Annotated in this window: 50 protein-coding genes (2 of these 50 running past the window's edge); 21 read left to right on the top strand and 29 right to left on the bottom strand. The window is 72.6% G+C overall.

Translation table 11 applies throughout. From position 1 onward, the window contains the following. Window positions 1-154 carry the 5' end (the start) of a transglutaminase family protein gene (locus tag ITJ55_RS07600; RefSeq protein WP_194594882.1) on the bottom strand. Its footprint begins 713 nt before the window's first position, so the window shows 154 of its 867 coding nt (coding positions 1-154); it begins with the start codon at window positions 152-154; its stop codon lies beyond the left edge, outside the window. A 204-nt stretch (window positions 155-358) separates the two neighbouring features. Here ITJ55_RS07600 and ITJ55_RS07595 point away from each other — a divergent pair, with 204 nt between their 5' ends. The 4 genes from ITJ55_RS07595 to ITJ55_RS16355 all read left to right on the top strand — a co-directional run bounded on the left by ITJ55_RS07595 (window position 359) and on the right by ITJ55_RS16355 (window position 4,201). Further along, on the top strand, window positions 359-655 hold the full coding sequence (locus ITJ55_RS07595; protein WP_194594881.1) for a hypothetical protein: 297 nt from the start codon (window positions 359-361) through the stop codon (window positions 653-655). Between the two features lie 191 nt (window positions 656-846). Then, window positions 847-2,949 carry a hypothetical protein gene (locus ITJ55_RS07590; RefSeq protein WP_194594880.1) on the top strand — a complete coding sequence of 701 codons (2,103 nt, stop codon included), beginning with the start codon at window positions 847-849 and terminating at the stop codon, window positions 2,947-2,949. Next, entirely contained in the window at window positions 2,936-3,655 is a 720-nt protein-coding gene (locus tag ITJ55_RS07585) for an ABC transporter ATP-binding protein (RefSeq protein ID WP_194594879.1), read from the top strand. Before ITJ55_RS07590 ends, ITJ55_RS07585 begins: the two co-directional genes overlap by 14 nt. 240 nt (window positions 3,656-3,895) lie before the next feature. Beyond that, on the top strand, window positions 3,896-4,201 hold the full coding sequence (locus tag ITJ55_RS16355; RefSeq protein ID WP_194594878.1) for a hypothetical protein: 306 nt from the start codon (window positions 3,896-3,898) through the stop codon (window positions 4,199-4,201). 101 nt (window positions 4,202-4,302) lie between these two features. Here the strand turns inward: ITJ55_RS16355 and ITJ55_RS07575 are convergent, their stop codons facing one another. The 9 genes from ITJ55_RS07575 to ITJ55_RS07535 all read right to left on the bottom strand — a co-directional run bounded on the left by ITJ55_RS07575 (window position 4,303) and on the right by ITJ55_RS07535 (window position 16,031). Continuing rightward, a complete protein-coding gene (locus tag ITJ55_RS07575; RefSeq protein ID WP_194594877.1) occupies window positions 4,303-7,068 on the bottom strand; it encodes a PA14 domain-containing protein in 2,766 nt (921 codons plus the stop codon). Between the two features lie 55 nt (window positions 7,069-7,123). Further along, entirely contained in the window at window positions 7,124-8,170 is a 1,047-nt protein-coding gene (locus tag ITJ55_RS07570) for an ABC transporter permease (protein ID WP_194594876.1), read from the bottom strand. Continuing rightward, window positions 8,167-9,147, bottom strand: coding sequence for an ABC transporter permease (locus ITJ55_RS07565; RefSeq protein ID WP_194594875.1), 981 nt, complete (start codon window positions 9,145-9,147; stop codon window positions 8,167-8,169). The genes ITJ55_RS07570 and ITJ55_RS07565 overlap by 4 nt, the downstream gene beginning before the upstream one ends. Continuing rightward, window positions 9,144-10,778, bottom strand: coding sequence for a sugar ABC transporter ATP-binding protein (locus tag ITJ55_RS07560; protein WP_194594874.1), 1,635 nt, complete (start codon window positions 10,776-10,778; stop codon window positions 9,144-9,146). Before ITJ55_RS07560 ends, ITJ55_RS07565 begins: the two co-directional genes overlap by 4 nt. A 153-nt stretch (window positions 10,779-10,931) precedes the next feature. After that, window positions 10,932-12,017 carry an ABC transporter substrate-binding protein gene (locus ITJ55_RS07555; RefSeq protein ID WP_194594873.1) on the bottom strand — a complete coding sequence of 362 codons (1,086 nt, stop codon included), beginning with the start codon at window positions 12,015-12,017 and terminating at the stop codon, window positions 10,932-10,934. A gap of 239 nt (window positions 12,018-12,256) precedes the next feature. Beyond that, the gene (locus ITJ55_RS07550; protein WP_194594872.1) at window positions 12,257-13,015 is read right to left on the bottom strand and encodes a DeoR/GlpR family DNA-binding transcription regulator; all 759 of its coding nucleotides are present in this window, start codon (window positions 13,013-13,015) and stop codon (window positions 12,257-12,259) included. Window positions 13,016-13,125: 110 nt separating this feature from the next. After that, window positions 13,126-14,043: a phospholipase gene (locus ITJ55_RS07545; RefSeq protein WP_228498073.1), complete on the bottom strand. Its 918-nt coding sequence runs from the start codon at window positions 14,041-14,043 to the stop codon at window positions 13,126-13,128. A gap of 376 nt (window positions 14,044-14,419) precedes the next feature. Continuing rightward, window positions 14,420-15,670, bottom strand: coding sequence for an AI-2E family transporter (locus ITJ55_RS07540; protein WP_228498071.1), 1,251 nt, complete (start codon window positions 15,668-15,670; stop codon window positions 14,420-14,422). 139 nt (window positions 15,671-15,809) lie between these two features. Beyond that, entirely contained in the window at window positions 15,810-16,031 is a 222-nt protein-coding gene (locus ITJ55_RS07535) for a DUF1653 domain-containing protein (RefSeq protein ID WP_194594871.1), read from the bottom strand. A gap of 41 nt (window positions 16,032-16,072) precedes the next feature. Here ITJ55_RS07535 and ITJ55_RS07530 point away from each other — a divergent pair, with 41 nt between their 5' ends. The 4 genes from ITJ55_RS07530 to ITJ55_RS07515 all read left to right on the top strand — a co-directional run bounded on the left by ITJ55_RS07530 (window position 16,073) and on the right by ITJ55_RS07515 (window position 20,567). Further along, window positions 16,073-17,485, top strand: coding sequence for a carboxylesterase family protein (locus ITJ55_RS07530; RefSeq protein WP_370544073.1), 1,413 nt, complete (start codon window positions 16,073-16,075; stop codon window positions 17,483-17,485). A 158-nt stretch (window positions 17,486-17,643) separates the two neighbouring features. After that, window positions 17,644-18,420, top strand: coding sequence for a DUF1275 family protein (locus ITJ55_RS07525; protein ID WP_370544072.1), 777 nt, complete (start codon window positions 17,644-17,646; stop codon window positions 18,418-18,420). Continuing rightward, on the top strand, window positions 18,413-19,813 hold the full coding sequence (gene allB, locus ITJ55_RS07520) for an allantoinase AllB (protein WP_194594869.1): 1,401 nt from the start codon (window positions 18,413-18,415) through the stop codon (window positions 19,811-19,813). Before ITJ55_RS07525 ends, allB begins: the two co-directional genes overlap by 8 nt. 34 nt (window positions 19,814-19,847) lie before the next feature. Next, the gene (locus ITJ55_RS07515) at window positions 19,848-20,567 is read left to right on the top strand and encodes an MBL fold metallo-hydrolase (RefSeq protein WP_194594868.1); all 720 of its coding nucleotides are present in this window, start codon (window positions 19,848-19,850) and stop codon (window positions 20,565-20,567) included. A 357-nt stretch (window positions 20,568-20,924) separates the two neighbouring features. Here the strand turns inward: ITJ55_RS07515 and ITJ55_RS07510 are convergent, their stop codons facing one another. From ITJ55_RS07510 to ITJ55_RS07490, 5 genes are all read right to left on the bottom strand, one after another. Beyond that, the gene (locus tag ITJ55_RS07510; protein WP_370544071.1) at window positions 20,925-21,830 is read right to left on the bottom strand and encodes a MurR/RpiR family transcriptional regulator; all 906 of its coding nucleotides are present in this window, start codon (window positions 21,828-21,830) and stop codon (window positions 20,925-20,927) included. After that, window positions 21,827-23,083: an allantoate amidohydrolase gene (locus ITJ55_RS07505; RefSeq protein WP_194594867.1), complete on the bottom strand. Its 1,257-nt coding sequence runs from the start codon at window positions 23,081-23,083 to the stop codon at window positions 21,827-21,829. Before ITJ55_RS07505 ends, ITJ55_RS07510 begins: the two co-directional genes overlap by 4 nt. Next, window positions 23,080-24,318: an alanine--glyoxylate aminotransferase family protein gene (locus ITJ55_RS07500; RefSeq protein WP_194595563.1), complete on the bottom strand. Its 1,239-nt coding sequence runs from the start codon at window positions 24,316-24,318 to the stop codon at window positions 23,080-23,082. The genes ITJ55_RS07505 and ITJ55_RS07500 overlap by 4 nt, the downstream gene beginning before the upstream one ends. A 132-nt stretch (window positions 24,319-24,450) precedes the next feature. Next, on the bottom strand, window positions 24,451-26,214 hold the full coding sequence (locus ITJ55_RS07495) for an AtzH-like domain-containing protein (RefSeq protein ID WP_194594866.1): 1,764 nt from the start codon (window positions 26,212-26,214) through the stop codon (window positions 24,451-24,453). Continuing rightward, window positions 26,207-27,376: an acetamidase/formamidase family protein gene (locus ITJ55_RS07490; protein ID WP_194594865.1), complete on the bottom strand. Its 1,170-nt coding sequence runs from the start codon at window positions 27,374-27,376 to the stop codon at window positions 26,207-26,209. Before ITJ55_RS07490 ends, ITJ55_RS07495 begins: the two co-directional genes overlap by 8 nt. Before the next feature lie 113 nt (window positions 27,377-27,489). On the opposite strand from ITJ55_RS07490, the gene pucL reads away from it, so the two are divergent. Both pucL and ITJ55_RS07480 read left to right on the top strand, forming a co-directional pair. Further along, the gene (gene pucL, locus ITJ55_RS07485) at window positions 27,490-28,383 is read left to right on the top strand and encodes a factor-independent urate hydroxylase (protein ID WP_194594864.1); all 894 of its coding nucleotides are present in this window, start codon (window positions 27,490-27,492) and stop codon (window positions 28,381-28,383) included. Between the two features lie 50 nt (window positions 28,384-28,433). Then, window positions 28,434-28,910 carry a nucleoside deaminase gene (locus tag ITJ55_RS07480; RefSeq protein WP_235491450.1) on the top strand — a complete coding sequence of 159 codons (477 nt, stop codon included), beginning with the start codon at window positions 28,434-28,436 and terminating at the stop codon, window positions 28,908-28,910. 56 nt (window positions 28,911-28,966) lie between these two features. On the opposite strand, the gene uraH is transcribed toward ITJ55_RS07480, so the two are convergent. Together uraH and uraD are read right to left on the bottom strand one after the other, a co-directional pair. Next, on the bottom strand, window positions 28,967-29,293 hold the full coding sequence (uraH, locus tag ITJ55_RS07475) for a hydroxyisourate hydrolase (RefSeq protein WP_194594862.1): 327 nt from the start codon (window positions 29,291-29,293) through the stop codon (window positions 28,967-28,969). Next, complete coding sequence (uraD, locus tag ITJ55_RS07470) at window positions 29,290-29,889, bottom strand: 2-oxo-4-hydroxy-4-carboxy-5-ureidoimidazoline decarboxylase (protein WP_194594861.1); 600 nt, start codon at window positions 29,887-29,889, stop codon at window positions 29,290-29,292. The genes uraH and uraD overlap by 4 nt, the downstream gene beginning before the upstream one ends. Before the next feature lie 180 nt (window positions 29,890-30,069). Between uraD and ITJ55_RS07465 the strand changes: the two genes are divergently transcribed. Continuing rightward, window positions 30,070-31,023 (top strand): xanthine dehydrogenase family protein subunit M, encoded by a 954-nt coding sequence (locus tag ITJ55_RS07465; RefSeq protein WP_194594860.1) that lies wholly within the window; start codon window positions 30,070-30,072, stop codon window positions 31,021-31,023. After that, complete coding sequence (locus ITJ55_RS07460; protein ID WP_194594859.1) at window positions 31,020-33,791, top strand: molybdopterin-dependent oxidoreductase; 2,772 nt, start codon at window positions 31,020-31,022, stop codon at window positions 33,789-33,791. Before ITJ55_RS07465 ends, ITJ55_RS07460 begins: the two co-directional genes overlap by 4 nt. 354 nt (window positions 33,792-34,145) lie before the next feature. Here ITJ55_RS07460 and ITJ55_RS07455 read toward each other — a convergent pair whose 3' ends face one another. The 4 genes from ITJ55_RS07455 to ITJ55_RS07440 all read right to left on the bottom strand — a co-directional run bounded on the left by ITJ55_RS07455 (window position 34,146) and on the right by ITJ55_RS07440 (window position 38,393). Further along, on the bottom strand, window positions 34,146-35,561 hold the full coding sequence (locus ITJ55_RS07455) for a nucleobase:cation symporter-2 family protein (RefSeq protein WP_194594858.1): 1,416 nt from the start codon (window positions 35,559-35,561) through the stop codon (window positions 34,146-34,148). 242 nt (window positions 35,562-35,803) lie between these two features. Beyond that, the gene (mtnN, locus tag ITJ55_RS07450) at window positions 35,804-36,607 is read right to left on the bottom strand and encodes a 5'-methylthioadenosine/S-adenosylhomocysteine nucleosidase (RefSeq protein ID WP_194594857.1); all 804 of its coding nucleotides are present in this window, start codon (window positions 36,605-36,607) and stop codon (window positions 35,804-35,806) included. Continuing rightward, window positions 36,604-37,056 carry an S-ribosylhomocysteine lyase gene (locus ITJ55_RS07445; protein ID WP_056259958.1) on the bottom strand — a complete coding sequence of 151 codons (453 nt, stop codon included), beginning with the start codon at window positions 37,054-37,056 and terminating at the stop codon, window positions 36,604-36,606. The genes mtnN and ITJ55_RS07445 overlap by 4 nt, the downstream gene beginning before the upstream one ends. 407 nt (window positions 37,057-37,463) lie before the next feature. After that, the gene (locus ITJ55_RS07440) at window positions 37,464-38,393 is read right to left on the bottom strand and encodes an aldo/keto reductase (protein ID WP_194594856.1); all 930 of its coding nucleotides are present in this window, start codon (window positions 38,391-38,393) and stop codon (window positions 37,464-37,466) included. A gap of 129 nt (window positions 38,394-38,522) precedes the next feature. Here ITJ55_RS07440 and ITJ55_RS07435 point away from each other — a divergent pair, with 129 nt between their 5' ends. Then, the gene (locus ITJ55_RS07435) at window positions 38,523-39,014 is read left to right on the top strand and encodes an SRPBCC family protein (RefSeq protein ID WP_194594855.1); all 492 of its coding nucleotides are present in this window, start codon (window positions 38,523-38,525) and stop codon (window positions 39,012-39,014) included. Window positions 39,015-39,089: 75 nt separating this feature from the next. On the opposite strand, the gene ITJ55_RS07430 is transcribed toward ITJ55_RS07435, so the two are convergent. Continuing rightward, a complete protein-coding gene (locus ITJ55_RS07430; RefSeq protein WP_194594854.1) occupies window positions 39,090-40,451 on the bottom strand; it encodes a hemolysin family protein in 1,362 nt (453 codons plus the stop codon). Between the two features lie 155 nt (window positions 40,452-40,606). On the opposite strand from ITJ55_RS07430, the gene ITJ55_RS07425 reads away from it, so the two are divergent. The 6 genes from ITJ55_RS07425 (at window position 40,607) to ITJ55_RS07400 (ending at window position 47,935) form a co-directional block, all read left to right on the top strand. Continuing rightward, window positions 40,607-40,801 (top strand): hypothetical protein, encoded by a 195-nt coding sequence (locus ITJ55_RS07425; protein ID WP_056259966.1) that lies wholly within the window; start codon window positions 40,607-40,609, stop codon window positions 40,799-40,801. A gap of 112 nt (window positions 40,802-40,913) precedes the next feature. Continuing rightward, entirely contained in the window at window positions 40,914-41,912 is a 999-nt protein-coding gene (locus tag ITJ55_RS07420; protein WP_194594853.1) for a LacI family DNA-binding transcriptional regulator, read from the top strand. Between the two features lie 430 nt (window positions 41,913-42,342). Next, a complete protein-coding gene (locus ITJ55_RS07415) occupies window positions 42,343-44,517 on the top strand; it encodes a beta-galactosidase (protein WP_194594852.1) in 2,175 nt (724 codons plus the stop codon). 83 nt (window positions 44,518-44,600) lie between these two features. After that, entirely contained in the window at window positions 44,601-45,953 is a 1,353-nt protein-coding gene (locus tag ITJ55_RS07410) for an ABC transporter substrate-binding protein (protein ID WP_194594851.1), read from the top strand. Between the two features lie 60 nt (window positions 45,954-46,013). Next, a complete protein-coding gene (locus tag ITJ55_RS07405; RefSeq protein ID WP_194594850.1) occupies window positions 46,014-46,973 on the top strand; it encodes a carbohydrate ABC transporter permease in 960 nt (319 codons plus the stop codon). Beyond that, complete coding sequence (locus tag ITJ55_RS07400) at window positions 46,970-47,935, top strand: carbohydrate ABC transporter permease (RefSeq protein ID WP_082486583.1); 966 nt, start codon at window positions 46,970-46,972, stop codon at window positions 47,933-47,935. The genes ITJ55_RS07405 and ITJ55_RS07400 overlap by 4 nt, the downstream gene beginning before the upstream one ends. 131 nt (window positions 47,936-48,066) lie before the next feature. Here the strand turns inward: ITJ55_RS07400 and ITJ55_RS07395 are convergent, their stop codons facing one another. Beyond that, window positions 48,067-48,474, bottom strand: coding sequence for a low molecular weight phosphatase family protein (locus ITJ55_RS07395; protein WP_194594849.1), 408 nt, complete (start codon window positions 48,472-48,474; stop codon window positions 48,067-48,069). A gap of 140 nt (window positions 48,475-48,614) precedes the next feature. Here ITJ55_RS07395 and ITJ55_RS07390 point away from each other — a divergent pair, with 140 nt between their 5' ends. After that, window positions 48,615-49,157, top strand: a complete 543-nt coding sequence (locus ITJ55_RS07390; protein WP_194594848.1) for a sigma-70 family RNA polymerase sigma factor — start codon at window positions 48,615-48,617, stop codon at window positions 49,155-49,157. Then, entirely contained in the window at window positions 49,147-50,397 is a 1,251-nt protein-coding gene (locus tag ITJ55_RS07385) for a hypothetical protein (RefSeq protein ID WP_194594847.1), read from the top strand. The genes ITJ55_RS07390 and ITJ55_RS07385 overlap by 11 nt, the downstream gene beginning before the upstream one ends. Before the next feature lie 111 nt (window positions 50,398-50,508). Here ITJ55_RS07385 and nhaA read toward each other — a convergent pair whose 3' ends face one another. From nhaA to ITJ55_RS07355, 6 genes are all read right to left on the bottom strand, one after another. Beyond that, on the bottom strand, window positions 50,509-51,801 hold the full coding sequence (gene nhaA, locus ITJ55_RS07380) for a Na+/H+ antiporter NhaA (RefSeq protein ID WP_194594846.1): 1,293 nt from the start codon (window positions 51,799-51,801) through the stop codon (window positions 50,509-50,511). Window positions 51,802-51,874: 73 nt separating this feature from the next. Beyond that, window positions 51,875-52,048, bottom strand: coding sequence for a hypothetical protein (locus tag ITJ55_RS07375; RefSeq protein ID WP_194594845.1), 174 nt, complete (start codon window positions 52,046-52,048; stop codon window positions 51,875-51,877). A gap of 253 nt (window positions 52,049-52,301) precedes the next feature. Further along, the gene (locus ITJ55_RS07370) at window positions 52,302-52,814 is read right to left on the bottom strand and encodes an FBP domain-containing protein (protein ID WP_194594844.1); all 513 of its coding nucleotides are present in this window, start codon (window positions 52,812-52,814) and stop codon (window positions 52,302-52,304) included. Between the two features lie 522 nt (window positions 52,815-53,336). Next, window positions 53,337-56,042 carry an MMPL family transporter gene (locus tag ITJ55_RS07365; RefSeq protein WP_194594843.1) on the bottom strand — a complete coding sequence of 902 codons (2,706 nt, stop codon included), beginning with the start codon at window positions 56,040-56,042 and terminating at the stop codon, window positions 53,337-53,339. A 110-nt stretch (window positions 56,043-56,152) separates the two neighbouring features. Further along, window positions 56,153-56,806 (bottom strand): TetR/AcrR family transcriptional regulator, encoded by a 654-nt coding sequence (locus ITJ55_RS07360; RefSeq protein WP_194594842.1) that lies wholly within the window; start codon window positions 56,804-56,806, stop codon window positions 56,153-56,155. Window positions 56,807-57,090: 284 nt separating this feature from the next. Then, on the bottom strand, window positions 57,091-57,144 hold the end of the coding sequence (locus ITJ55_RS07355; protein WP_194594841.1) for an SDR family NAD(P)-dependent oxidoreductase. It continues 822 nt past the right edge of the window; only the last 54 of its 876 coding nucleotides appear in the window; the start codon falls outside the window, past its right edge; the stop codon is at window positions 57,091-57,093.

Genomic DNA, 57,144 nt, shown 5'->3' with positions numbered 1-57,144 from the left:
CGCCGGGGGCGGCGGCGTCCGTGCCGGGGGCGACGGTGTCCGTGCCGGGGGCGTCGGGCGCGGCCGCGTAGGCGCGCGAGGCGGCGACCGACAGGACGAACTCGGCGGGGCCGTCGACGTCGAACTCGAGCCGGGCGGACGCGGTGCGCTTCATGACGAGAGGGTGGCACACCCGTGCGTCGGGCGTGTTTCGTCGGCGAGGCGCCACGGGGTCGAGACGGCGGTCGGGGTGCGGGTCGGCATCGTGATCGGGGCGCGGGCCGTCGGGCGGCCGGTCGGGTTCGGGATGCGCCGTGAAGCGGCTGCGACCCTGCTGGGACGACCACGCGATGTCGGTGGCGCCGGGTTGGATGAGCGCATGCCCTCGTACCGCGTCACGCTCACCGTCGGCACCCTGCGGCCGGGGGTGCGGCCCGACTCCGTGCTGCCGGCGGCGGCCGCGAGCGCCGCGGGCCTGACCACGGTCGAGGCGAGCGACGTCACGCTCGTCCGCGGCGAGCCGCGCCTGGTGGTGCGTTACGAGTGCCCGGCAGACGAGCCCGCACACCGCATCGGCGCCGTCGTCGAGGCTGCCGTCGGCGAGCTGGCCGACATCGTCCAGGGCCGCGTGACGCGTCGCGACGGCGGGGCGTGGACACTGGTGGGCGCCGTCTGATGTTTTTCATGACGCGGTTCACACTTTAATGCTTTCCTGGACGGGTCGGGCGGCTGCTTGATCCTTCCCACTCCGGGCCGAGTCGACTTCGCGTACTACCGCATCACGAGCTGATCCACGTGGTGCATCACGTCGTGGCGTGACGCACCACTGATCCCGACTCCGTCCGACCTCTCGTCAGGAGGCCCCCGATGCATGCCATCCTCCGAACGGCCGTCGTCCTCGTCGCGGTGGCCTCGACCCTGGCCGCACACCTCGTCGCCGAGAGGATCGAAGAACTCTTTCCCCTCTCGGCCCCGGCCCAGATCCACATCACGTCGGGCCCGGGCGGACCGGCCGAACCGGCGGCCGTGATCGCGGACCTCGAGGGGAACGACGTCGCCGCAGCGCTCGTGACCTTCGACGCCACCCCCGCCGGCGTTCGACGCGTCCTCGTCCTCTCTCCCGGTTTCGCGCGACAGCCCGGGGCCCCCGACGCCGTGGCTCCCGGCGAGGACGTCCACGCCTTCGGCACCCGTCTGGCGTCGACGCAGACCCGCGTGCTCGACACGGACGCGGACACGGTCTACGGCCAGTGGACGGTCTTCGGTTCCGACCACGACATCGCGGGCGCAGCCGAGGCCCTCCGTCGTGACGGCTTCACGGCAGAGGTCGTGTGGAACGACGCAGCGGCAGCGGCAGCGCAAGCCGTCACCGTGACCCCACCCCTCCTCGTGCTCACGGTCGCCTTCTTCCTCTTCGCGACGTCGTCGGCCGCGTGGGCCCTGACCGCCGACTCACGGAGGGTCCGTCGGGTCCACGGCCTCTCTCGCTGCCGGGTGTCCGGCGGCGACCTGACCAAGACGGCAGGATTCGTCGTGGTCGCCTGGGCGACGACCTGGCTCGGCTGGTTGGTGACGGCCACGGTCCTGTGGGGCACCGCTCCGGCCTTCGGCCCCACGGGTCTCCTCGTCGCGCGGATCTCGGCTCTGTGTGGCGGGGGGACGGTCGCCGTCGTCGCTCTCGCGGCCGTGGTGACGCACGGTGCGTCGCGTCCCGGGCCGCGATCTCGCGACCGTCGAACGACGACCGTCGTCGGGGTGGCCGCGGGGATGACCCTCCTGGGGATCGGATCGTCCCTGTCCGTCGCCTCGTACACGCTCGAACAGGCTGACCACGGCCTCCGCGCCGCCGTGGCGAAACACGACTCCTGGCACGGCCGATCGGCTCGCATCATCTCGCTGCGCGCGACGGAGGAGTCCGTCGTGGAGCGTGAATCACCGGGCTGGTCCCGTCTCGTCGCCAGTGAAGAGGCTGCCGGGCACCTCCTGCTCGACCAACTCGACCCCGGGTGTCAGGGACTCTCGCTGCCGGTCGACTGCGTGGTGGTCAGCAGCACCTATCTGCAGCAGGTGGCATCTTCGGGCACGAACGGGATCGACGGGCTCGTCCACGACGCCGACGATCGTGTGCGAGTCCTCGTGCCCCGCAGTTCGGCGATCGAGACCAGAGCCCTGAGGTCCGCCGTCGAGGAGTTCGTCGCGTTCCAACGCGAGGTCGAGACGCGGTTCGCCTGCCCCGACGACGACTGCCTCGACGACGTCCCCGTCGCGGCGGTGACCGTCCAGACGTACTCCTCCCGACTCGAGCTCCCTCTGCTGACGGCCTACCCGCGCACCGACTCGGGCGGGGACGTGCTCGTCGACCCCGTGCTGGTCGTCGTTCCTCCGGCACGTCGAGTGCTCAGCGTGGACTATCACCTGGCGGCCCTGAGCACGGGCGACGAGCTGTACACCGGCTCGGAGGTCGAGCTCGAGGCAGCCCTCGACGAACACGGTGTCCGCGATCTCGTCTTCGCCGACACCGATGTCCTGGACGAGACCGGTTCGCTCGTCCCCCAGTGGCGCGCGTGGAGGTCCCAGACCGTCGTCACGCTGTGGTTCTCGGCCCTCCTGGCAGCCGCGATGATCTGCCTCCTCGTCTGGTCGTCCGTCCGATCGCGCGCCCGCTCGCTGGCGGTGCACCGTGCCCACGGCTTCTCACCGTTCCGTCGTCACGACCGGCTGCTGGCCGTCGTCGCAGCGCTCGGTGGCACGGCGCCCCTCATCGCGTTCTTCGGTCCCCACCCGATAGCCGTGTCCGACATCCCCCTCGTGCGAGCGATCACCACCGGCCTGGCACTCGCTGCGGCCTTCGCCCTGCTGGCCTGGCCGACGGCCGTCTGGTGCGAGCATCGTCCGGGCGCGCGGGCCAGGTGGGCCGGTGGCTCGACCGTCCGGCACCGACTCGAAGGAGACGTCCATGGCGCGTCCTGACGCCCCGACCACGATCCGCCGCACGGCGGCACCAGCCGGGCCCCGCCCACGCCTGGTCGTCTCGGACCTGTCCGCGCTCCGTTCGGGACGTGAGCTCTGGAAGGACGTGTCCGCCGCGTTCGACGCCGGGACGACGACGTCGATCTGGGGCCCCAGCGGGGTGGGGAAGTCCACCCTGTTGGCGTGTCTGGGACTGCTCGACACGGTGACGTCCGGGTCGATCACGCTCGACGGCGACGAACTCACGCGCACCCGAGGTCGCACGCGCCGACGCTTGCATCGAGACGTGTTCGGGTTCCTCTTCCAGGACCACGGCCTCGTCGACGACTGGACCGTCGCGAAGAACCTCGACGTCGCCCTCGTCGCTCGGCGGGCCCCTCGTCGCCAGCGGGCCGGGCGACGCTCCGCAGCCCTCCGGCGCGTGGGGCTGGACGGCGTGGAGGCGACGAAGGTGTCCCGGCTGAGTGGTGGCGAGCGGCAACGGGTCGCCCTGGCGCGCCTCCTGCTGCACGAGCCACGGGTGGTCCTGGCTGACGAACCCACCGCGTCGCTCGACGCCGCGAACGCCGAGATGGTCGTCGACGTGTTGCGCACGTTCGCCGAGGACGGCGCCGTCGTGGTCGTCGCGACGCATGACGAACGGGTGATCGCCGCGAGCGATCAGGTGCTCGAGCTCGCCGGGACGGGGCTGAACCGAGCGCGGTGACGCCCCGAGGAGGCGCGGGTCCGGCCGACGGGTCCATGGCCCATTCTGCGCACGGTCGCCTCCGCGGCGTCCGGCACCGCGCCTCCTGGGTCGTGGAGTCGTCGCCGGCTTCATCCGGTGCGTACCGGATCGTGTGGCCGGCGGACCCGTGGGCCCGTCGGCTTCATCCGACACGAACCGGATCGACCGCGCGGCGGCAGCACCACGGGGCCGCGCGCCGGCCACGCGTAGGCTCTCGCCATGGGGACGACGACGCGGACGGTGCTGGCGACGACCTCGCGGGCGGTGGCGGTCGCCGCGACGGCGGCGCTCACGCTCGGGGTGCTGACGGCCTGCGGCGGTGACGACGACGACCCCGTCGTGACGGTGAGCCCGAGCGTGAGCCCGTCGGCGACCCCCGAGAGCCCGACGCCGGCCCCGGCGCCTCCCACCGACGGCGTCGTCACGCCCGCACCCTCACCGATCACCCCGAGCCCCACCCCGAGCCCCACGCCCGTGACGACCGACAAGCCGACCGACCGGCAGACCATCCCCCCGCAGAACTAGCAGCACGCAGAACTAGCAGCACGCAGAACCAGCCGCACGCCACGGACGGGGCGCCGCACCACCGACCAGCGTGGTGCGACGTCCCGTCCGCGAGGTGACGCTCAGTCGGCGCTGCCGGCCTCGATCACCGCCTCGTTCGCCGCCCGGACCGCGTCACGGTCCATCTTCTCGATGCGTCGGTCGTAGGTGTAGAACCCGTTGACCTCGCCCTCGACGTCGGTCAGCTGCGTGTAGACCGACCCCGAGAGGTAGTCCGACGCGGGGCCGACCAGGGCGTCCGTGTTCTCGACGTACGCCTCGGTCAGGGCCTGGGGCGAGTCGACCTCGCCGTAGGGGTTGACCGAGCCGCCGGGCCACACGTGACCGGGGGCCGAGTACGAGAACCCGCCGTGCTCGCCGTCCATGGCGGCACGACGTCCGTCCGGTCGCGGCAGTGCCGGGCCGGTGTACTGGTGCCAGTCGATCACGTCGCCGCGGCCGCTGTCGCCCTTCGAGTTGCAGCAGTTGACGCCGCTGTGGGCGTCGACCAGTCGCGAGGGGTCCTGGGCCTTGACGCCGTCGGCGATCTCGCCGGTCACGTCACGGTTCCACTCGCCCCAGCCCTCGTTGAACGGCACCCAGCCGATGATCGACGTGAACGAGTCGTGCTGGTCGATCATCGTCTTCACCTGCGACCGGAAGACGTCCTGCGTGGCCCGGTCGGCGTTGCCGCCGTTGTTGGCCGGCATGTCCTGCCAGACGAGCATGCCGAGCTGGTCGGCGTGGTAGTACCAGCGGGCCGGTTCGACCTTGATGTGCTTGCGGATCGTGTTGAACCCGAGGTCCTTCGTGGTCGAGACGTCCCAGGCGAGCGCCTCGTCGGTCGGCGCGGTGTAGACGCCGTCCGGCCAGTAGCCCTGGTCGAGCGTCGACAGCAAGAAGGTCTCCTTGCCGTTCAGCAGGATCTTCTGCTGACCGCCGACCGACCCGATCGAGATCGACCGCATGCCCTGGTAGCTGCCGACGGCGTCCTTCGACCCGCCGCCGCTCATCGTCGCCTGGACGTCGTACAGGTACGGGTCGTCCGGGCTCCACAGGTGCAGCTCGTCGATCTTCACCGACAGCTGCTGGTTGGCGACTCCGCGGGCCGAGCCGACGATGACGCCGTCGTGGTCGCGGACGAGCACCTCGACCTTCGACTTCGAGGAGGCGCTCGCCGACACCGCGGTCACCTTCAGCGACCCCGTGGCCAGGTCGGGCGTCATCTTGAGGCGGTCGACGTGCGCCGCCTGGACGGGCTCGAGCCACACGGTCTGCCAGATGCCGGACGCGGGCGTGTAGAAGATGCCGCTCGGGTTCGGGTCCTGCTTGCCGCGCGGCTGGTTGCCGGTGGTGTCGTCGACGCGCACGACGATCTCGTTCGCGCCCTTCTTGTTGAGGGCGTCGGTGACGTCCGCGCTGAAGGCGTCGTAGCCGCCGGTGTGCGTCACGACCTTGCGGGCGTTGACGTACACGGTCGCCTGGTAGTCGACCGCACCGAAGTTCAACACGACGCGGTTCTTGTCGTTCTTCTTCCAGTCCTTCGGCGTCTCGAACGTGCGGCGGTAGACCATCGAGTCCTCGTGGCGTTCGACGCCGCTCAGCTGCGACTCGATCGGGTACGGCACGACGACCTGTTCGGCGAGGTCCTTGCCGAACGGCAGTCGGTCGCCCGACTTCCAGGCCGCGAACTGCCACTGGCCGTTGAGGTTCTGCCAGCGGTCGCGCGTCAGCTGCGGGCGCGGGTACTCGGGCAGCGGGTTCGTCGGGTCGACGTCGGCCGCCCACGGGGTGGTCAGCACGTAGGTCGACAGGTTCGTCGCGGGCTGGTCGAAGGCGGGCACGGCGACGCCGTCGACGGTCAGTCCGCCGAGGCCGTCGTAGGCCACGCGCACGGTCGTGCCCTTCTGCAGCGGTCCGCCGGGGGTCACCACGAGGCCCCGGCCGTCGGCGGCCACCGTGACGGCCTCGACCGGGAACCCGCTCTGGTCGACCGAGAGCGTGAGGTGCTCGGCGAGCTGATCCGCGCCTCCCACCGTCCCGGGCAGGACGACGTCGACGACGTCACCGGCCTCGGGCACGGTCGCCTCGACCGGGTAGACGGCGAAGTCCGCAGGAGGCGCGAACGCCTCGAGCGGGACGATCGACTTCTCGACGCCGGGGCCGGCCCAGCTGAGGTGCATGTTCGCCCCGCCGGTCGCCTGGAACATGTCGAAGCGGAACGGCACGGCCTCGCCGGCGGTCAGCGTGACGGGGGTGCCGACCTGCTCGACCTCCCAGTCGTTGACCCAGTGATCGATGACCTTGCTGCCGTCGATCCAGAGGCGCATGCCGTTGTCGCCCTTGGCCGAGAAGGTGTATTCGCCGGTCGCGGGGGCGGTGACGGTGCCCGTCCAGCTCACGCCGGCGAACTCGCCCTGGCCGGTGCGTTCGGCGAAGACCGGCACGAGGTTGCCGTAGTCGATCTGCGTGTCCAGCACGCTCACGGTCGGCGGCTGCTGCAGCTCGAAGGTCGGCTCGGGGCCGAGCGTCGAGTAGTCGCCGCGGAGGCCGTGCGTCGCGACCGCGGCCGGGGCCGCCGTGGGCGCCGGGCTCGCGGTGGCGGTCGGGCTCGCGGTCGGCTCGGGCGTCGCGGTCGGCGTGGCCGAGGCCGAAGGTGATGCGGTGGGCGTCGCCGTGCCCGAAGGCGTCGGCGTCGCGGAGGTGCCGGGGGTGGGCGTGGGGCTCGCGCCGCCGACGGCGGACGCCGTCTGGCCGAGGCCCAGCGTCGCGGCCATGACCGCCGCGAGGACGAGCGCCGTGGTGGCACCGCCTCGCTTCAGCCGACCACTCCGTCGTGGTTCTGACATGGGACTGACCTTCCTGTCGGTGATCTCGATGGGGTGATGCAGTCGGCGCGGGGGTTCAGTCGTCACCGCTTCGCGAGCGCGCCTGGATGCGGGACAGCTGCACCTGTCCCACGGCGACGGCGACCAGGAGGACGCCGTTCACCACGGCCTGCCAGTTCGAGTTGGTCAGGCCGAGTCTGTTGATGAGGTTCGCGACGACCTGCAGCAGCACGATGCCGACCAGCGAGCCGAACACGGTGCCGGCCCCTCCGGTCAGCAGGGTGCCGCCGAGCACGACGGCGCTGATCGCCGTGAGCTCGAGGCCGACGCCGAGCGTGGTGACGCCCGAGGCCGTGTACGACGCGGTCAGTGCCCCGGCCAGGCCGGCGAGCAGGCCCGAGACCGCGTAGACGAGCACCTTCGACCGGCGCACCGGCAGGCCCATCAGCTCGGCCGCGTCCTCCTGCCCGCCGACGGCGAGCAGGGTCGACCCGTAGGAGGTGCGGCGCAGCACCACGACGCCGGTCGCGAACAGCACGACGGTGATCCACACCGGCCAGCCGAGACCGAGGAACGTGCCGCGGGCGAGCCCGAGGAACGCGCTGTCGGCGGGCACCTTGTAGGTCTGTGCCCCCTCGTCGGTCAGGATCAGCAGCAGGCCCCGGGCGAACAGCAACCCGGCCAACGTCACGATGAACGCGGGGATGCGCGTGCGCGAGATGATCGAGCCCTGGACGACCCCCATCAGCCCGCAGCCGACCAGCGGCAGCAGCAGGGCGACGGCCACGCCGTACTGCGAGCCCCAGGCGGCGAGGACGCCGCCGAGGGCGTAGACCGACCCGACGCTCAGGTCGATGCCGCCGGTGAAGATGACGAAGGTCATGCCGAGCGCGATCGGCGCGAAGAACGACGCCTGGACGGCGATCTGCCCGAGGTTGCCGGTCGTGGCGAACGACGGGAAGGCCACGGCCATCACGACGACGAGCACGACCAGGGTGGCGAGGGCGCCGTTGCGCTGCGCGAGCCGGGCGATCAGCTCACCGCGCGACCGGCTTGTGCGGACGACGCGGGTCGAGTCGGCGGCCGACTCGACGACCGTGCCCGTGGCGGGATCGGGGCTCATGCTCTCTTCCTTCCGAGCTGCACGTAGACGGCGACCACGATGACCGCGGCCTGGATCATCTGGGCGACCGAGTCGGGGACGTCGTGGGCGACGAGGGTCGAGACGAGCACCTGCATGAGCAGCGCTCCGGCCACGGTGCCGACGACCCTCACCTTGCCGCCGGTCAGCGGCGTGCCGCCGATCACGACCGCGGCGATGGCGTTGAGCTCCATCAGCAGCCCGAGGGTGCGGGGGTCGCTGGCCTGCGAGCGGGCCGCGGCCAGCACGCCGGCGAGGGCGGCGAGCACGCCGCAGACGACGTAGACGATCAGCAGGATGCGCTTCAGCCGCAGGCCGGCCAGTTCGGCGGCCCGCGGGTTGCCGCCGATCGCCTCGACCCCGCGACCGAACGTGGTGCGCCGCACGACGAACCAGACCACGACGAAGACCAGGGCGGCGATCAGCACCGTGTAGGGGATGCCGACGACCGAGCCGCTGCCGAGGGTGACGAGGCCGGGGTCGGTGAGGTTCTTGATCTGACCGCCGATGACGTTGGCCAGGCCCCGGCCGCCGACGAAGATCGCCAACGTGGCGACGATGGGCTGGAGGCCCAGGCGCGAGACGAGGGTGCCGGCGACGAAGCCGGTGACGAGCCCGGCGGCGACCCCGATCAGGATGGCCGGCAGCGTGCCGTAGCCGATGTAGAGCGGCATGATCGCGGCGCTGAGGGCCATGACCGACCCCACGCTGAGGTCGATGCCCTTCGTGCCGATCACCAGCGACATGCCCAGCGCGACGATGATCACGGGCGCGGCCTGGATCAGCTGCAGCCGGAGGTTCGACCCGCTGACGAAGTACGGCGTGATGACGACGTTCACCAGGACGAGCACGACCAGGGCGAGGTAGACGCCGTTGCGCGCGACCCAGGCGGCGTCGAGGCGGCGACGCGGTCTCGCGGTCTGGACCCGCGCCTCCGGTGCCTTCGTGTCGGTGCTCATGCCGCGCCTCCCGTACCCTGCGGGGCGGACTCGCCGACGAGCGCGGCGAGCAGGCGCGAGTTCGTGACCTCGTCGCCGGTCAGTTCGTCGGACACCCGGCCGTCGCGCAGCACGACGACGCGGTCCGAGCCCTCGACGAGCTCGTCGGTCTCGCTCGAGATGAGCACGACGCCGAGGCCGCGGGCAGCGAGCTCGTCGATGAGCCCCTGCACCTCTCGCTTGGCGCCGACGTCGATGCCGCGGGTCGGCTCGTCGAGCAGGAACACCCGGGGCTCGGTGCACAACCACCGGGCGATCAGCACCTTCTGCTGGTTGCCTCCGCTGAGCTGTGAAACGAGCTGGCGGGGGCTCGAGACCTTGATGCCGAGCCGCTCGACGAACGTGTCGACGAGCGCGTCGACCTTCGCGTCGCTGATCACGCCGAAGGTCGAGACCCGGTCGAGCACGGCCAGCACGATGTTGTCGCGGACGCTCAGTTCGGGGATGATGCCCTCGGCCTTGCGGTCCTCGCTGAGCAGGGCGACGCCGGCCGCCAGCGACGACCGGATCGAGTTGCGCCGCAGCGGACGGCCGGCGACCCGCACCGTGCCGTCGGTGGTGGCGAGGGCGCCGTAGACCGCCTTGACGGTCTCGCTGCGTCCCGATCCGAGCAGCCCGGCGAGGCCCAGCACCTCGCCCGGCCGCACCTCGAGCGAGATGTCGTGCAGGGCGGCGCGGGCGTCGAGCCGGTCGACGCTCAGGATCGGCTCGGTGCCGAGCGCGGGGGTCGCGGTGGTCTCGCCGACGCCGCTGCCGCCGAGGACGCCGCCGTCGACCGGGTCGGCGGACTCGCCGAAGCTCGTCGCCCCGTGGGCGGCGACGTCGTCGATGTCGCGGCCGAGCATGTGCGAGATGAGCTCGCGACGGTCGAGCGCCGCCATCTCGCCGGTGTGGACGACCCGGCCGTCGCGCAACACGGTGACCGCGTCGCAGAGCTGCCACAGCTCGTCGAGCCGGTGCGACACGAACACGATGCCCGCGCCCGCGTCGCGCAGCCGACGGGCGACCGTGAAGAGCGTCTCGACCTCGCGCAGTTCGAGCGACGAGGTCGGCTCGTCCATGATGACCACCTTCGCGTCGATGGTCACGGCCCGCGCGAGGGCGATCATCTGCTGGATGCCGAGGCCGAGCAGCCCCAGGTCGCCGGTCACGTCGACGTCGATGCCGAGGTCGCGGGTCAGCGCCTGCGCCTCGCGGTTCATGCGGCGCAGGTCGATCAGGCCGAGGCGGGTGCGCGGCTCGCGGCCGAGGTAGATGTTGCGGGCGACGCTGAGCAGCGGCACCAGGTTGACCTCTTGGTAGACGGTGCTGATGCCGGCGTCCTGGGCGTCGGCCGCCCGCCCGAACGCGGTCTCGGTGCCCTGGTAGAGCAGCCGTCCCTCGTCGGGTCGGTGCACCCCGGTGAGCACCTTGATCAGCGTCGACTTGCCCGCGCCGTTCTCACCGACCAACGCGTGGATCGAGCGCGAGGCGACGCTGAACGAGACGCCGTCCAGGGCCGTGACGCCGGCGAAGCGCTTCGTCACGTGGTCGGCCTGCAGGGCCGGGCCCGGGGCGACGGACGCCGCCGGGGCTGGGGATGTGGTCGTCATCGACCGTCCTTCGTGTGGGATGCGGGCGTGCGGGGGACGCGAGGAGGCGCGGGTGCGGTCACCGCGCCTCCTGCGGTGTCGTGCTCGTCGGGCCGACGACGGCCGGGCGACGGGCGACCCGGGACCGCGACCGCCGGGGCCGCGGCCGCCGGATCAGAAGGCGTTGCCGAGGTCTTTCTCGGCGTTGTCCTTCGTGTACTCGCCGTCCTTGATGATGACGTCCTCGGGGATGGCGTCGCCGGCGTAGAACGCGTCGAGCGTCGAGAAGACGAGCGGACCGAACCGCGGGTTCGACTCGATGACGGCGTTGTACGAGCCGTCCACGATCGCCTGGACGGCGTTGCGCGTGCCGTCGATCGACACGATCTTGACGTCGTCGCCGGGCTTCTTGCCCGCGTCGCTGATGGCCGTCATGGCGCCGAGGCCCTCTTCGTCGTTGAAGGCGTAGACGGCGTCGATCTCGGGGTTCGACTGCAGCAGCTGCGCGGTGACGTCCTGCCCCTCGGACCGGCTGGCGTTCGCCGTCTGTTGCGCGACGATCGTGATGTCGGGGTACTTCGCGGCGACCTGGTCGACGAAGCCCTTCTGGCGGCCGTCGGTCACGTTGTTGCCCGACGGGCCGAGCAGGACGGCGACGTTCGCCGTGCCGTCGGTCACCTCGGCGAGCGCGTCGGCGGCACGCGCGCCCTGGTCGACGAAGTCGCTGCCGAGGAAGGTCAGGTAGTCCTCGCACGCCGTGTTCGTCACCTTGCGGTCGATCGTCACGACCGGCACGCCCGCGGCCTTCGCGGCGCTGAGCGCCGGGTCGAGGCCGTCGCTGTTCACCGGGGCGACGACGAGGATCTGCACGCCCTGGTTCAGCAGGTCCTGGATGTCGCTGATCTGCTTCGGCAGCTCGTTGTTGGCGTTCGTCACGACCAACTCGGCACCGGCGTCGGCGGCGGCGTCCTTGAGGGACTGCGTCTCGGCGGCGCGGAAGCTCGCCGAGTCGGGCTCGGACTGCGAGAAGCCGATCTTCGCGCCCTCGATGTCGACCTTCTCGACGCCGCTGCCGCCGTAGGTCTGCATCGTGCAGCCGTCGGCACTCGTCGCCGAGGGGTCGGCGGCCTCGGCGGCAGGTCCGCCCGAGCCGGCCGACGTGGCGGCGCCCTCGTTGGTGCATGCGGTCAGCGCGAGGCCGGCGACCGCGACGAGGACGGTGCTGCGCAGCCAGGCGCGACGGATGGTTGACGTGGGCATGCGTTCTCCTTCGAACGGACGCGGGCGTCGTCGTCGACGCCCACCGCTGCTGTCGTGCTCTGAGGTGACATCGATGTCACCATCTGCGACAGAAGCTATCAGAAACGAAACAAAGAGGACAAGACTCTTTCGCGAACGAAAGGGAGGCGGGTACAACGACATCCCTTGAGCGTCAAGGAACAAGCACTCTTGAGGACCGTTCGGGGTACGAACGACGGCTCAGAACGCGACAGAAACGATCAGACGACGTGCACGTCGACGCCCGCCGACCGCAGGGCGTCGAGCTCGTGCGGCGACGACGCCCGGTCGGTCACGAGGTGCGCGATGTCGGCGGTCGGCACGGTGCGGGCGGCCGTGCGCACCCCGACCTTTGTGTGGTCGACCAGCACCACCACCTGGTACGACGCGGCCGCCATCACGCGGTCGACGTCGGCGACGGCCAACGCGGGCGTGGTCAGCCCGACGTCGGCGGCCAGCCCGTTGCCCGAGAGGAAGGTCGTGTCGGCGTGGACGCCCCGCAGCATGCTGACGGTGGCGTCACCCGTCATGCAGCGGATGGAGGCGCGGAGCGAGCCGCCGGTCACGATCACCTCGTTGTCGGGTGCCGCCACGAAGGCCTCGGCCACGGGCAGCGAGTTCGTGATGACCGTCAGGCCCGTGCGGTCGAGCAGGGACAGGGCCAGCGCCTCGGTCGTCGTGCCCGCACCGATGACGAGCGTGTCGCCGTCGTTGACGAGGGTCGCGGCGAAACGCCCCATCGCCGCCTTCTCGTGGGCCGACTGCTCGACCTTGTCGACGTAGGGGGTCTCGCGCGAGTCGCCGTGCGCGACGGCCCCGCCGTGCGTGCGGGTGACCAGGCCGAGCGACGCCATCTGGTCGAGGTCGCGTCGCACGGTGACCGCCGAGGTCTCGAGTCGCTCGGCAGCTCGCGCGATCGAGACGGCACCGTCGACGCGGATCATCTCGAGGATCAGGTTGCGGCGTTGGACGGCGAGCACGGGGTCAGCCTACGGCGGGCCCGCCCGGTGACCGGTGGGCGAAGGCCGGCCCGGCGACCGATGATCGCCGGGCCGGGCCGCCGACCGGTGGATGGGGTCGGGGCGGTCGATCAGTACCAGTTGACGGACTGCGAGTGCGACCAGGCGCCGCACGGGCTGCCGTAGACCGACTTGATGTAGCCGAGGCCCCAGGTGATCTGCGTCTTGGCGCTCGTGGCCCAGTCGCTGCCGGCCGAGGCCATCTTGCTGCCGGGCAGCGCCTGCGGGATGCCCGTCGCCCCGCTGGGGTTGTAGGCCTTGTAGTTCCAGCCGGACTCCTTCGTCCAGAGCGAGACGAGGCACGAGAACTGGTCGCTGCCCCAGCCGTACTGCGACGACGCGAGCGACTGGGCGGTCGCCTTGGCGCCGGCGACCGAGTTGTCGGAGGCGGCGCGGGCGGCCTCGGCGGCAGCGGCGGCCTCGGCGGCGGCCTGCGCCTCGGCGGCGGCCTGGGCGTCGGCGGCAGCCTGCGCGGCTGCGGCGGCCGCTGCGGCAGCGGCCGCGGCCTGGCGGTCGGCCTCGGCGGCGGCGGCCTGCACGGTCTGCGCCGAGAGGGCGGTCTTCTCGACGCGGGCGTTCAGGGTGGACGCGTCGAGCTTCTCGTAGTCGGCGAGCGACGCGACCTGGGTCTGCAGGTCGCTCGCGTCGGTCCGGCTCGACGTCGAGGCCACGACCTGGTTCGCGATCTGGATGGTCGACTTCGCCTTGGCCTGGGCCAGCGAGGTCGCGATGTCGGCCTCCTGCTGCTTCACGTCGGCGGCGTGCTGCTCGGCCGAGATCGTGGTGTCGGCTCCGGCGGCCGTCATCGAGGTGACGGCGAAGCCCGTGCCGGCGACGAGGGCGACGGCGGCCACGCCCCCGATCAGCGACAGTCGGCGACGAGCGGCGCGGCGGCGGCTCGCGGCGAGCGAACGGCGGGTGACGGGTGCCTCGACGGGCGTCGTGGTCGACGCGTCCCCGTCGGGGGCAGGGGTGTTCTCGGGTGACATGTGGTCCTCGTGCTCGGCCGACCCGCGCCGCCGGTCGGGCGGGGCGCACACGGCCGCACCGCACCGGGCGCTCGAGGCACGCGGGGCGGCCGGGTTCCACGCAACGGGGGCGAGGGGCCGTGACAGGTCGGTGTCGGTCTCGCGGGGCCGTGGGGCCCCGACTCGTCCGCCGCTGCTGCTCGGCCGAGCGGGACTCGGTCGGGAGGGGCGCACGCGCCCGGGCGAAGTGACGAGTATGCAGAGACTTCCTGAGTAGGAGCACACAATCCGGTGTCGAACCACACAGTCCGGCGCATCAGCCCAGCGGATGACATCGACCCGCGCCTCCCTCATCCGAGCGAAGGAGGCGCGGGTCGCGCCGGTCAGCCGCCCGCGATCATGCCGTCCCCGACGCCCCCGCGGCGACGTCGTCCGCGACCCGGGTGCGACGCCACGCACCGGTCGCGACGTACTTCACCATCACGTTGAGCACGGCCACCGTCGGCACCGCGAACAGCGCGCCGGGGATGCCTGCGACGTACGATCCGCCCGCCACCGCGAAGACCACCGCGAGCGGGTGGACGCGCACCGCCGAGCCCATCACGAGCGGCTGCAGCACGTGCGCCTCGAGCAGGTGGACGACGAGCACGCCGGCCAGCATGATGACGGCTTGCAACGGCCCGGCGAAGACCAGGGCGACGACGACGGCGAGGGCGCCGGTGACGATGGCACCCACCACCGGGATGAACGACGCCAAGAACACCAGGATCGCGATCGGCACGGCGAGCGGCAGGCCGAGGAAGAACGCGATCAGGCCGATGCCGACGGCGTTGACGGCGGCGACGACGATCTGCACGCGCACGAACGAGGTCAGCGTGTGCCAGCCCGCCTGGCCTGCCCCGTCGACCGCCGGTCGGGCCGCCTTCGGGAAGAGCCGGACGGTCCAGGCCCAGACCCCGCGGCCGTCGATCATCAGGAAGATCGTGGCGAACAGGGTCAGCAGGCCACCGGCGAGCAGGTGCCCGGCGGCCGTCCCGATCGACAGCACGCCGCTGAGGATCGCCTTGCTCTCGGTCTGCAACGCGTTCTGGGCGTCCTTCAGATAGCCGTCGACGTCGGCGTTCGTCAACTGGAAGGGCGGCCCCTGCAGCAGCGTCGTCAGCTGGTCGTACTGAGCGACCGACTGCTTCTCGATCTGCGGCAGGCCGGCACGGATCTGGGTCACCGCGAGCAGCACGAGCCCGCCCACGACGACGACCCCGGCCAGCAACGCCGCCACGATCGCCAGCCAGCGCGGCCACCGGTGCCGGTGCAGGAACCCGGCGACCGGCACGAGGAACGCCGACACGAGGATCGCGATCAGCAGCGGGACGACGATCTCCTCGAGCGTCGCGATCAGCCAGAACAGCACGGCGAGTGCCGCCGCCACCGCGAGCAGCCGCCAGGCCCAGGCGCCCGCGACGATCATGCCGGGGGGCAAGGAGGCGCGAGCCGGGTCGGCGGGGACGGCACCGGTCGTGGCGGGGGCGGGGGCGGTGGGGGCGGCCGCGGTGGGCGCGGTGTGGTCGGGGGTGCGGGTCGCGTCGTCCGTGGCGCTCCCGTCTGTGGCTGCACCCTGGGTGCGCTGGGAGCGACGTGAGAACTTCATGAGCCGAGTGTCCGGCCGCGCGGCTATCAACCGGCTGTGACTTCGCTGACCTGCGTCGCGCCTCCTGAGGTCGGGGGTCCGGGCCGGACGCCCGACGGTCGCGGCCCGGCGTGCGAGCCGGCGTGCGGACCGGCCGGAGTCAGGCCTCGGGCGCGAACCTCGGGCCGTCGTACCCGTCACGGGTGACCCGTTCGGACCACGCGGCGAGCGGACGCACCCAGAGGCCCTGCTCGCCGTACAGGGCGCGGTAGACGACGAGCGGCTCGTCGGTCTCGCTGTGGCGGGCGGTGCCGAGCACCTCGTAGCGACCGCCCTTGAAATGGCGGTACGGCCCGGGGGCGGGAGGGGTGTCGGCGCTCATGCCGCGAGCCTAGACGGGCGACGCGGGCCACGATGGGTCGGGTGACCCAGGACGCTCCCCGCTCGACCGCCAGCACCCCGACCACCCCGGGCGAGCCCGTCGTCGACACCGACGAGCGTGCCGCACGCCGCGAGTTCGACACCCCGTCCGGCCGCGTCGTCGGCCGGGTCGACGGCGACGTCGTGCGCGTGCTGGGCGTGCCCTACGCGGATGCGGGCCGGTTCGAGCCGCCGCGGCCGGTCGCCCCGTGGTCGTCGCCGCTGCTCGCGTTCGACCGGGCGCCCGCGTCACCGCAGCTGCCCGCCCCGGGGCTCGAGGCCCTGATCGAGGGCGCCGCGGCCGACATGGTCGACGACGAGCACTGCCAGCGCCTCTCGATCACCCTGCCCGCCGACCTGGCGGCCGACGAGCGCGTGCCGGTGATGGTGTGGATCCACGGCGGCTCGTACGTCTCGGGGGCGGGCGACCTGCGGGTCTACGACCCCCGGGCGCTCGTCGCCGAACAGCGCGTGGTCGTCGTGACCGTGACCTACCGGCTGGGCATGCTCGGCTTCTTCGGTGACGGCGACGCGGTGCCCGCCAACCTCGGCCTGCTCGACCAGCTCGCGGCCGTGCGCTGGGTGCACGACACGATCGAGGCGTTCGGCGGGGACTCCTCGCGCATCACCCTGTTCGGTCAGTCGGCGGGCGGCGACGCGATCGCCCACCTCATGATCAGCGAGGGCGCCAGGGGCCTGTTCGCCCGGGCCATCGTGCAGAGCGCCCCGCTCGGCATCGTGCGCGGACGCACCCGGATGATCGCGGCCATGACGGAGGCGGTGGGGACGCCCCGCACGGACGCCCCGATCGACGAGGTGCTCGCCGGGCAGCCCGTGGCCGAACGAGCGGCCAAGCGCTTCGGCCTGCGCGGCGGCATGGCCTTCGGCGTCCAGTACGGACGGGCTCCCCTGCCGGCCGAGTCGGACGCCGACGACGCGTGGCGCGAGGTCGCGCCCGAGATCGACCTCCTGATCGGCTCGACCACCGACGAGACGGCGGTGTTCGCCGAGTTCTCGACCCCGCTGCAGCGGGTGTTCTCCTTGCCCCTGGTCGGCCGCGCGATCCGCCGCGTGCTGATCGACGCGACGACGAAGGCCGTCTACCACCGGGCAGGCCGCGCCTTCGCCGAGCGGCACCGGGCCGCCGGCGGCCGCGTCTCGACGTTCCGGTTCACCTGGGAGCCCGAGGGCACGGCCTTCGGCGCCGCCCACATCACCGAACTGCCGCTGTTGCTCGGCGGCCGCGAGGCCTGGGGGCACACCCGCTTGATCGGCACCACCGACTGGGCGGACGTCGAGCGCCGCGGCCGCAAGGTGCGCCAGGTCTGGGCGGACTTCGCCCGCACCGGAACGGTCGCCACCGACGCGACGGCCGGGCTCGCCGACACCCTCGTCGTCGACCGCCGCCCGTCCTGACGCCCCGCGCCGCGCCTCCTTCCCTCCACACCCTCGGCACGGTGTTCGCGCCGGGGGGTGCCGCGACCATACGATCGACGGCAGACCAGACACGCCGACGCCGCCGTGGTCGCCCTCCCCGCCGTGCCTGCCGCGGCGCCGAGCACCAGAGGACCCTTGTGAAGAAGTTCCGCCGCGACCAGGCGCGCATGCACCTCGTGATGATGCTGACGCTGACGTTCACGACCGGCATCATCGACGCCGTCGGCTACCTCGGCCTCGACCGGGTGTTCACCGCCAACATGACCGGCAACGTGGTCATCCTCGGCATGGCCATCGCGCAGGCCGACGGGCTTCCCATCGTCGGTCCGATCGTCGCCCTCGCCGCCTTCTTGCTCGGCGCCGCGATCGGCGGGCGGGTGCTGCGCGGCGGCCGGGCCGGCTGGTCGGGCCGCAGCACGACCTCGTTCGGCGTGACCGGCGGCGTGCTGCTGGGGCTCGGCGTCTCGACCTTCTTCTTCGTGCCCGAAGAGAACACGCCCTGGGCGTTCACGATCACCGGCCTGCTCGGGGCGGCCATGGGCCTGCAGGCGGCCGCGGCCCGCAAGATCGCCGTCGCCGACGTCACGACCGTCGTGGTCACGTCGACGATCGTCGGCCTGGCATCCGAGTCGAAGCTCGCCGGGGGCACGGGCAAGAACTTCCCGCGGAGGGTGCTCGCCGTGGTGCTGATCCTCGCCGGCGCAGGCGTCGGAGCGCTGCTGCTGCAGGTGCACATCGGCGTCGGCATGGGCGTCGCCGGCGGTCTGACGCTGCTGGTCGCCCTCACCGGCCACCTGCTGCGCGAGCGGCGGAAAGAGCTCGAGGCCCGCGAGGCGGCAGCAGCCGCAGCGGACGCCGAGACCCGGGAGGCGCGCCCGGCGACCAGCGAGGCGAACGGTGCCGCTCGTGGCTGACGGCACGCGAGCGGATCTCGTCGTCCGGGCCCGCCGTGCACTCGTCGACGGCGGGTGGCGCGAGGCGAGCGTCGTCGTCCGTGACGGCCGGGTCGTGTCGATCGGTGACCTCGGCGACGACGTCTCCGCGACCGTCGACGTGACCCTGCCCGACGACCAGGTGCTGCTGCCGGGCGTCGTCGACAGCCACGTGCACGTCAACGAACCCGGCCGCACCGAGTGGGAGGGCTTCGCCACCGCGACCCGAGCCGCTGCCGCCGGCGGGGTGACGACCATCGTCGACATGCCGCTCAACAGCATCCCGCCGACGACGACGGTCGACGCCCTCGAGCAGAAGCGGTCCGCCGCCGGCCCGCAGTCGGTCGTCGACGTCGGGTTCTGGGGCGGGGCGATCCCGGCCAACCTCGGCACGGGCGACCTGCGGGCGCTGCACGAGGCCGGGGTCTTCGGCTTCAAGGCCTTCCTGTCGCCGTCCGGCGTCGACGAGTTCCCCCACCTCACGACTGCACAGCTGCACGAGGCGATGGCCGAGCTGGCCGAGTTCGACGGCCTGCTGATCGTGCACGCCGAAGACCCCGACGGGCTCGACGCCGCGGCCGGCGACGCATCGTCCGGAGCACCCACCGGAGGCGCGGCGTACGACGCCTTCGTCCGCTCGCGCCCCGACGTGGTCGAGCGCACCGCGATCGAACACGTGGTCGACGCCCTGCGCGCGACCGGCGGGCGGGCACACGTGCTGCACCTGTCGTCGGCGACCGCCCTCGACACCATCCGGGCCGCGAAGGCCGAAGGGCTGCGGCTGACGGTCGAGACCTGCCCGCACTACCTGACCTTCGACGCCGAACACATCGGCGACGGGGCCACCCAGTTCAAGTGCTGCCCGCCGATCCGGGGCGAGGCCAACCGCGAACTGCTCTGGCAGGCGCTGGTCGACGGCACGATCGACGTCGTGGCGAGTGACCACTCCCCCTCGACCCGCGAGCTCAAGTTCGCCGGCGGCGCGGACGGCGCACACGGCGACTTCGACGTCGCCTGGGGCGGCATCTCGGGCCTCGAGCTGAGCTTCCGCGCGGTCTGGACCGGGGCACGGCAGCGGGGCATCGCCCTCGAGACGGTCGTCGGCTGGATGTCGCGGGGCACGGCCGCCCTCGTCGGGCTGCCCGCCAAGGGCCGCATCGCCGTCGGGGCCGACGCCGACCTCGTGGCGTTCGCCCCCGAGACGCCGGTGACGATCGACGTCGACGACCTCTCGCACCGCAACCCCGTGACCGCGTACGACGACGCCCGTCTGTTCGGCGAGGTCGCGGCGACCTGGGTGGGCGGCCGGCTGGCGGGGCCGAGCGCGCCTCCTGCCCGACTGCTCGTGCGCCCCGACGCCGGGGTGGCGTCGTGATCGGCACCGTCGACGGGGTCGCACCGTGGGGCGCGTGACCGTCGCGCCGGTCGAGGTCGCGCCCGGGGTGCACTTCGTCGAGGGGCCCGCGTCGAACTGGACGATCCTGTCGGGCGACGGCACGCTCACGCTGGTCGACGCGGGGTACCCGGCCGACCTCGAGCTGGTCGAGGCGTCGCTGCGCTCCGTGGCGGCGGGCTCGGGCCTCGAGCTCCCCCGTCTGACGTCGGTGCTGGTGACGCACGGTCACAGCGACCACATCGGAACGGTTACGGCCCTGCGTCGGCGCCACGAGTTCGACGTCCTCGCCGCTCCGGCCGAGGTGCCGAACGTGACGCGTGACGAGCTGCACCAGGTCACGGTCGGTGACGTGCTGCCGCACCTGTACAAACCGCGTTTCGCCCGGTGGGTGCTGCACGCGGTGCGGGCCGGTGGCCTGGGTGACGTCGGCGTGGCCGACGTCGTGCCGCTCGTCCCGGGCACGCCACGGACCTTCAGCGGCCACCGGGTGGTGCCCACCGCAGCCGTCGGCCACACCCCCGGGCACACCGTCTTCTCCCTGCCCGACGACGACGTGCTGATCACCGGCGACGCCCTCGTGACCGGCCACCCGACCTCACGGCTCGACGGCGTCCAGATGCTGCACCCGATCTTCCACGACGACCTCGCCGAAGCCGGCCGCACCTACGGCCGCCTCGTCGAGCACCGCGCGCGGGTCGTCCTGCCCGGCCACGGCCCGGCGCTGCTGCGCTGACGTCCGGCGGCGCACGGCGGACCACCGAACGAGAGGGTGCCGGTCGGTCGCGCCACCGGTGACGGATGCGGAACGGAAGCGCCAGAGATGCATGATCAGGCGGACCTGATTACACTGGTCCCGAGTGTTCAGCTCGGGATGCGTGTGCGCATCCCTGGTCTTCTACTCGGAGGCCGGCCGAAGCCCGCGACTGTTGCTGCAGTCGCGGGCTTCACTCGTTCCGCAGGCCTGGCGACCGGCGGTCGAAGCCGACCCGGGGCCACCACCCGGCGGTGTGTCGGCCCGTGAGGTCGAGCCTAGATGAGATCGGCCGTCGTCACATGTGACACATCGGCCGGTCGCACGTCGCCCTGTGACCTACTCGAGCTCGCTCAGCTCGGCGTAGAGCTCGGTAACCTCGGCCACGCGACTGCGGCCCCCCTCTGGCCGACCCGCCCGGACGGTCTCGGTCAGCACCGCCCCGGCCAGCAGGGCGGCCAGGCTCATCGCGCTGGCGTAGCTGTCGAACGGGGCCGGCGTCTCGACGGGGCAGTCGAGCCGCACGGTCACGTCGACGCCACGCAGCGACGGATCGGCGACGAGCACCACCGGGACCCCCCGGGCGGCCAGCGACGACAGCACGCCGGCGAACCCGGCCGGCCGACGTCGGAAGCCCACGAGCACGACGACGTCGCCCGAGCCCAGACCGACCAGCTCTTCACCGATGGACTGCCCAGGTTGCGGCGCGACCCGCACGTCGTCGCGTGCCTGGACGAGCTGCTGCCGCAGGTGCAGGGCGACCGGGTAGCTGTTGCGGAACCCGGCGACGACGACCCGGTCGGCCGCCGCCACGAGTGACGCCGCACGCTCGAGGCGACCGTCGGCGAGCCCCGCGAGCATGACGTCGAGGTTGCGCCGTTCGGCCTCGGCGTGCTCGGCGAGCCCGCCGGAGGCGCGGGTCGGCCCGACCGGCACCCCTCGGCTGCGAGACGCCCGCGCCTGGTCGCGCACCTCTTGGGCGTCGCTGAAGCCGAGCCGCCGGAACAGCCGCGAGACCGTCGCCTTCGACACGCCGCTCTGCTCGGCGATCTCGGTCGCCGTGTAGACGGCGAGGTCGTCGAGGTGGTCGAGGATGAAGTCGGCCGCGCGCTGCTCCTGCGGCGAGAGCCGGCCGTAGCCCGAGTCGATGCGGTCGCGGATGCCGGCCCCCTCGACCGCACCCGAGCCTCCTGCCCCGACCTCGTCGACGAGGTCGTCGCCGGCCGGCACGATCGGATCGCTCACGCCGAGGCCCGTGTCGCGACCGGGTGCCCCGCGGCGACCGCGTGGACCGCGGCCTCGAAGGCGTCGAGCGCGACGGCCACGTCGGCGAGGGTGACGATCTCGTCGGGGTGGTGGCTGATGCCGCCGTTGCCGCAGCGGACGAACAGCATGGCCCACCCGGTCAGCTCGGCGACGGCCATGGCGTCGTGCCCGGCCTTCGAGAACAGGACCATCGGGTCGGTGTCTCCGGTGGCGACGACGCCCTCGCGGACGAAACCACGGAGGCGCGGCGAGGCCACCACGGCCGGGGCCCGGTGGGTCTCGTCGACGGCGAAGGTCAGGCCACGACGCTCGCCGACCTCGGCGGCGACGGCCTGGATGCCGGCCCAGACCTCGTCTCGACGGTCGTCGTGCTCACCGCGGAGGTCGAGGCTGAACTCGACGAGCCCGGGGATGACGTTGACCCCGCCGGGGAACGCCTGCAGTCGGCCGACGGTCGCGACGCAGTCGGCCTCGCGGGCCAGGCGCTCGACGGCGAGGACGATCTCGCTCGCCCCGGCGAGGGCGTCGTGCCTCCGGTGGAAGGGCACTCCGCCGGCGTGACCGGCCACACCGGTCAGCGTCAGCTCGAAGCGGCGAGCGCCGGCGATCGACGAGACGACGGCGAGGGCGCGGTCGGCCTCTTCGAGGTACGGACCCTGCTCGATGTGCGTCTCGAGGTAGCCCACGACGTCGGACGGGTCGTACGCGGCGTCGGTCACCCGGTCGGGGTCGAGGCCGAACGCGTGGAAGGCGTCGCGCAACGTCGTGCCGCCGGCGTCGACCAGGGACCACCACTCGGGCAGCCAGGTGCCGGCCACCGCACGCGAACCGAGCAGGGCGGTGCCGAACCGGGTGCCCTCTTCGTCGCCGAACGCCAGCACCTCGATCGCGAACGGCAGGCGGGTGCCGGCGGCGTGGAGACGGCCGACCAGGGCGATGCCGAGCAGCACGCCGAGGATGCCGTCGTAGCGACCGGCGTCGGGCACCGTGTCGAGGTGCGAGCCGAGCAGCAGGGCGGGCTGCCCCGGCTCGGTGCCCTCGTAGCGACCCCGTTGGTTGCCGGCGGCGTCCTGCCAGGTCGTCATGCCGGCCTGCTGCATCCACTCGGCGGCCATCGCGTTCACCCGGGCGTGCTCGGGCGAGAGATAGACGCGCTCGATGCCGGTCGCACTGCTCGAGACCGCCGCGAGGGCGTCGCAACGCTCGAGAACGAGACGGGCCTCGGAGCTCACGCCGCGCCTCCGTCGCGATCGACGTCGACGTCGTGGTCGACGTAGAGGCCGCGATCGACGTCGAGGTAGACGTCGTACGCCGCGCCGACGCCGCCTCCGCCGGTGATCGGGGCGCCCTCGCGCCGCAGGACGGCCTCGAGCGCGGCCAGCGTCGTGAGCACGGTGTCACGCCGTGCGTTGTAGCCCATCGTGCCGATGCGCCACACCTTGCCGTGCAGCGGGCCGAACGAGGTGCCGATCTCGATGCCGAAGTCGGCGAGCATCGCCCCGCGCACCCGGTCGCCGTCGACCCCGTCGGGGATCACCACGGCGACCACGTTGTTCATCTTGTGCTCGAGGTCGCCGAAGGTCTCGAGCCCGAGCCCCTGCACGCCGGCGAGCATCGCCCGGCCGTGCAGCTCGTGCCGGGCGACCGCGGCGTCGAGGCCCTCGTCGACCACGACGCGGGCGCACTCCCGGGCGCCCCAGAGCATGGTGGTCGCCTCGGTGTGGTGGTTGAGGCGTTGCGGGCCCCAGTAGTCGAAGATCATCGCGAGGTCGAAGTAGTTCGACGCGATGCGGTGTGCGCTGGTCGTGTCGCCGTCGCCGCGGATGCCGGCCTCGATCGACGTGCGGGCCCGGATGACCTCGACGGCCCGCTCGCTGTAGGTGACCGGCGACGAGCCCGAGGGGCCGCCGAGGCACTTCTGCAGTCCGGCGCTGACGGCGTCGAGACCGAGCTCGTCGGTGCGGAACGCGTTGCCGACGATCGAGGCGGTGACGTCGGTGTAGAACAGCACGCCGTGGCGGGCGCAGACCTCGCCCAGGCCCTCGAGCGGCTGGGCGACGGTGGTCGAGGTGTCGCCGTGCACGACCGCGAGCAGCTTGGGCTGCACCTGTTCGATCGCACGGGTGATGGTCTCGAGCGCGAAGACCTGGCCCCACGGCACCTCGATGACGTGGACCTCGGCGCCGCAGCGTTCGGCGATCTCGCGCAGCAGATGGCCGAACCGCCCGAAGACCGGCACGAGCACCTTGTCGCCGGGCTCGATCAGCGACACGAGCGACGCCTCGATGCCGGCACGCGAGGTGCCGTCGACGAGCAGCGTCTGCTGGTTCGTGGTCTGGAACACCTCGCGGTAGAGCGCCTGCGTCTCGTCCATGTAGGCGGTCATGGCGGGGTCGTACTGCCCGACGAGCTGAGCCGACATCGCTCGCAGCACCCGCGGATCGGCGTTGATCGGGCCGGGGCCCATCAGCAGGCGGGCGGGCGGATCGATCGGCTGGAAGACTCGTTTCACCTGACCCACCCTACGCAACCCGTGTTTCAGGCAGGTGAACGAGTCGACTCGTCGACCGGGCTGCGCCCGTGGCCGAGGAGGCGCGGGTCACGTCGCCCACGACGCCGCCAGACCCAGCAGTCCCAGGTCGGTGCCCCTCGGCCCCACGAGGCAGAGCCCGACGGGTGCGCGGCGCCCGGAGGCGAGCGGCACCTCGAGCACGGGAGCCGAGACGGCAGGAGCACCGAGGACTCCCGCGATGCACGTCAGGCCGAGCGTCGCCGAGCGGACGGCGTCGACCTCGGCCGCGGTCGCGCCGAGCGACGGTGCAGCCGACGACGCGCTCGGCAGCAGCAGCACCCGCCCGTCGAGGAGGGCCTCGAGACGGCGACGCTCGTGCCCCAGTGCCACCCGCGCCTCGTCGGCCTGCTGCGACGTGATCGTCGAACCGAACGCGAACCGGGACGCCACGTCGGGGGCCAGTTCGCCCGGATGCGCGGTGATCCAGTCACCGTCGGACTGCCAGGCCTCGAACGCCTGCAGTACGCGGAACAGCTCGAACAGCTGCGCGACGTCGCCCAGCTGCACCTGACCGGGACGCTCGACGCGGCCCGCCGCGGTCGCCTCGTCGAGTGCCCGCCCGAACTCGACCCGCACCTCGGGGGCGACCGAGGCGAGCAGGGTCGGGTCGACCACGTACGACGGCTCGACCGACACCTGCTCCGCCGCGGGCAGCGACGCCGCCGCCGCCCGACGGAGGGTGTCGACGTCTCGGGTCAGCCAGCCGACCGTGTCGAAGGTCGGAGCGAGGGGCAGCAGCCCGGTGCGGTCGACGGCCCCGTGGGTCGTGCGGATGCCCCAGAGGCCCTGGTACGACGCCGGCACCCGGAGCGACCCGCCGGTGTCGGTGCCGAGGCCGATGCTCACCTGCCCGAGGGCGACCGCCGTCGCCGGGCCGCTGGTCGAGCCCCCCGAGATCGCCCCGGGCACGGCCGGGTTGGGCGGGGTGCCGAAGGCGGAGTTGCGACCGGCGATGCTGTAGGCGAATTCGTCGGTCTGGGCGATGCCGCGGAGGTCGGCCCCCGCGTCGACCAGGTGCTGCACCGCGGCCGCGTGGCGGGCCTCGACCGGGGCGTTGTGCAGCCGAGCGGGCACCCCGGCACCGATCGCGTGCCCCGCGACGGCGAAGAGGTCCTTCACGGCGACGGTCTCACCCGCGAGCGTGCCGACGGACGGCGCCTCCTCGGCTCGGCCGCCGTCAGAGCCCCCGGTCGCCCCGGTCGCCCCGGTCGCCCCGGACGGCCCGGCGGGCGCGGCGGGCCCGGGCCCCGACCCCGACCCCGCAGGAGGCGCGGCGAGGGTCGCCCCCGCCTCTCGCCGCCCGGCGACCAGCGGCTCACCCACGACCCGCCACACCCGGCGGTCGACGGCCGGCGGTGGTGCCTGCACCTGCGCGGAGGCGACGCGCCACGGCCGAGCACCCCCTGAGCCGCCGCCCGGTGCGCGCCGCCAGAGCTGGGTGACGACCCCTCGCCCACCACCGGCGGGAGCGTTGACGGACACGATCAGGGCCGTGTCGGCGTCGACCACCCGGACGTGCCGTTCGACCACGCGCCGGACGGGCCCGGAGCCGCGTCTGCCGCGGAACGCCGTGATCGCCTCGTGCCCGACCAGGAGGCCCCCGGCGTCGGCACGCAGGACGGTGGCGGTCGGCTCGAAGGCTGCGGCGAGCGCCGCCTGGTCGTCTGCGGCGAGCGCGCGCTCGTAGGCGTCGAACGCGGCGAGCAGGCCGTCGGGCAGGTCACCCTCGACGGACGTGGGGACGGTGCCCGGAGCGACCCGCGCCTCCTCGGGGCCGTTCGCCTCAGCCACCGAAGTCCGCCTTGCGGATTCGGGCGTGCACGCCCTTGACGAGGTCGACGACCTGCGAGATGTCGAAGTCGGTCGCGGCCGAGAGGTAGGCGTAGGCGAGGCTGCGGTCCATGCCGTAGCGGGCCTCGAGCAGGTCGATGGCCGCCCGCACGCAGGCCCGCACCGCCTCGTCGAGGTCTTCGTCGAGACCGGTCGGCACGAGCAGGTCGGCGGTCTCGGCGAGCGGCCCGGCGATCTCGCCGAACATCGCGACGGCCTCGGCGCGGGGCACCAGGTCGAAGCGGACCGTGACGCGGAGGCTGGCCTCCATCGCGGTGAGGGCGACCTCGCCGTCGCCCTGGGCGAAGTGCGGATCGCCGACGTAGGCCAGGGCGCCGGGCACCTGGACGGGCAGGTGCAGAGATGCCCCCTCGGTCAGCAGGGCGATGTCGACGTTGCCGCCGTGCGACCCCGGCGGCACCGAGTGCGGGCGCTCGTCGCCCGCGACGGCGACGCCCATGATGCCGAGGAAGGGGTGCAGGGGGAACCTCACCGTGTGGTCGCCACCCGGCACGAGCGGCAGGGTGCCGACCAGCGAGCCGTCGGGGTCGTGGTCGACGGCGGCGAACACGCTGACCGGGCCCGCCTCGAGCGGGTACTCGCCGGCCAGGGCGCCGCGGCCGTGACGGTTCGAGATGACGCCGTAGGGCACGCGCGGCGTGGCGTCGAGCAGCGTCATCGTGATCAGGTCGCCGGGCTGCGCCCCGCGGACGGCGATGGGCCCCGTGACGACGTGGGGGCCGTCGGCCGTCGCGTCGCGACCGTGCGCCGCGTCACTCGCCGCGGCCAGCTCGACGGCGTCGTCGAGCACGTGCTCGGCGGGCACCCCGTGGCGGGCGAAGAAGGCCCGCGGATCACGCCCCTGGTCGTCGAGGACGCCCTCGTGGCTGAGGGTGTCGATGACGACGGCGGTGCCCGGTTCGATCGTCAGCACGGGCTCGTCGCCGGCACACGGGAGGCGCCCCCAGAAGGTCGTGTCGAGTGTCGCCGGCAGGTAGGGGACACCCCCGTCACCCTCGTTGCGGCCGTCGCCGCCGCCGTCGCCCGAGGGCAGCGGTTGCAGGATCGGGGTCGCGGGAACGGGGCCCGACGGGGGTGCGGAGGTCGCCTCGGAGATCGCCATGCCCAGCACAGTAGCGAGTGGACGTCTCGTCCCGATAAGCCTTCTGAAACGAGTTGTTCACAAATGGTCGATCGTGAAACAAGTCGTTCACACGGTTGTGTGATCATCGCGGCATGGCGATCATCCTCGGCGACAACCAGTACGGCAAGGCGGAATCACGACTCGTGCGCTTCTCCCGCGACGGGCCGCGGCACGAGATCCGCGACGTCAACGTCACGACCGCGCTGCGCGGCCCGTTCGACGCGGCGTACCTCCACGGCGACCAGAGCGCCGTGCTGCCCACCGACACCCAGAAGAACACCGCGTTCGCGTTCGCCAAGTCGAAGGGGGTCGAGGCCGTCGAGGCCTTCGGGCTCGAGTTGGCCCGGCACTTCGTGCACGACGTCGAGCCGGTGACGGGCGCCCGCATCGAGATCGAGCAGTTCGGCTGGCAGCGGGCCGTGGTCGACGGCACCGAGCACGACCACACCTGGCTGCGGTCGGGTCAAGAGGTGCGCACGGCGGCCGTCACGGTCGACGACAGCGGCGAGCACGTCGTGGGCGGGCTGAAAGACCTCGTGCTGCTCAAGTCGACCGGCTCCGAGTTCGCGGGCTTCTTGACCGACGAGTTCACGACGCTGCCCGAGACGCACGACCGCGTCATGGCGACGGCGCTCGACGCGAAGTGGCGGTTCGCCACCACCGACGTCGACTGGGACGCCACCTACGCCGAGGTCAAGCGCCTGATGGTCCGCGAGTTCGCCACCCTGCAGTCGCTGGCCCTGCAGCAGACCCTGTGGCACATGGGCACCGCCGTCCTCGAGGCCGTCCCCTCGATCGTCGAGGTGCGGCTCAAGGCACCGAACAAGCACCACTTCGCCTACGACCTGTCCCCGTTCGGCCTCGAGAACCCCGGCGAGGTCTTCTGGGCGGCCGACCGGCCCTACGGGCTGATCGAGGCGACGGTGCTGCGAGACGACGCCCCGCCGGCCCACGACGCCTGGCGCGCCTCGGCAGGTCTCGCATGAGCCTCGTCGAGTCGACCGACCCCACGCCCGCCGCACCTCGAGGAGACACCGTGACCGACGCCGACGACGCCCGCTGGCTGGCCCGCACCATCGAGCTGGCCGTCGAGAACGTCGCGAACGGGGGCGGGCCGTTCGGGGCCGTCGTCGTCCGCGGCGACGAGCTGGTGGCCGAGGGGCAGAACCGGGTCACGGCGAACCTCGACCCCACCGCCCACGCCGAGGTCACGGCCATCCGCGCGGCCTGCCAGGCCGTCGGCGACTTCTCCCTGGCCGGCACGACCCTCTACACCTCGTGCGAACCGTGCCCGCTGTGCCTCTCGGCCTCGCTCTGGGCGCGGGTCGACCGGGTCGTCTACGCGGCCGACCGGCACGACGCCGCACGGGGTGGCTTCGACGACCTCGAGTTCTACGAGCTGTTCGCGCGCGACCGATCGACCTGGGACCTCCCCGTCGACGAGGTCCGCCCGTCGAACGCACCGGCCCCGTTCGAGGCATGGGCCACTCACGACCACCGCACCGACTACTAAGCCGATCGATGTCCCCGGGTCACCCCGCTCGCGAGCTCGACGGGCGGGTCGCGAAGTCAGCTGCCGCGGTAGGTCGAGTACGCGAACGGGCTCAGCAGCACGGGCACGTGATAGTGGCTCGACTCGTCGGCGAGGGTGAAGTCGATCGTGACCCGCGGGTAGAACGTGTCGCGCCGAGCCGCCGCGAAGTAGACGGCGGTCTCGAACACGAGCCGGTAGTCACCCGACGGCAGGGCGTCCGGGCCGAGCTCGGGCACCCGACCGTCGCCGTTCGTCACCCCGGTCGCGAGCTCGTGGCCGTGCGCGTCGAGGAGGGCGACGGCGATGCCGGACGCCGGGCGACCCAGGGCGGCGTCGAGGACGTGCGTCGTCACGTGGCTCATGCGCGGGCCTCGGCGTGGCCCCCGGCTGCCTCGGGCTCGGGCGCGGGCTCGGCCTCGGCCGCGGCCCCATCGGCCGCGGGCTCGGCCTCGGCCGCGGCCCCATCGGCCGCGGGCTCGGCGAAGGTCGACTGCAGCCGCAACAGCGCGATGTCGCGCAACTCGGCGCCGACGATGCGCGACTCGGTCTCGTCGTCGAGTCGCAGCCGCCTGTGCAGCTCGCCGACGATCTCGGCCCGGCTCCGACCGGCGGCACGGATCAAAAACACACGGTCGAAACGCTCCTCGTACGCGGCGTTGCCCTCGGCCAGCAGCTGCGCGAGGTCAGCGTCGTCGGCGTCGGCGGCCGACGCCTGCTCGCGTCGACTGAACTGCTGCGCCGCCCCCTCGCCGATCGGCTTCTCGCCGATGCGGGGGTGGTGCGACATCGCCTCGTCGATCTCCGTCGGGCTCAGCGGAGTGGCGGCGGCAGCGGCGACCGTGATCAGGGCGTCGGTGTCGGCGAACGGAGCCTGGGCGGCGACGTCGTCGGCCCACCGCTCGACGTTCAGGGCGGCCAGCAGGTGCGAGCGCAGGTCGGCTCGGTCGAGGTCGATCATGACGCACACCCTAGCGACGTGGCTCCGGGGCGCGGGGCGCGGCCGGCCGACCCGCGCCTCCTCGGCTCCGGGTGACGCGGTGCCCGTCCGCCTCGTGGCGGGTGGCGGACGCAGCGGTCGTTCGACGCCGAGCGAGCCGACACATGCTCGAAACCCCGGTCGTGCAGAGTGGGGGCTCCCATGGACCTGACCACCGTTCGCGAGATCCGCACCCCGTCGCGCCGCGACGAGGTCGTGTTCGCCCCCGGCGAGCGCCCCCTGGGCGGTGGCACCTGGCTGTTCTCCGAGCGGCAACCCGGGCTGACCGGCCTCGTCGACCTGACCTCTCTCGGCTGGGCTCCGATCGAGCGAGCCGCCGACGTCGTCTCCGTCGCCGCGACCTGCACCATCGCCGAGCTGCTGCGCCTGCCCTCGGACGACGACTGGGCAGGCCACCCCCTGATCGCCCAGTGCGCCGACTCGCTGCTCGCCTCGTTCAAGATCTGGAACGTCGCCACGGTCGGCGGCAACGTCGCCCTCGGTTTGCCGGCCGGTGCGATGACGTCGTTGATGGCCACGTTCGACGCCACCGCCGTCGTCTGGACCACCGACGGCGGCGAGCGCCACGTGCCCGTCTCGACCTTCGTCACCGGGGTGGTGCAGAACGCGCTCGAGCCGGGTGAGGTGCTGCGGTCGCTCGAGGTGCCGATCGACTCGTTGCGGTCACGGACCGGGTTCCGTCGCATCTCGTTGAGCCCGCTGGGTCGTTCGGGCACCCTGGTCACGGCGCGACTCGGTCTCGACGGCGAGTTCGTCGTGACGGTGACGGCGGGCACGACCCGTCCGGTCCAGTTGCGCTTCGACGAGGTGCCCGGCGAACGATCGCTCGCCGACGCCTTGGCCGACGTCGACTGCTGGTACTCCGACCCACACGGCGACCCCGACTGGCGCCGCGCGATGAGCACCCGCTTCGCCGACGAACTGCGCGTCGAGCTCGGCCGGCCCGCCACCGGCGGCAGCGGCCGCGGCGGCCGCATCGGCGGCGCCGGCACCGGCGTGCGCCCTCTGCGTGAGCCGACCCACGACCCCCGCAGCGCCACCGCCCGGGCGAGATCGACGCCCCGCACCGGCACGACCCCAGGAGGCGCGCGATGAGCCAGAGGCACGTCACGTTCGAGGTCGACGGCCTCCCCCTCGAGACCGACGTCGCCCCGGGGCAGGTGTTGCGCACGCTGCTGCGGGAGCACGGCGTGCACTCGGTCAAGAAGGGGTGTGACGCGGGCGACTGCGGCGCCTGCTCGGTGCTGGTCGACGGCGAGCCGGTGCATTCGTGCATCTACCCGGCACACCGCCTCCAGGGCCGCGCCGTGACGACGGCGGCCGGGCTCGGCACACCCGACCACCCGCACCCCGTGCAGCAGGCGTTCGCCGACGCGGCCGGGTTCCAGTGCGGCTTCTGCACGGCGGGCATGGTGGTGACGGCCTCGACGTTCACCGAGGCCGACCGCGACGACCTCCCGCGCCTCCTGAAGGGCAACCTCTGCCGGTGCACGGGGTACCGGGCGATCGGCGACGCGATCTGCGGCGTGCAGAACACCGTGGCGCCGGCCGACGGCGAGGCGGCCGGCCGGTCGGTGGCGGCCCCGGCGGCGATGCGCGTGGTGTCGGGCTCCGAGCCGTACACGCTCGACTTCCGCAGCACGACGAAGCTGCTGCACCTGGCCGTGCTCGGCAGCCCGCACGCCCACGCGCGCATCACGTCGATCGACACGACCGCCGCCGAGGCGATGCCGGGCGTGCACCTGGTGCTGACGCACCGCGACTCCCCCGCGACGCTGTTCTCGACCGGGCGGCACGAGGACCGCGAGGACGACCCCGACGACGGCCTCGTGCTCGACCCCGTGCTGAGGTTCCGCGGCCAGCGGGTCGCCGCGGTCGTCGCCGACGACGTGCGCACCGCGACGAACGCCCTGGCGGCCGTCGTGGTCGAGTACGAGCCGCTGCCCGCGGTGTTCGACCCCGAGACCGCTCGCTCGTCCGGGGCCCCGCTGCTGCACGGCGAGAAGACCACCGAGGTCTCGCGCATCGCCTACCCCGAGCGCAACACCGTCGCCGCGATGCACGACGAGACGGGTGACGTCGAGGCCGGCCTGGCCGCCGCGGACGCCGTCGTCGAGGGCACCTGGCGGACGCAACGCGTCTCGCACGGAGCCCTCGAGACGCACGCCTCACGGGGCTGGCTCGACGACGACGGTCGCCTCGTGATCCGCACGGCGAGCCAGGTGCCGTTCCTCGTGCGCGACGAGCTGGCGCACGTCTTCGACCTGCCGCCCGAACAGGTGCGCGTGTTCGCCGCCCGCGTCGGCGGCGGCTTCGGCGGCAAGCAAGAGCTGATCACCGAAGACCTGGTCGCCCTCGCCGTACTGCGCACCGGGCAGCCCGTGCAGTACGAGTTCACCCGCGAGGACGAGTTCACGATCGCGCCGACCCGCCACCCGATGCGGGTGCGCGTCCGGGTCGGGGCGACGAGCGACGGCGTGCTGACCGCCCTGCACGTCGACCAGCTGATGGACACGGGCGCGTACGGCAACCACGGCGTCGGCGTCATGTACCACTCGGTCCACGAGTCGACCAGCGTCTACCGCTGCCCCAACAAACGCGTCGACGCCGAGTCGGTCTACACGAACAACCTGCCGTCGGGGGCGTTCCGCGGCTACGGACTCGGCCAGGTCGTGTTCGCCGTCGAGTCTGCGATGGACGAACTCGCCCGTGAGCTCGGCATCGACCCGTTCGAGCTGCGCCGCCGCAACGTGATCGTCCCCGGCGACCCGATGGTGGTCACCGACCCCGACGAAGAGAGCGACCTGCTGATCGGCAGCTACGGGCTCGACCAGTGCCTCGACCTGGTCGAGCAGGCGCTTCGGTCCCCTGCCCCCGCGGGCGCGCCTCCTGCCCCCGTCGGCCCGACCTGGTCGACCGGACGCGGCATGGCCCTGGCCATGATCGCGACGATCCCCCCGCGCGGGCACTTCGCCGACACCTCGATCGAGCTCTTGCCCGACGGCCGCTACGACATCGGCGTGGGCACCGCCGAGTTCGGCAACGGCACGACGACCGTGCACACCCAGCTCGTCGCCTCGGCGCTCGGCACGACGCCCGACCGGGTCGTCGTCCGGCAGTCCGACACCGACGTCGCCCGCTACGACACGGGCGCCTACGGCTCGGCCGGCGTCGTGGTCGCCGGCAAGGCCCTGCTCGCCGCGTCGCACAAGCTGCGGGCGGCGATGGTCGACCGTGCCCTGACGGTCGCAGGAGGCGCGGGTCACGCCGTCGAGACCGGCACCGCCCCCGAGGTGGTCGCCGGCGGCGTCGTGGTGCGGGTGGGCCCGGGCGCCGACGCCACCGTGCTCGTGTCCGCCGAACGGCTGCTGGCCGACGGTCCGCTCGCCGCCGACGGTGCCCACGACGGCACGCCGCGCTCGGTGGCGTTCAACGTGCACGGCTTCGAGGTGGCGGTCGACCGGGCGAGCGGCGAGGTGCGACTGCTGCGCTCGGTGCAGGCCGCGGACGCCGGCGTCGTGCTGAACCCCGAACAGCTGCGCGGGCAGGTCGAGGGCGGCACGGCCCAGGCGATCGGCACGGCGCTCTACGAAGAGATGATGCTCGACGACGAGGGCCGCGTGCTGACGACGGCGTTCCGCAACTACCGGATGCCCAAGTTCGGCGACGTGCCGCAGACCGAGGTGCACTTCGCGACCACTCACGACGGCCTCGGGCCACTCGGCGCCAAGTCGATGAGCGAGGCGCCCTACAACCCGGTCGCCCCGGCCCTCGCGAACGCGATCCGCGACGCGCTCGGGGTGCGGCCGCACGAGCTGCCGATGTCACGCGACCGCCTCTGGCGCCTGGCCGGCGGACGCTGAGCCGGCGGACGTCGAACCGGCGAGTCGTCGGGGCCGGCGGACACTGGGCCGCGGGCGCTGGGCCGCGGGCGCTGGGCCGCGGGCGCTGAGCCGCGGGCGCTGGGCCGTCGGGTCGCCGGGCCGGCGAGCTCGGACCCGGCGGCACGATCGGGTCGGCACGGCCGCTGCCGCCGGGAACGGCACCGGTGTCGGGGCCTCGCGCCGCGCCTCCTTCGCTCGAGGCGTGATCCGTCACGTACCGGATCGACGTCGCACCGTCAGATGAGCGTCGCACCGCCGAATGTGGCGGTGCGACGCTCAGACGGCGGTGCGACGTGCTACTCGGGGCTCGCGGCGTCAGCCCGCGTGCCCGGGTCAGCCCTCGTGCGCAGCCGGTGCGGCCGGCCCGCGGACGGCGTCGTGCGCCGACACGTCGCGGTCGGCCCCGCCGTCCCGCGCCTGCACCCGGGGTGAGTTGAGCAGCAGGTTGAGCAGCACGGCCACGATCGCCCCGGCGCTGATGCCCGAGTCGAACACGATGGTGAACCAGGTCGGGAACTGCGCGTAGATCTCGGGGCTGATGGTCGGCAGCAGGCTCACGCCCAGGGCGATCGCCACGATCAAGATGTTCGAGTTCGTGAACCGCACCTTCGACAGCGTCCGGATGCCGCTCGCCGCCACCATGCCGAACAGCGCCACGCCGGCTCCACCGAGCACGGCGACCGGCACGCCCTCGACCACCGCGCCGAGCGCCGGCACCAGCCCGAGCACCACGAGGATGCCTCCGGCCAGCGTCGCGACGTACCGGGACTTCACGCCGGTGATGCTGACCAGCCCGACGTTCTGGGCGAAGGCCGTGTACGGGAACGTGTTGAAGACGCCACCGATGACGGTGGACAGGCCGTCGGCGCGCAGGCCGTCGGCGAGGCGGCGCGGCGTCACCGGCCGGTCGACGATCTCGCCCACGGCGATGATGTCGCCGGTGGTCTCGGTCATGATCACGAGGCCGACGATGCACATCGACACGATCGCGCTCACGGGGAAGGTCGGCAGCCCGAAGTGGAACGGCAGGGCGAGGCCGAACCAGCTGCTCTCGACCACGCCGCTCCAGTCGGTCAGCCCGAAGGGCCAGGCCACCAGGGTGCCGACCACGAGCCCCAGCAAGATCGACAGGCGACGGAGGCCAGGAGGCGCGAACCGCTCGATCAGGACGATCAGCAGCAGGGTGCCGGCGGCGAAGGCGACGTCGAGCGGGCGTCCGAAGTCGTCGGAACCCGCGCCTCCTCCGACCCAGCCCGCGGCGACGTCCATCAGCGAGACGCCGATGATCAGGATCACGGTGCCGGTCACGATCGGCGGGAAGAACCGCACGAGCTTCGAGAAGAACGGTGCGAGCAGCATCATGAACACCCCGCTCGCGATGACCGACCCGTAGATCGCGGTGATGCCGTACTCGCCGCCGATCACGATCATCGGCCCGACCGCCGCGAAGGTGCAGCCCTGCATCAGCGGCAGCCGCACGCCGAACCGCCAGAAGCCGACCGACTGCACGATGGTCGCGATGCCGGCCACGAACAGGTCCGCGCTGATCAGGTACGCGATGTCGCCCGGCTCGAGCTGGCCCATGCCGACCAGCGCACCGCCCACGATCAGCGGGACGGCGACCGCCCCGGCGTACATCGCGAGCACGTGCTGCAGGCCGAGCGGGAAGAGCCTCCGCAACGGCGGGACGCGGTCGACGGGGTGCGTCGTCTCGACGGGTGCGGCGCCGGTGGGCGTGGACTGTGACATCGGAACTCCTGAACGTGGGGATGTCGGGTGGTCGTCGCCAGCGTACGAAACGCGCGTTTCGTCGCGGCGGCACGCGTGTTTCAGGCTCGTGTCGTCTCGCGGGATCGCGTAGATGAACCCCGTTCGCGAAGAAGAACCCCGTTTTGTCGGGGTTCTTCTTCGTGAACGGGGTTCGAGGCGCAGGACGGGCAGGAGGCGCGGTGCGAGCGGGCGGGAGGGCCGGGCTCAGCCGGCGGCCGGGGTCAGCCGGCGGCGATGGCGCGGACGAGGTGCATCGTGACGTCCGCCGACCGACCCGCCGTGAGGGCGAGGTTCTCGTCGTGCACGTCGTGGGCGTCCGGCCCCGCGAGGTCGCTGATGCCGCGCACCGAGACGAACGGCACGTGGTGGACGTGGCAGGTCTGGGCGATGGCCATCGACTCCATGTCGACGGCGTCGACGTCGACCACGTCGGCGAAGGCGCTGCGCACGCCGATGACGCGCTCGGCCGTCATGAACGCGTCACTCGAGGCGATCAGCCCCGGGCGCACGGCCCAGTCGCGGTGCGCTGCGGCGGTTTCGGACGAGACCGACGTGTCGTAGGCGACCGCCGCCTCCATCAGTCCGTGGTCGGCGTGGAAGCTGGCGGGCATGCCGGGCACCTGCCCGAGCCGGTAGCCGAAGACGCGGGCGTCCGCGTCGAGGTTGACGTACTCCGACCCCGCGACGACGTCGCCGATCTCGATGCCGGCACCCATGCCCGCGGCGGTGCCCGCGCTGATCACGGTCGGCACGACGCCCTCGAGCGACCCCGACCGCACGATGGCGGACGTCGCCGCCCCCGCCGCGTTGACGAAGCCGATGCCGCTCTGGACGAGCAGCAGCTCGACCCCGTCGATTTCGAGCACACGCTGCAAGGAGCCGCCGACCGCGACCGGGTCGTCGACCCGCGAGGCACGCGAGACGAAGGGCTCGGCCTCGTCGGCCATCGCCACGACGACGATGATCGACGGCACGGCGAGCGCCGCGACCCCGTCGGCAGGAGGCGCGGCGTGCGTCCCGGTCATCGGGTGACGGTCGACCACTCGTCGCGGGCCGCGAGGAAGTCGCGCGCGACCTCTTGTGCGCCCTCGAGCGAGTGGTTGGCACCCCAACCGCACTGGACCTCGTTGGCCGCGGGGACCTCGGTGGCGGTGGTGATGTCGGTGAGGGTGCCCTCGATGAGCGACAGGACGTCGTCCATCGCGGGGTCGCCCTGCAGGATCAGGTAGAAGCCGGTCTGGCAGCCCATCGGCGAGAAGTCGATCACGTCACCGGAGCGGTTGCGCGAGTGCTCGGCGAAGAGGTGCTCGAGCGAGTGGACCGACTTCATGTCGAGGTGGCCCTCGTTCGGCTGCGCGAACCGGACGTCGAACTTGGTGATGACGTCGCCGTGCGGCAGCGTCTTCTGGTCGGCGACGCGCACGTAGGGCGCGGCCACGGTGCGGTGGTCGAGGTTGAACGACTCGACGTTCATCTTGGGCTGGGTCACGATGGTCCCTTCGGGGTGCGGGCGGGGCGCGGAGGTCGCGTCGGCGCTGCACCGGTCTGTGCGTCCCAACGCCGTGTCGACCCTAGGACATTCCCCCGACGGCGGCCGCTGCATGACCTGCCGCGACCGCGTGCCTCCTGCCGACCTGCCGGCCGGTCTGCCGGTCTGCCGATCTGCCGGCCTGCCATCCGGCCGGCCTGCCTGCCATCCGGCCGGCCTGCCTGCCACCCCGCCACGCCACGCCACGCCACGCCACGCCACGATGTAAACACCACGCCACGAAAAAGGATGGCGGGTTGTTTACATCGTGGCGGGATGCCGGGATGCGGGGTGGCGGGTGCGGGGTGCCAGCCCGTGGCGGGTGCGAGGTGCCGCCTGCGGCGCCCGGCCCGCTACGGCAGCGTGTGACCGGCGGCCGTGAAGAGCCGGTACCACTCGGGGCGGGTGAGCGGCACGTCCGAGCCCGCGGCGCTGTCGCGGAGGTGCGCGACGCTCGTGGTGCCGAGCACGACCTGCATCTCGGCCGGGTGCCGGGTAATCCAGGCGACCGGGATCGCCGACGGCGGCACGTCGTACTTCGCCGCCAGCTCGTCGATCACGTCGTTGAGCTCGGGGTAGCCCTCGCGGTCGCCGAGGAACACCCCGTCGAAGAACCCCTTCTGGAACGGCGACCAGGCCTGCAGCGTCATGTCGTTCAGGCGGCTGTAGTCGAGGATGCCGTTGTCGCGGTCGACCGACTGGTCGAGCCCGGCCATGTTGGCGGCGACCCCGGCGGCGATCAGCGGCGCGTGGGTGATGCTGAGCTGCACCTGGTTGACGATCAGCGGCTGCTCGACGCTGCGCTTCAGCAGTTCGACCTGGGCCGGGGTGTGGTTCGAGACGCCGAAGTGACGCACCTTGCCGCTCGTGTGCAGCTGGTCGAAGGCAGCCGCGACCTCGTCGGGCACGACGAGGGCGTCGGGGCGGTGCAGCAGCAGCACGTCGAGGCGGTCGGTGCGCAGCGCGGCGAGCGAGGCGTCGACCGACTCGAGGATGTGCTCGGTCGAGAAGTCCCAGAAGCCGTCGCGGATGCCGACCTTGCTCTGCAGCTGCACGGCGTCGCGCTCGGACGAGCTCATCGACACGGCGTCGCCGAAGCGTTGCTCGCAGTGGTGCGGGTGGTCGCCGTACACGTCGGCGTGGTCGAAGAAGTCGATGTCGAGGTCTCGGGCCTCGGCCACGAGTTCTCGGATCGCGTCGTCGGTCATGCCCGAGATGCGCATCAGCCCGAGGACGATGGTCGAGGTCGGGCGGTCGGTCGTGGGTAACGTCGTCGTCTTCACGCGGCCAGTCTGCCCCGTCCGCCGCCTCGCGGTGTCGACCCGCGCCTCCTCGGTGGACGCAGAGGAGGCGCGGGCGGGCTGGGGACGAGACGTCCCGTCGTTCGCGCCCTCGGTTCCGAACACCTCGGCATGACCGTCACCGCGAGTGCGAGCACCGCCCGCGTCGTCGCCGCCGCGCTCGAGCGCACGTGGCGCGTCGCGACGCCGTTGACCCCCGTCGGGTTCTACCCGAGGGCGGGCGTCATCCCGGCCGTCGTGGCCGTGCACGACCAGACCGGGCCGTGGGACGCCGTCGGCCGGACCCGGCGGCTCGAGCTGTCGGACGGCAGCAGCGTCGTCGAGAGCCTCGTGCGCGTCGAGCCCGACGGGGTCTTCGTCTACGAGCTGAGCCGCTTCACCGGACTGCTCGGTCGCCTCGTGACGGGCGGGCGCGCCGACTGGAGCTACTCGTCGACGCCGAACGGACGCACCCGCGTCGACTGGACCTACTCGTTCTTCGCCCGCCCGGGGCGTGGCCTGATCGTCCGCGGCATCGTGCGGTTCGCCTGGGCGCCGTACATGCGTCGCGTCCTCGTCGGCATCGCCCGCGAGGTCGAACGCGTCGGTCAGCCCTCCGCCTAGGCCGCCCGGCCGCCTAGGTCACCCGGCCGCCGTCCGACCAGCCCGCCCGGCCGTCGTCCGAGCCCGGCCGGCCGCTCAGGCCGTCGGGGCGCCGCCCTGCTCGTCCGGCTCGCCCGGGGCAGCGGCCTCGGGGTGCGACGGAGGCGGCGTGACCCGGACCGTCGCGATGCGGTAGCCGTCGGTCTCGACGACCTCGAGCGTGTGCTCGTCGACCGACACCGAGTCGCCGACCACCGCGAGCCTCCCGAGCCGATCGAGGATGTACCCGCCGACCGTCTCGTACCGTCCGTCGGGCAGCGTCAACCCGAGCATCTCGTCGAGCTCTTCGACGATCAGGCCGCCCTCGACGTCGCGCGTGCCGCCCGGCTCGAAGCCGACCTCGGTCGCGGCGCCCGCGTCGTACTCGTCGTAGATCTCGCCGACGAGCTCTTCGAGCAGGTCTTCGAGGGTGATGATGCCGTCGGTGCCGCCGTACTCGTCGATCACGACGGCGATCTGGTGGCCGTCCTGGCGCATCGTCGTGAGGGCCGCCAGCACCTTCGTCGTGCCGGGCAGCGCGAGGATCGGGCGCACGATGTCGGCGATCGTGGGCTCGTCGGGCCCGCTCTCGCGGCGTGCGGCCGGCACCGCGGCCATGAGGTCGCGCACGTGCACGAAGCCGAGCACGTCGTCGACGTCGCGACCCGTGACGGGGTAGCGCGAGTGCGGCAGGTCGAGCACCTCGTGGTACCCCTCGGAGGCGCGGGTCGCCCCGGTGAGGAACGCCACGTCGTGCCGCGGCCGCATCGCCTCGGCCACGCGTCGGTCGTCGGCCCGGAACACGTCGGTCAAGATGGTCCGGCTCTGCTCGTGGATGTCGCGGTTGCTCGAGATGAGGTCGCGCACCTCGTCGGCCGAGACCTCGTCGCCGCGCTCCTTCGGGTCGAGCCCGAGCAGGCGCACGACGCCGTTGGTCGACACCGACAGCAGCCAGATGAGCGGACGCATCAGCGTCGCGAGCCCGTTCAGCGGAGGCGCGAGCACCTTGGTGAAGGCGACCGACTTCTGCATCGCGATGCGCTTGGGCACGAGCTCGCCGAACACCAGCGACAGGTAGGCGATGACCACGGTCATGCCGATGACCGAGACCGTCGAGGCGGCGCCCGGCGAGAGGCCGAGCGCCTCGAGCCCGGGCACCAGGTCGGGCGCGATTGTCGAGGCGCCGTAGGCCGACGAGAAGAAGCCCGCCAGCGTCACGCCGATCTGCACCGCCGACAAGAACGTGTTGGGGTTGCGGACGAGGGCGGCCGTCCGGCGTCCGCGCTCGCCCTGGGCCTCGATGGCCCGCACCTGGCTCTCGCGCAGGGTGACGATGGCCATCTCGGTACCCGCGAACACCCCGCCGATCAGCACGAAGACCACGACGAGGCCGATGTTCACGAGGGTGTCGACGTCCATGCCACGACGCTATCGATGAACCAGCCGTGAGGGTGCCGGGCATCAGCCGTGCGTCCGCCGGGGGCTCCGTGCGGACCACCCACACAGTGGACCCGCGGTCGTCGGTCAGCCAGCTCACAGGTCGGCCGGGCGGCGGGACGCATACCGTCCAGGGCATGTCGACGCCTCCTGATCGCGGACTGCCCGCCTACGTCCTCTCCGGCCTCGTGCTCGGGCTGCTCGCCGGGGTCGTCCTCGCGCTCGTGCTCGGGTGGTCCGTCGGGCTCGCGATCGGGTTCGGCATGGCCGGCGGCATCGCGGTCGGCGCCGTGCTCTGGCTCGTGGTGCGCCCCGACAAGCGCCGCCGCTGACGACCGCGCCCGCGCCTCCTCGCAACGCGCCCGCGCCTCCTCGCCCACCGCGCCCGCGCCTCCCCGGCGCCCGGCACCCCACGGCGACGCGCGTCACCGCTACCCTCGGGACATGAAGGACGCCACGATCTACGACGTGGCGAAGCGCGCGGGCGTCTCGCACCAGACCGTCAGCCGGTTCTTGCGGGGGTTCGAGGGCATCCGCCCCGCGACGCGCGAGAAGGTCGAGCAGGCGCTCACCGAGCTCGCGTACCGCCCGAACTCGGCCGCCCGGTACCTGCGGCTGCAGCGCACCAACCGCATCGGACTGCTCGCCGACAACATGCACCAGTCGGGTCCGGCCCGCACCATCGCCGGCGCGACCGAGGCCGCCCGCTCGCTCGGCTACGTCACCGACATCGTGACGATGGACGGCGGCGACCAACGCTCGGTCGACGACGCACTCGACCTGATGCTCGGCCAGCAGATCGCGGGCATCGTCGTCACGGCGCAGACCGCGGTGGCCCGCTCCGCCCTCGAACGGCGGGCGATCACCGTGCCCGTCGCGCGCGACTTCGGGTTGATCCTCGAGGGCACGACCGAGTCGATCAACGAACACGCCGGCCGGGTCGCGGCCGAGCACCTCGTCTCGCTGGGCCACCGCCGGGTCGCCTACGTGGCCGGGCCCGAGCAGTGGCTGGCCGCCCGCGAGCGCGCCGACGGGTTCCGTCAGGTGATCGCCGCGTCAGGAGGCGCGGTGACCGTCACCGACGTCGGCGACTGGTCCGCGGCGGCCGGCTACGACATCGGGCTGCGACTCGCCGCCCGGACCGACGACTTCACGGCCGTCGCCGTCGCCAACGACGCGATGGCGATGGGGCTGCTCGCCGCCCTCGCCGCCGAGGGCGTCTCGGTGCCGCACGAGGTCAGCGTGGTCGGCAACGACGACGCCCCGGAGGCGCGGTTCATGGTTCCCTCGCTCTCGACGGTGGCCCTGGACTTCGGCTTCGAGGGGGCCCACGTCGTCACGTCGCTGATCGCCCGCATCGAGGGGCGCAGCCCCGACACGGCCGCCCGCCTGCCGGTGCCGACGCTCGTCGCCCGGGCCTCGACGGCTCCCGCGCGCGGCTGAGGGCCGGAGCGCCGGCCGACCCGCGCCTCCCGGGCCCCGTGCCGTCCGGCGCACCCCCTCGCCCGGCGCGCCCCCTCGTCCGGCGCGCCCCCTCATCCGGCGCAGAACCCCTGCCTAGGCGCGTGTCCCACGCCGGAGCGCGGGGTCCGCACGAAACGACCCGCGCCTCCTGGTCCGACAGAGGAGGCGCGCGGACCGCCGTCGAAAGTGGGTCTTGCGCGGGTGGCAGGGCGTGGGTTAGTTTCTCCGCAGACACCGATGTTATCGACAACATCCAGGGACGCCACAGCCGACGCCATGGTCGGCACGACCCCGGCACCACCCCCCGGCACCGCCCTGGCACCACCCCCAGCACCACGCCGGAGCCACCCCGGCATCCCGTCGACATCGACCGTCGCCACCGCAGCCGACACACACGAACGGGTCAACGATGACTTCTGCTCCACGCCACTCCGGGGTGCTCTTCGGAGCCGCCTACTACGCCGAGTACCAGCAGGCCGGCACCCTCGACCGCGACCTCGACCTGATGGTCGAGGCGGGCTTCACGGTGATCCGGGTGGGCGAGTCGGTCTGGTCGACGTGGGAGCCGCGCGAGGGCGAGTTCGACCTCGACTGGCTGCAGCCCGTGCTCGACGGGGCCCACGCCCGCGGCATCGATGTCGTGCTCGGCACGCCCACCTACGCCGTGCCGCCGTGGCTGCAGGTGCGTCACCCCGAGATCGCGGCCGAGCGCACGACCGGCGTCCGCGCCGGCTGGGGCGCCCGGCAGGAGATGGACCAGAGCCACCCCGCCTACCGCTTCTACGCCGAGCGCGTCGTGCGGAAGGTCGTCGAGCGCTACGCGCAGCACCCGGCCGTGATCGGCTGGCAGGTCGACAACGAGCCCGGCAACGAGCGCCCGCGCAACGACCAGGTGTTCGACCGCTTCGTGGCCTGGCTGCAGCGGAAGTACGGCACGGTCGAGCGCCTGAACGAGGAGTGGGGCCTGGTCTACTGGTCGCACCGCCTGACCGAGTGGTCGCAGCTCTGGCGCCCCGACGGCAACGTGCAGCCGCAGTACGACCTCGAGTGGCGCCGGTTCCAGGGCGAGCTGGCCGACGAGCTGATCGCCTGGCAGGCCGCGGTCGTCCGCGAGTACGCCCGCGACGACCAGTTCGTCACCACCTGCATCTCGTACTCCCGGCCGCAGGTCGCCGACGACCGCCTGGTCGAGAGCCTCGACGTCACCGCCGGCAACCCGTACTACAAGATGCAGGACGGCCTGACCGTCGGCGTCGAGATCCCCCGCGAGGCCGGCTGGTGGCACACCGGCGTCTGGGCCCTGCAGCAGTGGGGCGACCGGGCCTTCTCGTCGGCGCAGGCGCCGTTCCTCGTCACCGAGACCAACGCGCAGTCGATCGGCGGCCCCTGGCAGAACCACCCGCCGTTCGACGGTCAGATCAAGCAGGCCGCGCTGGCGCTCGTCGCTCGCGGTGCCCGCATGGTCGAGTACTGGCACTGGCACACGCTGCACTTCGGCGTCGAGACCTACTGGGGCGGCGTGCTGCCGCACAGCCAGCGTCCCGGCCGCATCTACCGCGAGGTCGCCGCGCTCGGGGCCACGCTCAAGGCCGTCGGCGGGGCGATCGACGGGCTCGAACCCGACGCCGACGTGCTGATGCTCTGGTCGACCGACACGAAGTGGTCGTTCGAGACCTACCCGCCGCTGGCCCGGGCCGACGGCACCCCCGACCCCGAGTCGTACCTGCACCTCTTCGACGCGCACTACCGCGGGCTCGCCGAGGTGGGGGCCCAGGTGCGCATCCAGCACGTGGCGCAGTTCGTCGCCGCCGACCCGGTCGAGCTTTCCGCGCGGTACCCGGTGCTCGTCGTGCCCGCGCTCTACGTCGTCGACGACGCCACCCTCGCCGCGCTCACCGCCTACGCCGAGGCCGGCGGGCACCTCGTGGTCGGCATCCGCACGGCCTACGGCGACGAGCTCGCCCGGGCCCGCCGCGACCCCGCGCCCGCCCGCCTCTCGGGCCCCGCGGGCGTCCGGTACGAGGAGTACACGAACCTCGACGAGCCCCTCGCCGTCCACGTCGAGGGCGCCGACGCCCCGACCGCAGGAGGCGCGGGCACCGTCGCCGACGTCCCCTTCGTCCTCGAGCCCGGCTCGGCCGGCACCCGCTGGGCCGACGTCCTGCAGGTCGACGACGCCACGGTCGTGCTGCGGGCCGCACCGACCGAGATCGGGGCCGACGCGCTGTTGACGACCCGCGCCTCCGGAGCCGGCCGCGTCAGCTACGTCGCGACGGTGCCGAACCCCGAGCTGTCGCGCTCGATCGCCCGCTGGCTCGTGCCCGCGACGGCGGCAGGCGACTGGGCGGCGACCGAGACGGTCACCGTCACCACCGGTTCACGGACCGACGCCGCCGGGCTCGCGTTCGTGTCGAACTGGTCGGCCCACGAGGCCGCCGTCACCACCCCCGCGGCCGTGTGCGACCTCGAGACCCACGAGGTCGTCGCCGCGGGCACCACCCTCACGCTCGCCCCGCGCTCGGCCCACGTCTACGAGCTCGTCGACGCGGCCGACCAGGACGAGGCGCCCGACACCACGGCGTAGGCGACCCGACCCGCACCACCCACCCCGCACCACCTTCCCTGCACCACCACTCCCGCTCCCCACCCCCTCGAGGAAGAACCACCATGAAGAGAAAGACCACAGCAAAGGCGCTCGTGTCACTCGCCGTCGTGTCGGCGTTCGTGCTGACCGGCTGCGCGCCGTCCGGCGGATCGGGCGGCGGGTCGACCACCGCCCCCGTGTCGCAGGCAGACATCGACAAGGCCATGGACACCGACACCACCCTCACCTTCTGGACCTGGGTGCCCGACATCCAGCAAGAGGTCGACCTCTTCGAGGCGAAGTACCCGAAGATCAAGGTCGACGTCGTGAACGTCGGCACGGGCACCGCGCAGTACCCGAAGCTGCGCACGGCGCTCAAGGCCGGCAAGGGCGCGCCCGACGTCGCCCAGATCGAGTACCAGTACATCCCGTCGTTCCGTCAGACCGGCAGCCTCGTCGACCTGACCCCCTACGGAGGCGCGGACCTCGAGTCGAAGTACGTCCCGTGGGTCTGGAACCAGGTCGCGGACGACACCGGCGTCTGGTCGGTGCCGCAGGACTCCGGCCCGCTCGGCAACCTCTACCGCTCGGACATCTACGCGCAGGCCGGACTGACCGAGGCGCCCGAGACCTGGGCCGACTTCGCCTCGGACGCCCAGACGATCAAGGACAAGACCGGCTCGTACATCTCGAACCTGCCGGGCAACGACCCCGGCCAGGTCGTCGGGCTGTTCTGGCAGGCCGGCGCCAAGCCGTTCTCGTACGACGGTGACAAGACCGTCGGCATCGACCTCGACTCGACCGAGACGCAGAAGGTCGTGACCTTCTGGCAGGACCTCATCGACAAGGACCTCGTCTCGACCGACGCCGACTTCAACGACGCCTGGTACCAGGGCTTCTCGTCGGGCAAGTACGCCAGCTGGCAGACCGCCGCCTGGGGCCCCGTGTTCTTGCAGGGCACCGCCGCCAACACGAGCGGCAAGTGGACCGCCGCGAAGATCCCGCAGTGGAAGGCCGGCGACGACGTCTCGGGCAACTGGGGCGGGTCGAGCGACGCCGTCATCACGGGCACGCAGAACCCGATCGCCGCGGCCGAGTTCAGCAAGTTCTTGAACAGCGACCCCGAGTCGACCCTCGCGTTCGCGAACGAGCAGTTCTTGTTCCCGACGACGACCGACACCCTGTCGAGCAGCGACTTCACCGACACCGCCTCGGACTTCTACGGCGGCCAGAAGGTCAACGAGCTCTTCGCCGGCGTCTCGGACACGGTCAGCACCGACTTCCAGTGGCTGCCGTTCATGGACTACGTCTACTCGAGCTTCAACGACACGCTCGGCAAGGCGATCGCCGACCACTCCGACCTGTCCGCGGCGCTGACGGCGTGGCAGGACGACGTCACCACCTACGCGAAGCAGCAGGGCTTCACCGTCAAGTAGTGCTCACGGGGGTGCCGCCCGCCCGCGGGCGGCACCCCCACCAGCCCGGCAAGGAGCCCCATGTCCACCTCCGTCACCCCTCGTCGAGACGCGACCAGCGCCTCCTCGTCCCGTCAGCCCGCCACCCCGCGGCGCACGAGCTCGCTGCACCGTCCGCAGCTCGTCGCGGCCTGGGCGCTGGCGATCCCGTTCTTGATCGTGTTCGCCGCCATGTTCCTCGTGCCGCTCGGCTACGCGGGGTACCTCAGCACCTTCACCTCGCAGCTGGTCGGCGGGCAGGTCTTCTCGGGCCTGGCCAACTACAGCCGCGCCCTGAGCGACCCCAGCTTCTGGGCCGGCCTCGGCCGCGTCGCGCTCTTCCTCTTCGTGCAGGTGCCGATCATGCTCGTGATCGCCCTGTTCGTCGCCCTCGCCCTCGACACGGGTCGGGTGGCCGGCAGCAAGTTCGTCCGCCTGGCGATCTTCGTGCCCTACGCCGTGCCCGGCGTCGTCGCGACGCTGATGTGGGGCTACCTCTACGGCCGCGAGTCGGGCCTGATCGCCCAGGTGATCAGCGGTCTCGGGCTCACCCCGCCCGACCTGCTCTCGCCGCAGAACGTGCTCGGCAGCACGATGAACATCGTCAGCTGGGAGTTCATCGGCTACAACATGATCGTGCTCTACGCCGCGCTGCGCAGCGTGCCGACCGAGATGTACGAGGCGGCCGAGATCGACGGCGCCGGGCCCTTCCGGGTGGCGTGGAGCATCAAGATCCCGGCGATCCGCTCGGCGATCCTGCTGACCGTGATCTTCTCGGTGATCGGCTCGTTCCAGCTGTTCAACGAGCCCAACCTGCTCTACAGCATCGCGCCCAACGCGATCGGGTCGGACTTCACCCCGAACCTCTACGCGTACAACGTCGCGTTCAAGAACCAGGACGTCAACTACGCCGCGGCCATCGCCTTCTTGCTCGGGTTCCTCATCATGATCATCAGCTACGTGGTGCAGCTCGCCACCTCACGCAAGGAGCGACTGTCGTGACGATCGCACCCGCACCCGTCGACACCGCCGGCGCCACCTCGGTCGACCGCCCCGCCCGCCGCCTCGACGCCTCGGGAGGCGCGGGTCGGCGACGCCCGAGACGTCGCGTCGAGCGCTCGAAGCGCAAGACGCCGATCCTCACCGTGATCCTCTGGATCACGCTGGCGTACTTCTTGCTGCCGCTCGTCTGGCTGGCGATCCAGGCGACCAAGACGAACGGCGACATCTTCTCGACGTTCGGCCTGGCCTTCGGCCGCACCTTCGCCCTCGGCGACAACCTGGCGCAGCTGTTCACGTTCCAGGACGGCATCTTCGTGCAGTGGATGGGCAACACGGTGCTCTACGCCGTCGTCAGCTCGGTCGGTGCGGCGGTGCTCGCGACGATGTGCGGCTACTCGCTGGCGAAGTACGTCTTCAAGGGCAAGTCGTTCGTCTTCGGGCTGATCCTCGGCGCGGTCATGGTGCCGCTGACGGCCCTGGCGATCCCGACCTACCTGCTGTTCAGCGCGGCCAACCTGGTCGACACCCCGTGGGCGATCATCCTGCCGTCGCTGGTCAGCCCGTTCGGCGTCTACCTGATGCGCGTCTACGCGAGCGAGGCGGTCGACGACAGCCTGCTCGAGGCGGCCCGCATCGACGGGGCGGGCGAGCTGCGCATCTTCTTGACGATCGCGTCGCGGCTGCTCGCGCCGGGCATCGTCACCGTGCTGCTGTTCGCGCTCGTCTCGACCTGGAACAACTACTTCCTGCCGCTGATCATGCTGAACGACCCGTCGCTCTTCCCCGCGACGGTCGGCCTGGCGCAGTGGCAGCAGGCGGCGACCGGCGGCGGCGGCGCCCAGGTGCTGTTCTCGACGGTGCTGACCGGGTCGTTCGTGTCGATCCTGCCGCTCGTCGTGGCGTTCTTGTTCCTGCAGCGCTTCTGGCAGTCCGGCCTCAGCGCCGGCGGCGTGAAGGGCTAGCGGGCAGGCTCCCGCCCGACCGCCGGTTCACGGTGGAGGTCGGCGCGGGTGGGCCGTGGCCGTGGCAGCGGCGGCCCGGGAGGCGGTGGTGACGTTGAGAGGTCACCACCGCCTCCGTTCGTCGGGGGGCGTCAGAGGCGGGCGTGCAGGTCGGCGACGCGGGCGCGGATGTCGTCGCGGACGAGGCGCATGCGCTCCATGCCCTCGATGCCGCGCTCCGAGGGTTCGTCGGTGACCCACGTCTCGAACCGGGTGCCGGGCACCTCGTCGACCCGCGCCTCCTGACCGAGGACGACGACCACGTCGGCGTCGCGCACCATCTGCTCGGTGAGCGCCTTGGGGTGCTCGTCGCCGAGGTCGACGCCCAGCTCGGCGAGCGAGGCGACCGACTGGGCGTTGAGGGCGGCGCCGGGCGCCGTGCCGGCCGACACGACCGTCACCTCGTCGCCGGCGAGGTCGCGCATCAGGCCGGCGGCCATCTGCGACTTGCCCCCGTTCTTCTGGCAGACGAACAGGACGGAGGCGCGGGGCGAGGTCATGCGCGCACCCTACCGACCTCGGGTGACCGGGCCCCTGACCGTCGTGCCGGGGCCGTCGTGACCGGCCGTCCGCCGACCCGTCCGACGTCCCGTGTCAGGTTCGTCCGTTCCGCGACACTCCTCTAGTGAAGGGGGTGGACGTGGATCACGACACGGAGGGCGACGACGAGCTCGTCAGGCGCACGGTCGGGGGTGACCAGCGCGCGTTGTCGGCGCTGTTCGACCGGCACGCGGCGACGGTGACCCGGTACGCCTGGGCGCTGGCCGAGACGCGCATGGACGTCGAGGAGATCGTGCAGGACACCTTCGTCACCCTCTGGAAGAAGGTCGACCAGATCGACCTGCCCGACGACTCGTTGCTGCCCTGGCTGCTGGTCGTCTGTCGCAACCACGCCGCGAACCTGCGCCGCAAGCAGGCCCGCGCCGCCACCGACGTGCTCCCCGACGAGCTGGTCGCCCCCGACGACGGCCAGGAGGCGCGGGACCGGCTGAGGTGGGTCCGCGACGAGATCGACGCCCTCGGCCCGGTCGACCGGCAGATCGTCGAGCTGTGCCTGATCGAGGGGCGTCCCTACGGCGAGGCCGCGGCCCAGGTCGGCCTGAGCCTCGGCGCCGTCACCCAACGCGTGTCGCGCACCCGATCGCGACTGAAGAAGAAGGCGGTGATGAACGATGAACTCTGAGCCCCCCACCGGAGACGAGCTGGCCCGCCTGCTCGTCACGATGAAGCAGAACGTCCTCGAACGCACCACGGAGTCCCCGCGCCGGAAGCGCCACCGCAACCTCGGCCTCGGTCTCGGCCTCGCCGCGCTGCTGGCGATCGGCGGCGGCTCGGGAGCCCTCGCCCTCGGCATGCTGCCCTCGCCGTTCCCGGCGTCGGCCCCGGCCGCGCCGACCAGCACGCCCACCCCGACGCCGACGGCCACGCGCACCGCGACGCCTCGGCCGACGCCGACCGTTGCGCCGGTGCTCGTGCCGCAACCCGCCCTGCCGATCGACTGCGCGACGCTCGCGAGCGGCGTGCGGATGGACCTGTTCATCCCGTCGGCCGTGCAGGGGCGGGTCGACCTGCTCAACCCGATCGACGCCTCCCTCGTCGAGGCCGGGGTGCGCAGCTGCGAGTGGGGCTCGGGCGAGCAGCCGTACTCGATCGGCACCGTCAAGGTGTCGCCCGATCGCGAGAGGGGGCTCGGAGCCGTCGGCGCCATGCTCGCCAGCGGGGCCCGGCAGGGTGGTGCGGGCGAGGCCTCGGCGATGACCTGCACGGCTCAGGGGTGCGAGGCGACGGTCGTGTCGGGCACCTGGTGGCTCGAGTTCTTCACGTTCGACGTCGACGCCACCGACGAGACGGTGTCGGTCGAGACGCGAGCGGCGAACGCGTCCGCGGCGCTGAGCAGCATGGCCGGGCAGCTCGACGGGGTGTCACCGGCACGCGGCTGGACCCGGCCGGCGTCCTCGTGGAGCAGCGTCGACGCCTGCTCCGCGCTGGCCCCGGCCGTCCCCCTGGCCGACGTCCTCCAGTCCCCCGGCCTCGAGGGTCCGCGAGAACTGCAGGTCGAGTACCCGAGCGCCATCACCAGGGCCGCCGATCGGACGGTGCAGTGCGACTGGTACGCAGCACCGTCGGAGGGTGCCACGAACCCGCCGATCACCGGCGTGACCGCGATGGTGTCGTCGGGCAGCGGCTGGGCGGTGGACCAGGTGGACTCGATGGCCCAGCTCGAACGGTCCCCCGTGACCGTGGCCGGGGCGGACGAAGCCGAGTACGTCTGCGTGTACGGCGAGGGCAGCAGCTGCTTCGTCAACGTCCTGACCGACGACTCGTGGTTGCAGGTCGGCGCGGGCAACGTCTACGGCGAGTCCCTCGAAGGGCAACTCGTCGCGGTCGCGGAGGCGATCGTGGCGACGCGCCCCGCGAACTGACCCGCGCCTCCTGCGCTGCCGTGACAGAGGCACGCGAGGGCAGGAGGCGCGGGTCGGCCCCCGCAGGACGGCCGGTGCCGGCGGGTGGGGGCCCGTCGGCACCGCCGAGGGTCAGGCCTCGGCGCCCTCGCGCCGCCGTCCGCGCACGGCGAGGATCGTGCCGCCGATCAGCGCCGAGACGAGCGAGCCGACGAGGACGCCGACCTTGACGACGTCGTCCTGTTCGCTGCCGGCTCCGTAGGCGAGCTCGCCGACGAGCAGCGACACGGTGAACCCGATGCCGGCCACGAACGAGAGGCCGACGACGTCCCCCCAGCGCAGGGTCGGGTCGAGTCGGATGCCGGGCAGCCTCGTCACCAGCAGCGACGCCCCCGTGATGCCGATCGACTTGCCGAGCACGAGCGCGACGACGATGCCGAACGCGACGCTGTCACCGAGCGACTCGACCAGGCCCGAGAAGCCGCCGACGGTGACGCCGGCCGAGAAGAACGCGAAGATCGGCACGGCGACGCCCGACGAGACCGGGCTCCAGCGTTCGGCGAAGTGGTGCGTCAGCGGGTGCCGCTCTTCGTGGCCGTCGGCGCCGACGTGCGTGACGCCAGCCCGCGCCGTGGCCACCGCGGGCACGAGCAGCCCCAGCACGACACCGGCGATCGTGGCGTGCACCCCCGAGGCGTGCACCAACGCCCAGGCGACGACCCCGAGCGGGATCAGCAGCCACCACGACCGCACCCCGCGGCGCACCAGCACCGCGAAGGCGGCCAGCGGCAGCAGCGCGAGCAGCAGCGGCACGAAGGCGATGCCCGCCGTGTAGAACACCGCGATGATCGTGATGGCGATGAGGTCGTCGACCACGGCCAGGGTCAGCAAGAAGGTGCGCAGGGCGGGCGGCAGGCGCTTGCCGACGACGGCGATCACGGCGACGGCGAACGCGATGTCGGTCGCGGCCGGGATCGCCCAGCCCTGCAGTGCATCGGGCCCGGCACCGAGGTTGACCAGCGTGAAGATCAGCGCCGGCAGCGCGACCCCGCCGACCGCCGCCGCGACGGGCAGCACGGCGACCCGGGGGTCGCGCAGCGAGCCGGCGACGAACTCTTGCTTCAGTTCGAGGCCGACCACGAAGAAGAAGATCGCGAGCAGGCCGTCGGCCGCCCACGAGCCGACGCTGAGGTTCAGGTGCAGCGCCTCGGGGCCGAACGAGACGTCGCGCACCTGCGCGTAGAACGAGCCGGCCGGGCTGTTGGCCAGGACGAGGGCGAGCACGGTCGCCCCGAGCAGCAGCAGGCCGCCGGTCGTGTCGCGGCTGAGGAACCGCGAGAGGCGGGCGGCCCGACCGTCGGCGTGCGGGGCGTGGGCCGGGGCGGGCGGTGTGGCCGTCGGGTCGCCAGGGGTGGGCTGGGTCATGGTCGTCGTCTTTCGAGAGCATCGGTGAGCAGGGCGGCACGACCGCTCGACCCGTCGACGACGAGGAGCGGCGTCACGCCACGGGCGGCGGGCACCCCGCGATCTCGCCGTGGGCGTTGCTGCCCCACAGGCTCATCCAGCCGTTCGTGCCGCAGGTGCGCTTCGTCAGCACGAACCGCTTCGGGAACGCCTGCTGCGCCGTGCGCACCCGGCGCGGGGCGCGGCTCTGGCAGGCGGGTGACGACATGACCCCAGGGTACCGCCGGGCTCCGCGGGCGGGCCGACCCGCGCCTCCTGCGCCTCGCGCGCCTCCTGCACCGCGCGCGCCTCCTGCCTCGACCGCGCCGAGGTCGCACCACGTTCGCGTCGTCGAACCACGCTCGGGGGTGGTTCGACGACGCGACGGTGGTGCGACCCGGCCGAGCGGCCGGGCGCGGCGCACGTCAGCAGACGCGGCGCCGGTCAGGAGGCGCCGCGCCCGTCAGGAGGCGCGGCTCCCGTCAGGAGGCGCGACGCACGTTCTCGACGAAGCCCGCCGCCCGCACGCGCAGGCTGGCGATGCGCTCGAGCCGGGCCGCCTCGACGTCGAACCCGAGGTAGGCCTCGGGCGGCGCGACGTGGACGTTGTCCGAGCACTCGAACCCGCCGCAGACGAGCGTGCCCACGGTGTCGCCGTTGCGTCCGGCTGCTCCTGCACGCTTGGCGGAGTAGAACAGCACGTCGGCCGGCAGCCGGACGTCCTGGCACCAGGTGCACTGCGCCCGCTGGCGGGGCGAGGCCTCGGCCTGGCGCAGCACGACGCCGGCGACCGCGGGGCCCGGCCGGCCGTCCGCGTCGAGCGTCGGCACGACGACGTAGGCCCGGCGCGCGAGCTTGGGGTCGCGCCAGCCGAGGTACTCGAGGTCGGTCCAGTCGAGGTCGGCGAGGAGGGCGGGCAGGGTCAGGTCGGACGTCTCTTTGCGGCTCGCGTTGACGAACGAGGCGCGGACGGTCTTCTCGGTCAGGGGGATCATGGGGTTCTCCGGTCGTCGGGCCCGGGGCAGCGGCGACGTCGGCGCGCACGCGCGGTCGGCGACCGCGCGCAGCCCGCCGTCGACGCGTCGGCCGACCCGGGTGTTCTCGTGGGACCGTGCCGGGGCTCGAGCCCGCGCGGCACGGGTGCGCGGTGCGACCTCGTCGGCCGATCCGCTGCGGACCCGACTACCTGCAGCCGGCGCACGCGGCGCCGACGACCCCCTCACGCCCGACGGGCGTCGCAGGTGCGGACGAGATGATCACCGGGCCACCCTACGACGGTGAGGTGTCGTCGGCAACGGCACCCGCGCCTCCTCGGCCCGGTGGCCCGACCCGGGCCCGACCCGGGCCCGACCCGGGCCCGACCCGTCGGCACGAGGTCGCACCACGCTCGCGTCGTCGAACCGCGCCCGAGGGTGGTGCGACGACGCGGCGGTGGTGCGACCTCGGTCAGGAGGCGCGGGTGGCGCTCCGAAGGCCGGTGCCGGTGCCGGTCGCACTCGGCGGTGCAACGTGCGGGGTCAGCCGGCGTGACGCCCGTGGTGGTCGGGGTCGCTGCCGTCGGGCACCGCGTCGACGGGGACGGTCGGGTCGACGTGCGAGACGTGTCCGCCCGAGCCGGCGCTGCCGTCCGAGCCCGCGCTGCCGTCCGAGCCGGCACTGCCGTCCGAGCCCGCGCTGCCGTCCGAGCCCGCGCTGCCGGTCGAGCCGGAGCCCGAGCCGGCGTCCGCGGCCGAGGCGTGCGGCCGCGACCGCTCGAGGGAGGCGCCCTCGACGTCGACGTCCGGCAAGATGCGGTCGAGCCACTTGGGCAGCCACCACGCGGCGTCGCCGAGCAGGTGCATCACGGCCGGGATCAGCAGCAGGCGGACGACGAACGCGTCGACGAGCACGCCCAACGCCAGGCCCAGGCCGATCGACTGGATCATCACCGAGTTCGAGAACACGAAGCCCGAGAACACCGCCGTCATGATCAGCGCCGCGGCCGTGACCACGGTGCGCCCGGCGTGGACGCCTCGTTGCACCGCGAGGCGGGCCGGCGAGCCGTGGGCGTACGCCTCACGCATGCCGCTGACCAAGAACAACTGGTAGTCCATCGCGAGCCCGAAGAGCACGCCGACCATCAGGATCGGCAGGAAGCTCAGGATAGGCCCCGGGTCGTGCACGCCGAAGACCGGGCCGAGCCAGCCCCACTGGAAGACCGCGGTGACGCCGCCGAACGCGGCGAACAGCGACAGCACGAAGCCGATGGTGGCGGTGATCGGCACGAGGATCGACCGGAACACGAAGATCAGGATGATCAGCGACAACCCGACGACGACGAGCAGGTAGAGCGGCAGGGCACCCGCCAGCTTCTCGCTCACGTCGATGTTGCCCGAGGCGTTGCCCGCGACGCCGAGCGACGAGACGTCGTCGATGTCGAGACCGCGCAGGTCGCGCACGAGCTGCTCGGTCGACTCGGCGGTCGGTCCGCCCTTCGGCACGACCTGGAAGGCCAGCAGCGTGTCGTCGTCCGAGGCGCCGATCGGGGCGATCGCGGCGACGTCGTCCTGGCCTCTCAAGATGGTGCCGATGCGGACCTGCTCCGAGACGAGGTCGTCGTCCGAGATCGCGGTCGGCAGGTCGGCGACGACGACCAGGGGGCCGTTGACGCCGGCGCCGAACTTCTCGTCGATCAGCTTGTAGGCCTTGTACGCGCTCGAGTCGACCGGCTCGGACGACCCGGCGGGCAGGCCGAGGCGCATCGACAGCGCGGGGATCGCGATGATCAGCAGCACGGCGACGCCGCCCACGAGGGTCAGCACGGCCCGGACGGTGCTCATCGGCTTCGTCGGGACGCGCACGGCACCGGTGTGGCCGACGGCCTTCCGCGCCTTCTTGGTCAGGATGCGCAGGCCGACGAGGCGCAGCAGCGCCGGCGTGAGCGTGATGGCGATCAAGATCGCCACGAACACGCAGACGGCGCCGACCGTGCCCATCAGGCCGAGGAAGGGGATGCCGGTCAGGTTGAGCGCGAGCAGGGCGATCAGCACCGTCGAGCCCGCGAACACCACGGCGTTGCCGGACGTGCCGTTGGCCAGGCCGATCGACTCGTGCAGCGGGACCCCCTCTTTCAGCTGGGTGCGGTGCCGGTTGAGGATGAACAGCGAGTAGTCGATGCCGACCGCGAGCCCGAGCATGACGCCGAGCACGGGGGTGACCGACAGCATCTCGACGGCGCCCGACAGCGACAGCGAGGCGAGCACGCCGACGCCGACGCCGATCAGGGCGTTGATCAAGGGCAGGCCCGCACCGATCAGGGTGCCGAGCATGACGAACAGCACGATGGCGGCGATGACCACGCCGGCCACCTCGCCCGGGCCGAGGATCTCGGGGATGCTGGCGGCGATGTCGTTCGACACCTCGACCTCGACGCCGTCGATCGTCGCGTCGTTCATCGCGTCGACGACGGCCTCTTTGTTCTCGCTGGTGACGAGGTTGAGCGACTTGTCGAACTGGATGCTGGCGACGGCCGTCGTGCCGTCGGTCGACACCTGGCGGATGCCGTCGGTCAGCTCGAGCAGCTTCGCGCCCTCTTCGAGCGTGGCGCTCTGCGTCTCGAGCTCGGCCTTGCTCGCGTCGAGGGTGGCCTGCTGCGTGGCGATCTGCTGAGTGCCCGCGTCGAGCTGGGCCTGCTGCGCCTCGAGCTGGGGCGTGGCGGCGGCGAGCGCGGCCTCGCCGGCGGCCTGCGCCTGGGCCTTGGCGCCGTCGAGCTGCTGCTGGCCGGCGCTGATCTGGGCCGTCGCGGCGTCGATCTGCTGCTGGCCCGAGGTCAGCTGCGCCTCACCGGCGGTGATCTGGGCGCGGCCGTCGGTGATCTTCTGCGCCTGGTCGTCGATCTGCTGCTGGGTGGCGAAGGGGTCGGTGGTGCCCTTGACGTCGTCCAGCCCTTCGGCATCGGTCAGCAGGGCCGCGATGTCGGACTTCTGCTGGTCGGTGAAGGCGGAGTCGTCGGTCGTCGTGAAGACGACCGTGCCGGTGCCGCCGCTGGCCTGGGGGAACTTCTCGGCGAGCTCGTCGCTGACCTTCTGGGTCGCCGTGCCGGGGATGCTGACGGCGGTGGTGAGCGTGCCGCCGAACAGCGCGAAGGCGCCGCCGGCGAGGCCGAGCACGACCAGCCAGGCCACGATGACGAGCCAGGCCCGCCGGGCCGAGAACCGGCCGAGTCGATAGAGCAGGGATGCCATGGGTGTCTGTTCCTCCAGGGTGGTGCGGGGTGATGCGGGTTGCGGGGGTGGGCCTCACGTCGCGTCGTCGAGAAGGAGGTGCGGGTCGGCCGGGTGCACCGGCCGACGGGTCAGGGGGTGGTCGGTTCGGGCCCGTAGCCGGTGCGGATGCTCGTCACCATGCGGTCGAGCAGGTCGGCCCAGACCGCGCGGCTGTCGTCGTCGACGACGGCCCCGGTGCGGACGATCCAGTGCCGGGCGACGACGGCGATGCCGTTCATCAGCGAGCTGACGAGCACCTCGGCCTCGAGCGGGTCGGTGGCGGGGCTGCGCTCGGCCGTCTCGATCGAGAGCTGCTCGGTGACGCGGGTGAAGACGTCCTGGATCAGGCTGTGCGACCGAGGGTCGCTGCCGTCGTCGCCGAGCACGCCCCAGAGGTACGAGACGACAGCCGGCAGGTCGATGACCTGCATGGCCTGGATGATCTCGGCGAACAAGGAGGCGCGGCTGCCGTCCCCGACGGGCGCCGCGGCGGTCGCGGCCCGGAACTCGTCGACCGCGCCGGTGAGCACGCGGGTGCACGCCGTCATGACGACCTCGTCGAGCGACGAGAAGTGGTTGAAGACCGTGCGGCGCGAGACGTCGGCGCGTTCGGCGAGCTCGTCGACGCTGAACCGGGGTGCGCCGCGCTCGGCGATGAGCGCGTCGGCGGCGTCGACGATGTCCTGGCGGTGCTTCGCCTTGAGGGCGGCACGGCGGTCGGGCACCAGGCTCTTGACGGTCACCTGCCTACACTAAGTGCAGCGACGCACTCGGTGCACCCAGTGCGGCTGGGCAGTCGCTGGGTCTTGGGCGGCCGTGAGGCGGCGTCCGTACCCCGCCCGTCCCGCGCCTCCTCGTCCCCGCCCTCGACCACGTCCTCGCCCCGTCCCCGCCCTGGCCTTGTCCCCGCCCTCGCCCTCGCCCCGGGCGGTCAAGTGGTCTCGAAACGTCCTTCATTCTTCGTCGAAGGACGTTTCGCGACCACTCGATCAGCCGAGGGGAGGTCGAGACCGGGCGCGGAACCGGGTCAGATCGTCTCGTCGAGGTCGAGCAGGCGGGCGCTCTCGTCCCACAGTCGGCG

Origin of the sequence: Frigoribacterium sp. VKM Ac-1396 (assembly GCF_015350895.1) — a bacterium.
In the GTDB taxonomy this organism is placed as follows: domain Bacteria; phylum Actinomycetota; class Actinomycetes; order Actinomycetales; family Microbacteriaceae; genus Frigoribacterium.
This window is presented reverse-complemented; position numbering and strand designations above follow the sequence as displayed.

Coding starts and splice junctions, on each gene's coding strand:
- ITJ55_RS07595 (WP_194594881.1), top strand. CDS start 359: ATGCCCTCGTACCGCGTCACGCTCACCGTCGGCACCCTGCGGCCGGGG.
- ITJ55_RS07590 (WP_194594880.1), top strand. CDS start 847: ATGCATGCCATCCTCCGAACGGCCGTCGTCCTCGTCGCGGTGGCCTCG.
- ITJ55_RS07585 (WP_194594879.1), top strand. CDS start 2,936: ATGGCGCGTCCTGACGCCCCGACCACGATCCGCCGCACGGCGGCACCA.
- ITJ55_RS16355 (WP_194594878.1), top strand. CDS start 3,896: ATGGGGACGACGACGCGGACGGTGCTGGCGACGACCTCGCGGGCGGTG.
- ITJ55_RS07575 (WP_194594877.1), bottom strand. CDS start 7,068: ATGTCAGAACCACGACGGAGTGGTCGGCTGAAGCGAGGCGGTGCCACC.
- ITJ55_RS07570 (WP_194594876.1), bottom strand. CDS start 8,170: ATGAGCCCCGATCCCGCCACGGGCACGGTCGTCGAGTCGGCCGCCGAC.
- ITJ55_RS07565 (WP_194594875.1), bottom strand. CDS start 9,147: ATGAGCACCGACACGAAGGCACCGGAGGCGCGGGTCCAGACCGCGAGA.
- ITJ55_RS07560 (WP_194594874.1), bottom strand. CDS start 10,778: ATGACGACCACATCCCCAGCCCCGGCGGCGTCCGTCGCCCCGGGCCCG.
- ITJ55_RS07555 (WP_194594873.1), bottom strand. CDS start 12,017: ATGCCCACGTCAACCATCCGTCGCGCCTGGCTGCGCAGCACCGTCCTC.
- ITJ55_RS07545 (WP_228498073.1), bottom strand. CDS start 14,043: ATGTCACCCGAGAACACCCCTGCCCCCGACGGGGACGCGTCGACCACG.
- ITJ55_RS07540 (WP_228498071.1), bottom strand. CDS start 15,670: ATGAAGTTCTCACGTCGCTCCCAGCGCACCCAGGGTGCAGCCACAGAC.
- ITJ55_RS07535 (WP_194594871.1), bottom strand. CDS start 16,031: ATGAGCGCCGACACCCCTCCCGCCCCCGGGCCGTACCGCCATTTCAAG.
- ITJ55_RS07500 (WP_194595563.1), bottom strand. CDS start 24,318: ATGGGCCCCGGCCCGATCAACGCCGATCCGCGGGTGCTGCGAGCGATG.
- ITJ55_RS07490 (WP_194594865.1), bottom strand. CDS start 27,376: ATGGCGATCTCCGAGGCGACCTCCGCACCCCCGTCGGGCCCCGTTCCC.
- pucL (WP_194594864.1), top strand. CDS start 27,490: ATGGCGATCATCCTCGGCGACAACCAGTACGGCAAGGCGGAATCACGA.
- uraH (WP_194594862.1), bottom strand. CDS start 29,293: ATGAGCCACGTGACGACGCACGTCCTCGACGCCGCCCTGGGTCGCCCG.
- uraD (WP_194594861.1), bottom strand. CDS start 29,889: ATGATCGACCTCGACCGAGCCGACCTGCGCTCGCACCTGCTGGCCGCC.
- ITJ55_RS07465 (WP_194594860.1), top strand. CDS start 30,070: ATGGACCTGACCACCGTTCGCGAGATCCGCACCCCGTCGCGCCGCGAC.
- ITJ55_RS07460 (WP_194594859.1), top strand. CDS start 31,020: ATGAGCCAGAGGCACGTCACGTTCGAGGTCGACGGCCTCCCCCTCGAG.
- ITJ55_RS07455 (WP_194594858.1), bottom strand. CDS start 35,561: ATGTCACAGTCCACGCCCACCGGCGCCGCACCCGTCGAGACGACGCAC.
- mtnN (WP_194594857.1), bottom strand. CDS start 36,607: ATGACCGGGACGCACGCCGCGCCTCCTGCCGACGGGGTCGCGGCGCTC.
- ITJ55_RS07445 (WP_056259958.1), bottom strand. CDS start 37,056: ATGAACGTCGAGTCGTTCAACCTCGACCACCGCACCGTGGCCGCGCCC.
- ITJ55_RS07435 (WP_194594855.1), top strand. CDS start 38,523: ATGACCGTCACCGCGAGTGCGAGCACCGCCCGCGTCGTCGCCGCCGCG.
- ITJ55_RS07430 (WP_194594854.1), bottom strand. CDS start 40,451: ATGGACGTCGACACCCTCGTGAACATCGGCCTCGTCGTGGTCTTCGTG.
- ITJ55_RS07425 (WP_056259966.1), top strand. CDS start 40,607: ATGTCGACGCCTCCTGATCGCGGACTGCCCGCCTACGTCCTCTCCGGC.
- ITJ55_RS07420 (WP_194594853.1), top strand. CDS start 40,914: ATGAAGGACGCCACGATCTACGACGTGGCGAAGCGCGCGGGCGTCTCG.
- ITJ55_RS07415 (WP_194594852.1), top strand. CDS start 42,343: ATGACTTCTGCTCCACGCCACTCCGGGGTGCTCTTCGGAGCCGCCTAC.
- ITJ55_RS07410 (WP_194594851.1), top strand. CDS start 44,601: ATGAAGAGAAAGACCACAGCAAAGGCGCTCGTGTCACTCGCCGTCGTG.
- ITJ55_RS07405 (WP_194594850.1), top strand. CDS start 46,014: ATGTCCACCTCCGTCACCCCTCGTCGAGACGCGACCAGCGCCTCCTCG.
- ITJ55_RS07395 (WP_194594849.1), bottom strand. CDS start 48,474: ATGACCTCGCCCCGCGCCTCCGTCCTGTTCGTCTGCCAGAAGAACGGG.
- ITJ55_RS07385 (WP_194594847.1), top strand. CDS start 49,147: ATGAACTCTGAGCCCCCCACCGGAGACGAGCTGGCCCGCCTGCTCGTC.
- nhaA (WP_194594846.1), bottom strand. CDS start 51,801: ATGACCCAGCCCACCCCTGGCGACCCGACGGCCACACCGCCCGCCCCG.
- ITJ55_RS07375 (WP_194594845.1), bottom strand. CDS start 52,048: ATGTCGTCACCCGCCTGCCAGAGCCGCGCCCCGCGCCGGGTGCGCACG.
- ITJ55_RS07370 (WP_194594844.1), bottom strand. CDS start 52,814: ATGATCCCCCTGACCGAGAAGACCGTCCGCGCCTCGTTCGTCAACGCG.
- ITJ55_RS07365 (WP_194594843.1), bottom strand. CDS start 56,042: ATGGCATCCCTGCTCTATCGACTCGGCCGGTTCTCGGCCCGGCGGGCC.